Consider the following 57671-nt stretch of genomic DNA (forward strand, 5'->3'; position numbering starts at 1 on the left):
CCGCTTCCTCCTCGACGTCGCCTACAAGGGACGCACGATCCAGGTCCCGTGCGAACCACAGAACCCGACCCCCGTCCTCACCCTCGGCGGCACGAACACCGCGACGAAGGACGACGGCGGCTCGGACCACACGACGGCGATCGCCCTCGGCGCGGCGGGCGCCGTCATCGTCATGGGCGGCGCCGCCGTCCTCGTGCTGCGTCGGCGGCGCGCACGCACCGCGCCCTGAGACGTGGCCCCGCTCCCGCCGCGGCGGAGCGGGGCCTTCGCCCGTCCCGGGACAAAAGCTCCGGATGGCGTACGGCGTTCCGCAGAGGGAAACCAATTGACGGCGCGCGGTACACTCGACATCCGGATTCGAAGGAGGAAAAAGTGGACGGGCATTCGTCGACAACCCTGGACATCGAGAAAGTCGGCAGCAGGTCCATCGCCGCTGTCGAACGCGCGATGGACGTCCTGCTCCTGTTCGGGCGCTGCGGAAGGCCCGACCTCGGCATCACCGAGATCGCCACCGAACTCAACCTGACGAAAGCAGCCGTCCACCGCATCCTCGCCGCGTTGCGGACCCGTCGTCTGATCAGCGCCGACCCCACCACCCGGCGTTACGCCCTCGGGCCCGCAGCGGTCGCGCTGGGCCGCGCCTACCTGGCGCGCACGGACCTGCGACTGCTCGCAGCCCCCGAACTGCGCGGGCTGGCGGACGAATGCGGCGAGACCGCGACACTGTCGGTGCGCCGCGGCGACGCCCGACTGTACGTCGACCAGGTCGTGCCGGCGCAGGAGTTGCGCATCGAGGTGATCCTGGGCACCCCCTACCCGCTACACGCGGGTGCCTCCTCCAAGGCGATGCTGGCGTTCCTGCGCGACAGTGAGATCGACGGATACCTCGAGCACCGCGAACTCGAGGCACTCACCACCAAGACCATCACGCAGGCGGACAAACTCCGCAAGGAACTCGCCGCGATCCGTAAACGCGGTTACGCAATGTCGGTGGGCGAACGCCAGGACGGCGCCGTGGCCGTGGCCGCACCCGTACTGGACCACGACGGGGTCATGATCGCCTCACTCAGTGTGGCCGGCCCGCAAACCCGCTTTCGCAGCAGACTCAACGACTGCGCACCCGCAGTGGTGGCCGCCGCTCGCCGTCTGTCGGCCGAGTTCGGCTACGACAGCGGCAATGGATGAGCCGATGATCCGGTCGGGCGGCTCGGGCGCGAACGCCGCGCCGGCCTACAGATGCGCGCCCGGCTTGAGAATGCCCAGGGCGGCGGCGGCCAGGATCGAGACCCAGATGCCGAACACGAACGGCAGGCAGCCGTCGATCGACTTTTTGATGCGCTGCTCGACGTCGGTGTTCGAACCTGTGGACATGAGTTCGCCGAAAGCGGGGCCGAACAGGCGCAGGCGCACTCGGATGCCCAGACCACAGGCGATGGCGGTCGCGTACAGCATGACCTTGACGCCGAGCCAGCGCGGACTGGTGGTCACGCCGAAGGGCTCGTGCGCGGCGACGGTGTACAGCCCGGTGGCGAACATGGTGCCCACGACGGCGAATCGGATCCAACGGTCGATCAGTGGGATGAGAGGTCGACTGCCGTGGCGCACGTGCTCGTGCACAGTGAGTGCGAGCCAGACGAGCGCGAACGCCCAAACCAAGGTGACGTTCCACCACGTGAACAGGTCTGCTCCGTGCGGTTCCAGCGCCATGAGGGTGACCCCGCTCGGCAGGAACAGCACGAGGCAGACCCGCGGACCGAGGTCGAGGCCGAGCATGATCTGCAGGGCGGTGTGTCGCGCCGCGGGCGTCAGGTCCGATCGCAACACGTAGCGGCTCGACCAGAACACTCCCAGGTCCCCCCCGAGCCAGAAGACGAACAGCACCACGTGCAGGAGGATCCACCAGCCGTGCTCATGCGAACCCATCTGCTCGGTCCCCTTCCGGCCGCTCGCGGGCGGCGGTGTCGTGTGGTGAACGGGCGATGGTCATACGGTGTCGGCGGATCGCTCGACGGGACGGCGGCGTTGGACCCGCAGGGCGGTGCCCAGGCACACGACGAGGAACCCGAGGGTGAGCGACCAGAGCAGGGGTGAGGCGTCGTCTGCGCCCGGATGCTCGGCCGCAGCGGCGCTCTTCTCGGAGGCGATGCTCGTTCGGGCCTCGCCCTGGACGACGCCGCCGGTGAATCCCAGACGGATGTTGACCGTGTTGGCGTCCACCAGCGCCTGGGGATTCGAGCCGGGCAGGGGGCCGACGCCGATCACGCACTGGCGGGTGAGGCAGTCGACGCCGTGCACAGAAGTCACCATCGTCAGCACGACGTGGGGGAGTCGGCCGTGGGAGTCGACGTTGACGAAGGTGGCGCCAGCGGTCAGGTCGCATTGGCGCGGGCCGCTGTATCCCTCGGAACACTGTCCGACAGCGACCGCCCGCAGTCCGGGCCGGAATCCGTGCCCGGTGACAGTCACCTTCTGTCCCGAGGTCAAGGCATTGGTCGCCGTGACTTCGACGGTGGGCACCTCGGCGGCGTGGGCAACCGGGACGGTCCCCGGGCCGAGCAGGGCGGCGGCGACCATAGAGGCAGCCAACACGGCTGCTATTCCCGTTGCGGGTGCGCGGACGCCGACAGCCACCCGCACCCGAGGGGACCGTACGCCGTACGCGGTCGCCACGGCCGATACCCCGACGGGTACGGCGAGCAGAACCGAGGCGTCCGCCGCGGGCAGGAAACGACCCAGTGCCCAACGGCAGACGACGGCGGCGACCGCACCGAAGAACGCCCAGGAAGCAGGGCCGGAACTTCGCATGTCCGGGTCGAGGACCCGCACTCGGGCGTCGAGACGAACCGCCGCAAGTGCGCTCGCCGCGGCAGCGACGCCCAGACCCAGCACCGCCGTGAGACTTCCGGGGGCGGTGGCCACCAGGACCGAGCCGGTCGCGGCGGCCACCAGGAGAACGGGCGCGCCCACCGCAACGGGGGCGCGACGGGCACGCGCCGCCTGTACAGCGAGGACCAGCGCGGCGACGATCGAGGCGCCCGCGTACCTCCACGGGACGCCGGGGCCCAGGATCGTCCAGCGGAACAGGAGCAGGTCCGTCAGGACGACGGTCGTCGCGACGAATGCGAATGCCGCACCGGCGTAACCGGCCAGAAGGGATCTGGGAATCACGGCCTTCGGCCGGGGGGAAGTGGCGCCGGCGATGCGGACCGATGCCGGCCGTCCCCCTGCGGCGGCGACGACGAGGGGGAGGTGGAGCGCTCCTGCGACGCCTGCGCAGATCGCGAGCGCGGTCTCGGGATGGTCGGGCAACACGGCACACACCAGGCCGGATCCCGCGAGACCCGACAGGACGGCGGCATACCACAGTGCGGTGGCTCGCTCGCGCAGGGCGGGGGATCGCCGCGCCGCTGCCACCGCGCAGCCGGCCGGGAGGCCCGCCGTGAGCAGTGCCGCGTTGAATACGGTCACGGTGGGAACGAGCGCCGCGACCAGCAGCAGAGCACAGGCGAGGACGCCGCCCGCGCCGCTGAGCCGGTGGGAATCCCTGGCGTGTAGCCAGCGTTGGGACGCCGCTGCGGTGACTCCCGTGAGCAGTACGGTCGTCAGCAGCATGTAACGCACCGCTTTGACGGGCATGCCGACGACACCGCCGAGGGCGTCGCCCAGCAGGATCAGCGCACCGACGGTCAGTCCCGCGCCGAACGCGGCGATCACCGGTGCGGCGGCCGACGCGGGCGTCCCGGTGAGTGGGGACACGGGCGGGGCGGCGTCGACTCGAGCGTCTTCGTCGGGTGGGGGTTCGACAGGGTGGATCATTAACCAACCGCCCTTCCAGCACTGCTGGTTCAGCAGATGTCTCCGAAGCTTCCTGCGCCTCGCGTATTCATGAAGGAAACATAGTTCTACTGTGTGGTACGTGCCGAAACAAGAGCCGATACTGCGGATTCCCGGCCGCGCCCCTTGACGCTCGCGATCGGCGGGCGCTTAATACTCGTGACTGAAAGCGGAACAATGTCTCCACAGGGGAAACATGCTTGCCGTGCTTGTCGCGGCGCCGTTCCGCCATCGCCGGGAGGACTCCATGGCACTGACCCTTCGTGCGAGACACGCGTTCGTCGCCTGCCTCGCTTCCGCCGTCACGGTCGGCGCCCTCGCCACCGGCCCGGCCGCCGCCGGCCCCACCCGCACCGCGGCCACGAGTTCACCCATCGCGGCCACGGATCGCATCACAGGCGTGGGGGAGTACGAGGTGGCACTGGCCGGTGACCCCGCCACGGTCTACCACCCACAACACGCTCAAGGCCGCCGATACCCGGTCGCGCTGCTGTTGCAGGGCGCCGGCGTTTCCCGCGCCAACTACGCCCGCTACGCCCGAACCGTGGCCTCGTACGGCTTCATCGTGGTCGTCCCCGACCACACGCGCCTCATCTTCGGCAGGCCGATGCTCTTCGCCGAGGAGAAGCAGGTGAACGACGCCGCCGCGTGGATGGCGGCGGAAGACCTGCGCACGGGGTCGCCCGTCGCGGGCGGCGTCGACACCGCGAGTCTTGTGCTCCTGGGCCACTCCGCGGGCGGTGTCGCCGCACTGTACGCCGTCGAGGGGACCTGCAAGCCTCCGTTCTGCGTCGATCCCGCCTACACCAGGCCCGCGCAACTGCGCGCGGCCGCATTGTTCGGGACCAACTCCACCGCGCCGGGCGTGCCCGGCGCGGATCCGATCGAGACCGCGGGAGTGCCGGTCGCGCTGGTCCAGGGTTCCGTCGACGGACGCGCGACACTCGCGGCCGGGCAGGCCACCTATGACGCGATGAGCGGCGCGTCCAAGGCCTTGGTCGTGCTCGACGGCGCGAACCACTACGGGCTGACCGATACGCAGAACCCGGTCGGCGCGTTGCCGGACGCCAGCGTCCCCACTCTGCCCCAGGAGGTGTCCGTCGACACGGCCGCCAAGTGGAGCGCCATGTGGCTGCGCGCCCAACTCGGCGACGTCGCGGCCGGTTTCTACGTATACGTCGTCGGCGACCTCGTCGACGCGAACGTCCGTATCCAGCACGGCGGCTGACCTGATCGACGCGAACGTCCGTATCCAGCACGGCGGCTGACCTGATCGACGCGAACGTCCGTATCCAGCACGCCGGCTGACCTGATCGACGCGAACGTCCTTATCCAGCACGCCGGCTGACCCGGTCACCGCGGGCCCCGGCCCGCGGCGACCCGCCCGCCCGCGATCGGTGCCGCGCGCGCCGCGAGGAGACAGATGACCGCCACCGACAACGTCCCCCCGGCGCCCGATGCCCGCCCGCCTGCGGCTTCGCAGGGTCGAGGTTTCCCTCGAGCGGGCAGCGGGGCCGGGTGAGCGCCCGCTCCTGGCTCTACGTGCCCGGTGACCGGCCCGCGATGCTCGACAAGGCGCTGTCCCGGGGGGCGGATGCCATCATCGTCGACCTGGAGGACGCCGTGCCCGCGGCGGGCAAATCCGCCGCCCGCGCCGGAGTCGCGCGGTGGCTGGCCAGGCAGAACCCCGCAGGGTGCTGCGCCATTTGGGTCCGCGTCAACCCTGGCGTGTCGGGCCTCATCGACGCCCGTGCCGTTGTGGCTCCAGCCCTGCGCGGCCTATGTCAGGCCAAGTGCGCGGGCCTCGACGAACTGCACGCACTACACGGCGTGCTCACCGAGCGGGAACACGAGGCAGGCCTCGACGTGGGCCGGACCAAGGTGTCCCCGCTTCTGGAAGACGCGGCGGCGATCCTCGCCGCCCCCGCCATCGCGCGCGCCCCCCGGGTGACGCAACTACAGATCGGCGAGGCCGACCTGTACGCGGAACTGGGCATCGAACCCGGCGACGATGAATCGGAACTCCTCGCGATCCGCACCCAAGTCGTGCTCGCGTCGGCCGCCGCCGGGATCGCTCCCCCCGTCGGGCCTGTGTCGACCGACTACCGCGACCTGCATGCCCTGCGCCGTTCCACCGAGCGGTTGCGCCGCCTTGGCTATCGTTCGCGTGCGTGCATCCATCCCGCGCAACTGGGCGTCGTTCATGAAGTCTTCACCCCGTCTGCGGAGACCGTCGAACGGGCCGGACGACTCGTCGCGTGCTTCGAGGCGGCCCTTGCCGCAGGACAGGCGGTCTGTACCGACGAGGACGGCAGGATGATCGACGAGGCGGTTGTCCGCAACGCCCGCCGGATCCTCGCTGCCGGTGGCACGACGTGAGACCACGCGCTACGGGCGGCGGTGTCAGCCAGCCGGGCCGCTGATCAGAAGGAACCGCCGGGCGGTGTCGCCGTCGAACCCGACGGCCACGCGGTCGTCCCCCCGCCGTGGCGCGGCGTCAGGTCTCCGGGCAGCAGTCCGGCGAGTGTGGGGCGGGTGGGCAGGCCGCGGATACGTGTGGCGAGAGCGTCGGCTTCGGTGTCGGACAAAACCCGGGTGGCGTTGAGCCGGTATTTGGTTTCCAACTCATCGGGGCGCAGTCGATGGCCGGGGCCACCACGGGACGAGTGGACGCGGTGCTCCCAGTGTCGGCCGTTACTGGTCCGCACGCGTAGGACCGCGCTGAACGAGTTCGGGAACTCCTGGTCGCATATCGCGTCCGGTACCACCGACACCTTCGCGGCGAGGGCGAGGCGTCGCGGATCGGCGAACGCCGCGGGGGAGAAGTCGTCCAGATACAGTCCGAGGCCGCCGCCGCCGAGGAGCGCGGAGGCCACGGTGTAGGGGCCGGAGAACTTTGCGTGGTAGGGCGTCGTGGGCTTGGTCTTGTGCTCTCGCGGCTCACCGATGGTGCGCAACGGCGCGGCTGCGACACCCAGCTCCGCGGACACCACGGTATCGGGGTCGAGTCCCTCGGCACGCAGGGCGAGCGCGCAGTCGATTCCGGGATGGGTGAAGTGGTTGGACGGGTACGGTTTGTAGACGGTGCGCAGCAGTTCCCAGTTTCCCGGATCGTCCATCTGATCGAGGCCCGTGAGCAGGGGCCCGGCGTGCCACGCGTCGTCCAGGTAGGCGCGCAGGAAGCCGAATCTGCCTTCCAGGATCGTCGGGGGCCCGGTGACGCCTTCGGCGGCGAGCTGGGCGGCCGAGACGCCGGAGTGGGCGGCCCACCCGCAGTGGATGCGCTTGACGGTGCCGCCGGTGCGGTTGGCTTCGATCACGCCGGAGCCCATGGAGCAGGCGATGCCGATCGCGTCGGCCAATTGCTGCTCGGTCAGGCCGTACAGGATCCCCGCGGTGACCGCGGAGCCGACGGTGCCGCAGATCGAGGTGGCGTGGAATCCCTTCTCGAAGAAGACCGAGTTGCGCAGTGCCGGATCGTACGACGCGGCGCCCAGGCGCACGCACACCTCATTGCCCGCGGCGACGGCCGCAAGGACGGCCGCGCCGTCGGCTCCGGTGGCCTCGCCCGCGGCGAGTGCGGCCGGGACGACCGACGCGGAGGGGTGGAGCACCGAGGGCAGGTGGGTGTCGTCGAAGTCCAGCGCGTGTGCGAGTGTGCCGGTGATCAGCGCGACGCGGTCGGCGGGGAGCCGGTCGGTGGATCCCGGGATCGTGGCTTCCGGGGCGCCGCCGGAGCGGCGCGCGGCTCGGGTGATCGCGTTGTGCGGCTCGGCGGGGTCGTCGAGTTCGAGGGCTGCGAGACAGTTGCCGACGGTGTCCAGGATCCGGCCGGTGACGTCCTCGACGACGGTGTCGGGCATGGGGCGGTCGCGGCACGCCGCAGCGAACGCCGCGAGTCGGTGGGCGTAGGGGGTGTCCGCGATGTCCGTCCGTGTCGCGTCAGCCACGGCTGACCACCGCGAGTGGCCGGGCGGGGGCGCCGGTGGCCCCCACCAGCGGCAGGGGCGCGAGGATCAGCAGGAACTCGGTCGCACCCGCGTCGGCGAGTTCGTGCAGGCGCATCGTCTCCACGATGTGGACGCCTTCCTCGACGAGGAGGATGCGGTGCACGGGCAGGGTGGCGTGGCCCCGACCGGGCGCGATGTGCTCGAAGGCGATGGTCTCGCCGCCGGCGACGCGTACGCCCCGTTCGACGAGCCAGCGCGCGGCCTCCTCGCCCGGCCCCGGTGCTCCGCCGGTGGCTCCGACGAAGGTGTCGGGATCGTCCCAGTGCCGGGACCACCCGGTGCCGACGAGGACGGCGTTTCCGGCTCGCACAGGTGCGGAGTCCCGTTCGGCCGCGCGAAGTTCGTCGGCGGTGACCTCGTGTCCGGCGGGCAGGGACTTGGTGTTGTGCAGCCGGGCGACGTCGAGGAGGACGGCCCGTCCGACGTACGGCGTGAACGTGTCGATACCCAGAGCGCTGAACCCGTCGTGGTTCTGCAAGGACGCGGCGGGCACGCCTCCGTGGACGCGGCCGTTGTGCGATACGTGGGCGAGTGCGTCGACGTGTGTGCCGACATGGCCGCCGGTGACGATGAGTTCGTTGGCCGCCGAACCGCCGTCGGCGCGGACCATGTCACCGTGGCGGCGTTCCAGCAGCATGCGGTACGGGGGGTGGTTCGGGGATTGCGGCATGCCGCGGCGCATCGGTTGCGCCAGGTCGAAGACGTCGGCGCGTTCGGTCGTTTCCCACAGGGGGCTGGTCAAATGGCACCTTCCTCGCGGAGCGCGGCCAGGTCGTCGGCGCTGAGGCCGAAGCGACCGGACAGGATCGCCTCGTTGTCCGCGCCGTGCGCGCGGCCCGTCCAGCGGATCGACCCGGGGGAATGGGAGAGGCGGAAGAGGACGTTTTGCATGCGTATCGGGCCCAGGTCGGCGTCCTCGACGATGGTGAGTGAGCCGAGGGCCAGGTACTGCGGGTCGGCGACGATGTCGCGAATGTCGTAGACGGGGGCGACGGCGGCCTGGGCGGCCTCGAACTCTCGGACTACCTCGGCAAGGTCGCGGGTGGCGATCCAGCCGCCGACTTGCCCGTCGAGGAGGTCCGTGTGCTCGGCGCGTCCGGATCCGGTCGCGAACCAGGGTTCGTCGATCACCTCGGGATGGCCGACGAGGGTCATGACGCGTTCGGCGACGGACTGGGCTGAGGTGCTGACCGCCAGCCATTTGCCGTCGCGGGTGCGGTAGGTGTTGCGGGGCGCGTTGTTCACCGATCGGTTCCCGGTGCGCCGTGGCACCAACCCCAGTTGGTCGTAGGCGGTGGCTTGGGGGCCCAGCAGGGTCAGGAGCGGTTCGATGATGGCCAGGTCCACGACCTGACCGGGCGCGCCGTGTACGTCGCGGTGGTACAGCGCGGTCTGTACGGCCCCGGCCAGGGTGAGCGCGGCGACGCCGTCGGCGAGTCCGAACGGCGGGAGCGTGGGCGGGCCGTCGGGCTCGCCCGTGACCGCCGCGAAGCCGCTCATCGATTCGGCGAGGGTGCCGAATCCGGGGCGGCCCGCGTACGGGCCGAACTGACCGAAACCGGTGACTCGGGCGACGATCAGGCGGGGGTTGACCCGGTGCAGTACGTCCGGTCCCAGACCCCAGCGCTCGAGGGTCCCGGGTCGGAAGTTCTCGATCAGCACGTCCGCTTCCTCGACCATGCGCAGCAGCAGCGCCGCGCCACCGGGTCGACTGAGGTCGGCGGTGACGGTGTGTTTGTTGCGGCCGAGCATCTTCCACCACAGGCCGATGCCGTCCTTGGCGGGGCCGTGGGTGCGCGCCGGGTCGGGCTTGCGGGGGTGCTCGATCTTGATGACATCGGCTCCGAAGTCGCCCAGGATCGTCGCGGCCAGCGGGCCGGCGAAGAGCGTCGCGCAGTCGAGCACGGTGACGCCCCGCAGGGGTTCGTCAGGCATGGATCCGCCTTTCGATTCCACAGGATGAAATGATGTTTCTCGTTGTGGAACACGAATCCGGAAGTTAGCATGTGGCATCCCCGCTCGGAAGCGAAACATTGTTTGTTCCTGCGGAACAATCTTCAGAGGTTCGAGGCGGCGCCGGCCGGTGCGCCGGGCACTGCGACCGCAGATCGCCGAAAAGACCGCCTGGAACACCTGTAGCGCGTCTGCCGCCGCCTGTCCGAGCGGATGGGCGCACCACACGGGCAGCCGACCCGGCCCACCGAGCAGTCCTTCCGAGGGCAGTCGACCGATCCGACACAACACATCGAAGGGGGTGCGGGCCGCGTCACAGTGGCCCGAACACATGGCACGCTACGACCTGATCGTCAAGAACGGCACTCTCGTCCAACCGTACGTCGGTGAAATCCGCGCCGACCTCGCCGTCAAGGACGGCGTGATCGCGGCGCTGGGCGACGACCTGTCCACCGCCGACGCCGACGAGGTACTGGACGCCGCCGGACGCGTCGTCCTGCCCGGCGCCGTCGACGCGCACTACCACCTCGGCATCTACCGGGATCTGGCACTGGACGCCTTTGAGGAGACCCGCTCCTCGCTCGTCGGCGGTGTCACTACGGTGCTGTCGTACTTCCGCACCGGCGAGCACTACCTCAACCGCACCGGCCCCTACCAGGAGATCCTCCCGGAGGTGCTGCGGAGGGTGGCCGGACGCACGTTCACCGACTACGGCTTCCACCTCGCCCCGATGACGGCCGACCAGATCGGCGAGATCCCCGCGCTCGTCGCCGAGCACGGCGTCACGTCGTTCAAGTACTACATGTTCTACAAGGGCTTCAACCTCGCCTCCAGCTCCCGCGACACCAAGTCGTTCCGGATGGCCGAGGACGGTCAGGAGTACGACCTTGGCCACCTGTTCGAGCTGATGGAAGGCGTCGCGGCCGCCGGCGCCGCCGAACCGGGCCGCCGCATCTCCCTCTCGCTGCACTGCGAACAATCCGAACTGATGCGGTTGTTCATCGACCGGGTGCGCAAAAACGGCGACCCCCAGACCCTGGAGGCATACCACCAGGGAAGGCCGCCGCTCACCGAACGCGTCGCGATCGCAGAGGCGACCACCCTGGCCCAGGCGACCCGCTGCGCGGTCAACCTGCTGCACCTGTCCAGCGCGGACGCCTTGGACGCGGCGAACATGGCCCGACGCAACTACCCCGAACTGGATGTGCGCGCCGAGGTCACCCTGCACCACCTGTGTCTGGACTACGCGTCCCTGGACGCCGCCGGGGCCGGTCTCGGAGGCAAGGTCAACCCGCCGATCCGCACGCGTGCGGACAATGAGGCACTGTGGGCGGGGGTGCTGGACGGCAGCGTCGACTGGATCGCCTCGGACCACGCGTGCTGTACGGAAGAGCACAAGGGCGACGAACTGTGGCCGGCGCTACCCGGTTTCGGCGGCACGGCGCTGCTGTACCCGGTGCTGCTGTCGGAAGGTCACCATCGTCGGGGACTGCCGTTGCGGCGCGTCGCCGAACTGGTCTCCGCGAACCCCGCCCGCGCGTACGGCCTCGGCCGGAAGGGATCGCTGATGGTCGGCGCCGACGCCGACATCGTCGTGATCGATCCGGACAGGCGCCAGACGGTGTCCACCGAGCTGCTGTTGTCCGGCCAGGACCACTGCCCTTTCGAAGGCGTGGAGTTGCGCGGTTGGCCGGAGACGACCATCGTCGGCGGGCGCGTCGCCTACCACGACGGCGCGGTGACCGGGGAGCCGTCGGGAAAGTACGTCCGACGCGGCTGACCGCCCGTCGGGCCCACGGGGTCGCCGCGACCGGGTCGCGACGGCCCCGCCGTGCGGCCGGGCTCAGCGGCGGCGCCCGCACGCGGACGGCGTCCCGTGGGCGATTGCCGGGACCGGGGTCCGTAACATGCGGGGTAGGAGGTGGGCGACTGATGGCACGCGCCGCGGACCGTGCGTACGAGATGTTGCGGGCCGGCATTCTCGAGGGACGCTACCGACCGGGGGAGCGCCTCGGCGAAGTGGAGCTCGCCGAGACGGTCGGCGGCAGCCGCACGCCCGTGCGCGAGGCATTGCGTCGGCTCGAGGTCGAGGGACTCGTCGAGGTCGCCCCGCACCGCGGCGCCCGGGTGACCGAGTGGTCCCGCGCTGACGTCGAGGAGACCTACGACCTGCGACTGGTCCTGGAGTCGTTCGCGGCGCAGCGCGCCGCCGGCCGGGTGACCGCCGCCGACGTGGAACAGCTCGCGGCACTGTGCGACGCCATGGAGGCCGTCGCGCGGCCGGGGCCCGGGCAGAACCTGGAGCGGCTGGCCGAACTGAACACCGAGTTCCACGTCGTCATCCGGGCGGCCTCGGCCAGTTCGCGGCTGCTGACGATGCTCAACGCGGTGGTCCAGATGCCGTTGGTCCTGAGCACCTTCCACCGCTACACCCCGGACGACCTGGTCCGCAGCGCAGGTCACCACCGCGAACTCGTCGACGCCCTGCGGGCCCGCGACAGTCAATGGGCGCAGGCCGTGATGCGCTCGCACGTCGCGGCGGCGAAGGCGGTACTCCTGGCATCGTTCGCAGCCACCACGCAGACCGGCACGGCGGACGACGACTGATCCACCGGCCGCGCCCGACAGTCGCGTACCGGCCGCGCCCGACAGTCGCGTACCGGCCGCGCCCGACAGTCGCGTACCGGCCGCGCCCGACAGTCGCGTACGGGCCGACCGTCGACGTCAGAGGGATTTGGGAAAGATCCCGGCCCGGCCCAGCAGGGCGGGCACCGGCTTGTCCAGCCGCACGGCCAGCCAGTCCGCGATGCCGATGACCGACTCGAGATTGATCCCAGTGGACACGCCCATCCGGTCGAGCGCGTACACCAGGTCTTCGGTGGCGATGTTCCCGGTCGCAGCGGGGGCGAACGGACAGCCGCCGAATCCGCCGATGCTCGCGTCGAGCGTGCCCACGCCGGCCGCGACCGCGGCTAGGGCATTGGCATAGCCGGTGTTGCGTGTGTTGTGGAAGTGGCAGCGCCGGCTCACACCCGGCGCCACCCGGGCAAGACCGTCCAGCAGGATCTCGACCCGGTCGGGCGTGCCGACACCGATGGTGTCGGCGATCGCGATCTCGTCAGGGCCCGCCGCCGCGGCGCGGCGCGCGATCTCCAGCACCCGGTCGGGCGGCACCTCGCCCTCGAAGGGACACCCGAAAGCCGCCGCGATGGTCACCGTGGTGCGCAGACCTGCGGCCCTGGCGTCTGCGGCGATCGCGGCCCACATGTCCAGCATGTCGTCGATCCCGCAGTTCTGATTGCGGCGACTGAACGTCTCGCTGGCGACGACGACCACGTTCACCTCGTCGACACCGCTGCTCAGCGCGCGTTCGAGACCGCGGCGGTTCAGGACGAGCCCGGCGTACACGACACCCTCGGCGCGCGGCACCCGCGCCATGACCTCGGCGGCGTCGGCCATCTGCGGCACCAGCCGGGGATTGACGAAACTGACCGCCTCCACGCGCCGCACCCCGGCGGCCACCGCGCGGGCGATCAAACGCACCTTGTCAGGAGTCGGCACGATCGCCGACTCGTTCTGCAGGCCGTCCCGCGGACCAACTTCGAGAATCTCCATCTTCACTCCGATCGTATGCAATAGAAGCTACTTGCTCATGGTGACATGAGATTTAGCGGTACAAAATCTTGTGTACAACATTGGCGTCCATCTAAGTTGCATACAACTTGATGAGGGGATCACTCTATGGCGCACGGCGGATCGTGCCTACGAGGCGCTGCGCACCGCGAACTCGTCGACGCGTCACGGACCCGCGACGGGCCCTGGGGCCGGGCCGTGACGGGCTCGCACGTCGCCGCGGCCAGGCCACTCTCGTGCGCGACCCCCGAACACGATGACGACTCGAAATCCACCCTGGCGAAGCCACCCCGAATCCACCCTGGCGAAACCACGCCGACCATTGACCCGGGAGCCTTTATGAACAGCCACGAGAACAGCGCCGCCGGCACGGCGCACACCGCTGGACCGCTGGCCGGTCTGCGCGTGGTCGAGATGGGCCAACTCCTCGCGGGACCGTTCTGCGGCCAGCTCATGGGCGACTTCGGCGCCGAGGTGATCAAGCTCGAGCCGCCGGGCTCCGGCGACCCGATGCGTCAGTGGGGTCGCGAACGCCCCTACGGAAAGTCCCTGTGGTGGCCGATCGTCGCGCGCAACAAGAAGTCGGTGACCTGCAACCTGCGCGACATCGAGGGCCAATGGCTAGCCCGGGAGATCATCGACCGGGCGGACATCCTCGTGGAGAACTTCCGTCCCGGCACCCTGGAACGCTGGGGCCTGGACCCGAAGGAGTTGGCGCGCACCAACCCGGGCCTGATCGTCGTTCGCGTCACCGGGTTCGGCCAGACCGGCCCCTACGCCCCCCAGGCCGGATACGGCTCCATCGGGGAAGCCATGGGTGGCCTGCGGCACGTCACCGGCGACCCGGACAAGAGCCCCTCGCGCACCGGCATCTCCATCGGCGACTCCCTCGCGGCCGTGTTCGCCACCATCGGCGCGCTGTCCGCGCTGTACTACCGCGAGCGCACCGGCAAGGGACAGGTCGTCGACTCCGCGATTTACGAGGCAGTCCTGGCCATGATGGAATCCCTGCTCCCCGAGTGGGCCGTCGGCGGATACCAGCGCGAACGCACCGGTCCCGTACTGCCCAACGTCTCACCTAGCAACGTCTACCCCACTAAGGACGCGGACATGGTCCTGATCGCCGCTAACCAGGACACCGTCTTCAGTCGGCTGGCAGTTGCGATGCGCCGCCCCGACCTGGCTGCGGACGCCCGGTACACGACGCACGCCGCGCGCGGCGCGAACATGGCGGAACTCGACGACCTGATTGCGGAATGGACCGCGAGCGTGACCGCCGCCGACCTCCTGCAGACCCTCAACGACGCCGGCGTGCCCGCCGGCCGCATCTACACCGCCCGGGACATGTTCGCCGACCCGCACTTCGCCGCGCGCGAGGCGATCGTCAAACTCGCCCACCCCGAACTGGGCGAATTCCCCATGCACAACGTCTTCCCCAAACTCAGCGTCACCCCCGGCGCGGTGCGTCATCTGGGGCCGGAACTGGGAGAGCACAACACCGAGGTCTACCGCGACCTCGTCGGCCTCACCGAGGAACGGATCGGCGACCTCGCCACCCGCGGCGTCATCTGACGCCGCTCACCCCACCGGTCGACGTACGAAAGGTTGCGCTGTGAACGACATGCGCGAGGAATACCGCTCCGTCGGATTCGGCGCCCGGCTGGGTCCGGGTCGCAGCCCGGCCGTCCTGGCCATCGACATCGTCCGCGCCTACCTTGACGACGGCTCACCGCTACGCGCACCGGTCGACGACGCCGTGGCCGCAGCGGCACAACTGATCGACGCAGCCCGCGCCGCCGGAGTACCCGTGCTGTTCACCACGGTCCGACTGGCCGCCGGCGGCGTCGACGCCGGACTGTTCCGACGCAAGGTTCCGGCACTGGCGGCGTTCGAAGAGGGCAACCCCCTCGGCGCGTTCGCCGACCACCCCGCACCCGTCGACGGCGACGTCGTCGTGGTCAAGCAATACGCCAGTGCCTTCTTCGGCACCTCGCTTGCCTCCACACTGCGCAGCATGGACGTCGACACCCTCTACATCTGCGGACTCACCACCAGCGGCTGCGTGCGTGCCTCGGCGACCGACGCCCTGCAGCACGGCTTCCGGCCGCTCGTGGTCGCCGACGCGTGCGGGGACCGCAACGCACAGGTCCACGACGCGAACCTGCTCGACCTTGAGGCGAAATACGCCGACGTGATTGATCTCGCCGAGGCACGGGCGAGTCTCCGCCCCCACTGAAACCCCCCGGCCGCACCCCCCCGGGCCGCACCACCCCCCCGGGCCGCACCACCCCCCCGGGCCGCACCACCCCCCCGGGCCGCACCACCCCCCCCCCGGGCCGCACCACCCCCCCGGGCCGCACCTGGCGACATTCCCGGCCGACTGTGGTTGCCCTCTGCGTGGGAGGGCGACCACGTCAGTGTTCGCGCAGGAGCCGGCCGGCGTCCGGGAACCGGTCGTCGATGCCGTGGTCGCGCAACGCGTGCCACAGCGTCGCGGTGTTGATGGCGATCACCGGCTTGCCGAGCTCGACCTCGAGTTCGTCGGCCAGCGCCACGAACGACAGGTTCGTGCCCACCTGCACGACGGCATCGACGTCCGGTCCGTCCAGGTCGGCGACGACCTCCCGCAGTCGCGTGTCGGGAACCCGGGCGATGTCCATCGCGGTCGGACACCGCAGGCCCGTGACCGCCGCGACGTCGAAGCCCGCCTCGGTGAAGAAACGGCTCACCTCGCGATCGGCGATCGGCTGGTAGGGCGAGAAGACCGCGATGCGTCGGCAGCCCAACGCCTTCAGTGCCGCCCGGCAGGCAGTGGCACCGGTGGTCACCGGCAGGCCGGTGCGCTCGCGCAGCCGCCGCTCGAACGTCGCATTGCCCTCGACGCCGCCCCAGAACGTCTCCGCCGACATCCCCATCACCAGACGGTCCGGCTCCGCGGTGAGCACGTCGCGCACCGCGGTGTCGATCGAGGCGCGGATCTGACCCAGTAGGGCCTCGAAGTCACGGTCGTCGCCGATGGCTGGATCGGTGATGTGCATCGACCCGGCGCGGAACGCCACGCCCGGCACGCAGGCCTTCCAATAGTCGTGTTCCACAACGGTGTTGGTGCTGGGGACGACGACGCCGAAGACGGCGCGCGGCCCGACGGCGTTGGTCATGCCCGCACCACCTTCACGAGTGTCTCCTCGACCGTGCGGTGTGCGCGGGACCGCGCGGTGGGCCGGTCCAGGAGCAGGGCGTCCACCAGCAGCGGCGAGACGATCGCCGCGACGGCGTCCGCGCGCGCCGACGCCCCGACACCTGCGGTCCGCAAGGTGTCGTGGAACGGGGCAAGGAGGTCCGCGACGTACCTGCGCCGCAGATCGGCGGCGGACGGGTCCGCGGCGGCGGCGGCCACCAGAGCTTGGAGGAAGCCGCCGACCGGTTTGTCCCGAAGACGATTACACAGCAGGTCGACCTCGGTGTGCAGATCGCGGGCGAGATCCCCACTCTGCGTGCGCGGCGGCAGCGGCGCGACGGCGATGAGCGCCTCGAGGAAGGAACGGGGGGTGGGCCAGTGCCGGTACACGGTCGAGCGCGACACCCCGGTGACGGCATGCAGCCGTCGGGGGGTGAGCGCCGCTGCGCCCTCGGTGAGCAGGAGTTCCAATGCGGCGGTCAACACGACCGCCGTGGTGTCGTCGGTGGGCCCCGGAGGGCGGCCAGGTCTGGTCACAATAATTGACGATACATCTTGTCCTGGTTTTAGGTAAGAGATACATTCTGCATCGGAAAATCGATACGGAGGAGACACCGTGCGACCGCACGTAGAACTCATCGACGAACGCGACCTCATCTGGCACCCCGCCGAGTTCCAACACGCGACGGGCACCGCCGGACAGCTCAACCTCAGCTACGACGAAGAGGACGGCTCAGCCTCCCTCAAGGTCCGCTTCACCAGCGACTGGACCCGCCCCGCAGGCACTCACCAGGCCGACACCGAGTGGTACGTCCTGTCCGGGCGCATCACCATCGGCGACACCACCCTCGGCCCCGAGGGCTACTGGACGACCCCGGCCGGCGTGCGGGCACCACCGGTCACCGCTACGGCCGGCACCGAGATCCTACTGTTCCGCGAGTACGGAGACTGGCGCTTCGAACCCGCCGACCGTGACAGGACAACCGTCCGCGAGGACCAGAAACTCGTGGTCCTGGACTCCTCCGCGATGCCGTGGATCGACGTCAAGGACGGCAGCCCGATGCGCTTCGACCTCGGCGGCACACCCGTCCCCGGCCTGTACATCAAACTGCTGCACCGCGACGCGAAGACCGGCTTCTACACGCGACTGATCAAAGCCAAGCCCGGCTGGCGGGAGGAGCCGATGGCACACCACCCCTGCACCGAGGAGGCGTACTGCCTCGATGGCGCCTTCGACTACAACTACGGAAAGATGTGGCCGGGCACCTACTTCTGGCGCCCCGCCCTCATCCGGCACGGCGACTTCACCGCCGACCCCGAACACGGCTGTACCTGGCTGGTCCGCTCCGACAGTGACCTCGTCGACTGGTACACCGACAACGCCCGCGTGGTCATGCGCGGGGATGCCACCAACTGGGGGCCCAGCCACCCCGACACCGTCGCGCCGCGCTTCGTCGAACCCGTTCGCTCCCGCAGCATCGGACCATGGAAGGACCCCTCCTACCAATAATCCGAGGCGTGCCCGGCGCCGCCGCGCGCCGCACCACACGCGCACAGACCGATACGACGACCGGGCACAACCGGGCTGGGAACGACCCCGCACCCAACGGTCTCTCCGGACGGACTACAGCGGGATGTTGCCGTGCTGCCCGCGCACCTGCGGGGCCTCGGCGATGGCCTTGGCGATCGCTGTGCGGGACTCCGACGGCTGGACGACCTCGTCGATGACGCCGATCTCGATCGCGCGGGCCAGACCACCGGCCATCTTCTCGTGCTCGGCCGCGAGCTCCAGCTCGACCTGCGGCTTGAGCTCGTCCGGGACCTCCGCCAGACGGCGGCGGTGCAGAATGCGCACGGCTGCGACCGCGCCCATCACGGCGACCTCGGCGGTCGGCCAGGCGAGCACCTTGGTGGCGCCGAGCGAGCGGGCGTTCATCGCGATGTACGCGCCGCCGTACGCCTTCCGGGTCACCAGGGTCACCCGCGGCACGGTGGCCTCGCCGAACGCGTGCAGCAGCTTCGCGCCACGGCGCACAACGCCGTCCCACTCCTGGCCGACACCCGGCAGGTAGCCCGGGACGTCCACGACGACGACCAGCGGGACACCGAACGCGTCGCACATGCGTACGAAGCGGGCGGCCTTCTCAGCCGACGACGAGTCCAGGCAGCCGCCCAGGCGCATCGGGTTGTTGGCGACCACGCCGACCGTACGGCCGCCCAGGCGGCCCAGGGTCGTAGTGATGTTCGGCGCCCACTTGGGGTGCAGCTCCAGGCCCGGCTCGTCGAGCAGGCCTTCGAGGATCGGGTGCACGTCGTAGGCGCGCTTGGGCGACTCGGGAAGGAGTGCGCCCAGGTCACGCTGCTCCACCGAACCCGGGTCGATGTCGCCCTGGTTCGACAGGAAGTCGGACAGTTGCCGGGCGCGGTCGATCGCGTCCTGCTCGCTCTCGGCGATCACGTGGACGACACCGCTGCGCCGGCCGTGCGGCTCAGGACCGCCGAGACGCAGTGCGTCGACGTCCTCACCGGTGACCGAGCGGACGACGTCAGGACCTGTGACGAAGATGCGGCCCTCAGGGGCGAGGATCACGATGTCGGTCAGCGCGGGGCCGTACGCGGCACCGCCGGCCGCGGCGCCCAGGACCACGGAGATCTGCGGGATACGGCCCGACGCGAGCGTCATCGCGTGGAAGATCTCGCCGACGGCGTGCAGCGACGCCACGCCTTCTTGCAGGCGGGCACCACCGGAGTGGTAGACGCCGATGACCGGGCAGTTCTCCGCCATCGCACGCTCGTACGCGGCGACGACGACCTTGCAGCCGTCGATGCCCATGGCACCGCCCTGCACGGTCGGGTCGGAGCAGAACGCCACAACCCGGGCGCCCTTGATCGTGCCGACACACGCGAGCATGCCGTTGAGCTCTTCGTACGGGGAGATCTCCTCGTACGAACCCTCGTCGACGAGCTTCTTCAGACGCAGCCGCGGATTGCGCGGGTCTTCCTCACGCGGAAGCCGCGCGGGACGGGCGGCGGGTTTCGCCGTGGCGGGGGTGTCCATGACAGTCACAGAAGTCTCCAGTCAGCTGACGCTGCGGAAAGCGACTACGACGTTGTGGCCGCCGAAGCCGAACGAATTGTTGAGGGCGGCGATGGAGCCCTCGGGGAGTTTGCGCGGGGTGTCGCGCACGATGTCCATGCAGACCTCGTCGTCGAGGTCGTCGACGTTGATGGTCGGCGGTGCGACGCGGTGGTGCAGGGCCAGGATGACCGCGACCGACTCGACCGCTCCGGTGCCGCCCAGCAGGTGACCGGTCATCGACTTGGTCGACGTCACCACGACCTGGTCGGCGGCGTCGCCGAGGACGGCGCGCAGCGCCTTCAGCTCGGTGATGTCGCCCGCCGGGGTCGAGGTGCCGTGCGCGTTGACGTGCACAATGTCGCCCGGGACCAGACCGCCGTCGGCGAGGGCGAACTCCATCGCGCGGCCGATGTCGCGGCCGGTCGGCTCGGGCTGGGCGATGTGGTGCCCGTCGGAGGTCATACCGGCTCCGGCGACCTCCGCGTAGACCCGGGCGCCGCGGGCCGCGGCGTGCTCGGCCGACTCCAGGACCAGGACGCCCGAGCCCTCGCCCATGACAAAGCCGTCACGGTTCTTGTCGTACGGGCGCGACGCGCGCTGCGGCTCGTCGTTGCGCTTGCTCATCGCCATCATGTTGGCGAACGCGGCCATCGGCAGCGGGTGGATCGCAGCCTCGGTGCCACCGCAGACAACCACGTCGGCGCGGCCCGAGCGGATCATTTCGAGGGCGTACGCGACGCCTTCAGCCCCGGAGGCGCAGGCGCTGACCGGAGTGTGCACCCCGGCGCGGGCACCCAGCTCAATGCCGACATTGGCGGCCGGGCTGTTGGGCATGAGCATCGGCACGGTCAGCGGGCCGACCCGGCGCGGGCCCTTCTCGTTGAACGTGTCCCACGCGTCGAGCAGTGTCGTGACACCGCCGATGCCGGAGGCGATGGCAACACCGAGGCGGGTCGCTTCCACGACGGCGCCGGTGCCGTCCGGCTGGTTCTTCGGAGCGAAACCGGCGTCGGCCCACGCCTCACGGGCGGCGATCATGGCGAACTGGCCGGACCGGTCAAGGCGGCGGGCTTCGACCTTCGGCATCACTTCGAGCGGCTCGACGGCGACCCGCGCGGCGAACCGCACCGGGATGTCGGCGGCCCAGTCCTCGGTGAGGGTGCGTACGCCGGAGGTGCCCGCGAGCAGTGCGGACCAGGTCGACGCGACGTCGCCTCCGACCGGCGTGGTCGCGCCCAGACCGGTGACGACCACGGTTCGTGCGGTCTCAGGGTTCCGGGTCACTTGGACAATCACTCCCACGATGGTTGGTGTGTACGGGCCCCGGGTGGACGCTGTGGCGTCTCTTCAAGGTCCGCTGCTGTGTCTTGGAACGAAGTTTTGAAGCGAAAAGAAGCCGGAGTCGCCCCGCGTACGGGTCATCCGTACCAGAAGGGGTCCGGACGGGGCCGGTGAAGGCCCCGTCCGGCCCGTCACCGGGGCAACGACCGAAGCGGTTCGTGCGGAACGAACGAATCGCGCAGGGCGGTCCCGGTCACACCACGGGCGGAGTAGCTCAGCCCTGGTTCTTGAAGATGAAGGCGACGGCGTCACCGACGGTGACCAGGTCCTTGACGGCGTCGTCCGGGATCTTGGCGTCGAACTTCTCTTCAGCGGCCACGACGACCTCGACCATCGACAGCGAGTCGACGTCCAGGTCACCGGTGAAGGACTTGTCCAGCTGGACGTCCGCCTCGTCGACGCCGGCGATCTCGTTCACGATCTCGGCCAGACCGGCGAGGATTTCTTCCTGAGTGGCAGCCATGGGTGCTCCTTGGTGATTTTTAAGGTGGTGCTGTCGTCTGCCCGGGGTTTGACCCCCGGACCGCCAGCGGTGAAAGGTGCGCGCGGTACGCACTGCCCGGAGTGCTGTGGGCAGCGTGTGGTCCAGGCGACTTAGGGAAGCGTAATGACCTGGCCCGCGTAGACCAGACCAGCCCCGAAGCCCATGATCAGAGCGGTGCCGCCGCTGCGGGCTTCGCCGGACTCGAGCATGCGCTCCATGGCCAGCGGGATGGACGCGGCGGAGGTGTTCCCGGTCTCCGCGATGTCCCGGGCGACCGGCACGGAGTCCGGCAGCTTCAGGGTCTTGATCATGGCGTCGGTAATGCGCATGTTGGCCTGGTGCGGGATGAACGCGTCGAGCTGGTCAGCCTCGACACCCGCCGCGGCCAGGGCCTCCTTGCAGACCTTCGCCATCTCGTACACAGCCCAGCGGAAGACCTTCTGGCCCTCCATGGACAGCGTCGGGAAGGTGTGTCCGCCAAGCGACTCCCGTGCGTTGTCGGGGGAGCGCAGTTCCTCCCACGACTCGGTCTGGGTGATCGCGTCGGCGTTCGAGCCGTCCGAACCCCACACGGTCGGGCCGATGCCCGGGAAGTCGGACGGGCCGACCACCACAGCACCCGCGCCGTCGCCGAAGATGAAGGCGCTGCCGCGGTCGTCCGGGTTGGTCAGGTCGGAGAGCCGCTCGACACCGATGACCAGGACGTACTTCGCACTGCCGCCCTTGACCATGTCGCCGGCCAAATTGACGCCGTAGCAGAACCCGGCGCACGCGGCGGAGATGTCGAAGGCCGCCGCGCGACCGCCGCCGGCGTTCAGCCGGAAGGCGATCTCGGTGGCCACCGCCGGGGTCTGCTTCAGGTGCGTGACCGTCGCGACGATCACACAGCCGAGCTGCTCGGGCTCGATGCCGGCGTACGCCAGCGCCTTGCCCGCCGCGGCGAGCGACATCTCGGCGACCGTCTCCTCCGGGGAGGCCCAGTGCCGGGTCTTGATGCCCGAGCGCGTCTGGATCCACTCGTCCGAAGAGTCGATCCGCTCGACGAGCTCGGAGTTGGGGACCACCCGGACCGGGCGGTAGCCGCCGACTCCGAGGATGCGGGCGTGCTCGGCACCGGGGCGGCTCTGGATCGGGGCGCTCACGAGTGGTCCTTCCTGGGCGGCCTGGTCGTCATAGTCACGTGGGGGAGCGCTGCTCAAAGGGAGCTGGCCGGGTGGAGCCGCAGGAGTGGCATGCCCGGGGCGACCGGGTCGCCCTCCTCCACCAGCCACTCGACGACGGAGCCGCCGTGCGGCACGGTCACAACCTGCTCGTCGCGGTGCGACTTGACGGTGGCGACCTCGGTGCCTGGCTTCAGCGCCGTACCGGGCTCTGTTCCCGGGTGGATGGAGACGTGGCCCTTGAACGGGGCCACGACCAGCCGCCAGGTCGGCGAGTCGTCGAACGGCGACGGGCTGCCGTGCCTGGCGATCAGGGCGCGCGCGGCGACCAGGTCGTCCGGGGTCTTCAGGGCGACCGTCTCGACACCGGGCAGGGCGCGCTTGGCCAGCCCGGTCAGCGTGCCGGCCGGGGTGACCTCGATGATCCCGGTGACGCCCAGGTCCTTCATGGTCTGCATGCACAGGTCCCAGCGCACCGGGCTGGAGATCTGCGTGACGATGCGCTTCATGATCTGGCGGCCGTCGTGCAGCACATCACCGTCGGCGTTGGAGATGTAGGCCGTACGGGGGTCCCGCACGGTCACGCCCGGCATCAGCTCGGAGAGCCGGTCGACGGCCGGGGCCATGTGGTGCGTGTGGAACGCCCCGGCCACGCTCAGCGGGCGGACCCGGGCCTTCTCGGGCGCGTCGGCGGCGAAGGCCGCGAGCTGCGCCATCGTGCCCGCCGCGACGATCTGGCCCGCGCCGTTCATGTTGGCGGCGGTGAGACCGTGCTCGGCGATCTTCTTGAGCACTTCGTCGGCGTCCCCGCCGAGGACGGCGGACATGCCCGTCTCGGTGGTCGAGGCGGCGGCGGCCATAGCCTTGCCGCGCTGCCGTACGAGGGTCATCGCCGACTCGGCGGTGATCACGCCGGTGCCGGCCGCGGCAGTCAGCTCACCGACGCTGTGTCCTGCCGCCGCGCCGACGACGCGGTAGGCGTCCGACGGGTGCGGGAAGAGCGCGAGGGCCGAGATGAGACCCGAGGCGACGAGCAGCGGCTGAGCCACCGCGGTGTCACGGATCTCCTCCGCGTTCGCCTTGGTGCCGTAGTGGATGAGGTCGAGGCCGCAGACCGCCGACCACCAACGCAGCCGGGCGGCCACGCCGTCGAGGTCAAGCCAAGGGGTGAGGAAACCGGGAGTCTGGGCGCCCTGTCCGGGGGCAACGAGTACGAGCACGAGGTCAACCCTCTCGCTTTCCGGGGTGTTTAGCCCCTTGATGTGGCGCACGAAGATCCGAAGGGGTCTTTGTGGGAAACCTACAAACTGCCGTTCTTCGTAACATCCGCGGCGGTGAGCCGGCCGAGGATCATCGCAACCTGCAGGGTGAACGCGGAGCGTGTCTCCGTCGGTACCAGAGCCGTAACATCCATGACACGTCGCAGCCGGTAGCGCACGGTATTGGGGTGTACGAACAGCATGCGGGCGGCACCTGCCAAAGACGCGGCCTGCTCCAGGTAAACGGAAAGCGTCTCCAGGAGTGCGCTGCCCGCTTCCTGCAGAGGTATGTAGATCTCCTCCACTAGCTGCTGCCGCGCGTCCTCGTCCCCGGCCAGCGCCCGTTCGGGCAGGAGATCTTCGGCGGACACCGGGCGCGGGGCGTCCGGCCACGCGACGGCGGCGCGGTGGCCGCTCGTCGCCGCCTGGGCGGACTGCACCGCCGCGAGGAGGTCCGGCACGCTCGGGCCGACCACCACGGGCCCGGGGCCGAACTGGCCGATCAAGGTGCGGGTTGCTTTCAGCGGATCCTCGGCACCGCCGAGGATCACCACCAGCTTGCCGCCCTGGACGCCGGTGAGGACGTTGAGCCGGGCGTGCCTGCCCGCCTTGCGGATGCCGTCCACGACCGCCTGCGGGTCGCCGTCCGGGGCGTTGCCCACCACCACGATCACGGACTCGGGGGACGACCAGCCGAGGGCGGCGGCACGCGACAGGATGCCCTCGTCGGCCTCACCGCGCAGGAGCGAGTGGACGACCAGGGCCTCGAGCCGGGCGTCCCACGCGCCCCGGGTCTCCGCGGCGTGCGCGTACACCTGGGCGGTGGCGAAGGCGATCTCCCGCGAGTAGCGCAGGAGCGCTTCGCGCAGCACCTGCTCGAACCCCGGCTCGGCGAGGTCTTCGATGCGGGTCTCGACGACCTCGATGGTCACCCGGATCAGCTCGACCGTGTGGGGGAGCGAGATCGCCCGGGTCAGGTCGCGCGGGGCGGTGCCGAAGACGTCGGCGCTGACCTTGCTGGGCGTCTCGGGGTGCCGGAACCACTCGGTGAACGCGGCGATGCCGGCCTGGGCGACCAGGCCGATCCAGGAGCGGTTCTCCGGCGGCATCCGGCGGTACCAGGCGAGGGTCTCGTCCATCCTGGCCGCGACCGCCTGGGCGAGGGGACCGGCTGACTTCTCCAGCCGGCGTACGGTCGCGGCTCGCTTCCCGCCCGGGTCGGAGGCTGCGGCCGGGCCCGGGGCGGAGTCTGGATCGGCGGGATCGGTTCCGGTAGTCACGGGGACCATCATCGCTGGTCGTTCGGAGCGCCCTGAACGTGCGGGGGCCGCAACCCCGCGGCCGCGTAGTCCGCACGTCGCACCCGGTCGTCCCAGGCGCCCTGCGACACGGCCCCGTGTACGGCGCGGGCCAGCCGCGCGCCCCACACCGAGCGCGGACCGCCGAACTGTTCGACGTCGTCACCGGGCCGGGGCTTCCGGGCAGCGACGCAGACGGCGTCCGAAGGCGTGCCCGAGCAGTCGTAGCCGGCCTCCAGCAACGCCTGCACTTTGGCCTCTGTGGCCGTGGCCACCGCGTTGACCAGCGCCGCGTCCGACAGCGGCGCGGGGACGACCACCAGGATGTTGATCGTGCCGGGCGGCTGCGGCCCGCTGGTGCCGGTCGCGGGCGACGCCGCCCACACCGGGAGCCCGATGCCAGTCGTCACCACCGCCTCGACACCTTCGTCGGAAGCTCGCGTGTACGCCTCGACCTGGGCGGCCGTCATCATCCCGACCCCGGCCCCGGGCAGCCCCGCACGGTGCGCCGTGGCCGCCAGGTGCTCGACCGGGTCCATCCGGTCGTACATCGGCCGCACCTGCATGTTCAACACCCACTCGGGCTCGGCGAAGCCGCCGCCGAGCAGCGCGCTGGACACCGTCCGCCACCCCGGCCCCGCCCGCCAGAGCAGCCCCGGCCACCTGCCGTCCGGGTCGTCACGGTAGGTCAGACCGAAGTCGAGGACGGACGTACGCGGGGTGGGGATCGTGCTCATCCGGCCTGGTTGACCTGTTCTACGAGGGGTTCTCCGGGCTGCGCGGCGGTGTCCTGTCGGGCGGTGTCCTGTCGGGCGGTGTCCTGTCGGGCGGTGTCCTGTCGGGCGGTGTCCTGTCGGGCGGTGTCCTGTCGGGCGGTGTCCTGTCCGGCGGTGTCCTGGACTCGCTTGTCCATCCGTACGGACGACGGACGCAGGAGGTGCACCTGCGGACGCCCGTCAGGACCCGGGCCCACAGTCACGCGGGCGTTGTAATGCTCCGAGATGGCCTCCGCCGTCAATACTTCACTCGCACTTCCGTACGAGACCGCCCGGCCGTCGACCAGCAACAACAGGTTGTCCGCGTACTGCGCGGCCACGCTCAGGTCGTGCAGTGTGCTGACCACGGTCAGCCCGTCGGCCCGCCGCAGATCGTCTACGAGCTCGAGGACCTGCTGCTGGTGACCCAGGTCGAGCGCGGTCGTCGGCTCGTCGAGCAGCAGCATCGGGGCCTGCTGCGCCAGCGCGCGGGCGACCACCACCCGCTGCCGCTCACCACCGGACAGCCGGCCCACCTCACGACGCGCGAAGGACTCCAGCCCAAGCCGCTCGATCACGGAATCAGCGATGTCGAAGTCGCTCCGCGACGGCCGGGCCAGGTAGCCGAGATGGGGAGTGCGGCCGAGCAGGATGTAATCCCGTACGGCCATCTGGGCCGGAACAGTCGGCGTCTGCGGTGTGTAACCGAGCGACTGGGCGAGACCACGCTGGGAAAGGCTCTTCACGTCGCGCCCCGCGACGGTGACCTCACCCTCGTACGGCAGCAGTCCGGCGACGGCCTTCAGCAGCGTCGACTTCCCGGCCCCGTTCGGCCCGAGCACCGCGAGCCAGGAACCCTGGGCGGCGTCGACGCTGACATCGTGCAGGATCTGCGCGCCGTCGCGGGACAGGTTCATATTCCGTACGGACAGGGCGGTTTTTATCGCGGACTCCTCCACAGCGCTCACAGGTCGATCCGCCGGGTCGTGCGCAGGACCAGGATGAAGAACGGCGCCCCGACAAACGCGGTGACCACACCGATCGGCAGCTCCCCAGGAGCGGTCAGCGTCCGCGCGACAACGTCGGCGAGCACCAGGAACGCGCCGCCCACAAGCAGCGACAGAGGCAGCACCTTGCGGTAACTCCCGCCGACCAGACGGCGCACGATGTGCGGCACCACGATGCCGATGAACCCGATCAACCCGCTCACCGCGACCGCCGAAGCGGTGGCCAGCGAAGCCGCGAGCAGCACGACCAGCCGTACCCGCCCGGCGTTCACGCCCAGGACCGACGCCTCGTCGTCACCGACGGCCATCACATCCAGGAGCCGTCCGTGCAGCAGCAGGGTCACCACACTGATCACGGCGTACGGAAGCAGCAACCGCAGATCGGTCCAGCTCGCATCGGACAACCGCCCGAGGATCCAGGCGTAGATCCGTTGCAGTTGGTCGATCTTGGACTGCTGGACATACGTCTGCACCGCGGACAGGAAAGCCGACACGGCAACACCCGCGAGCAGGAGGTTCGTCGTACTGTCCGCACGCCCTGTCGTCGCACCCAGCGCATACGCCATCAGGACACCGGTGATCGCGCCGACGAACGCGGCGACCGGCACCACGCCGATCCCGGCGAACTCATCCGCCGGGGCGTACACGATGACCAGCGTCGCGCCGAGCCCCGCACCCGACGACGCACCCAGCAGGTACGGGTCGGCCATCGGATTGCGGAACACACCCTGATAACCGCCACCCGCGATGGCGAGCAGCCCGCCCACCATCGCCCCGAGCAGCACCCGCGGGACCCGGAGCTCGATCAGCACCGCGTGCTGAACCGGCGTCAGACCGTGGTCGATGTCGACGAACGGGATCTCGTCGAGCAACGCGAGCAGCACACCCCCGCGCGGCAGATCGGCCGCGCCGACCAGGACACCCAGGGCGATCGCCCCGAACAACAGGACCGCCCCGAACAGGAACGGCAGCCCGCCGAACCGGCCACGTCCCTTTGCGGGCGCGGCCGGGTCGGCGGACCTCTCAACTACAGACTTCACGCGGAGGCTTTCTCCACCGCTGCGCCGACGGCGCGCACGTAGTCGACGATGCGCGGTCCCCAGCGGGAGGCGAGGTCGTCGTCCATGGCGAAGACCTGGTTCTTCCGCACCGCGGTGATCTTGTCCCAGCCGGGCCGCTTGGCGACGGTGGCCGCGTCCTGCTGGCAGCACTTGGTGTCGGCGAGGAAGACCATGTCCGGGTTGTCGGTGACGACGGCCTCCGGGGAGATCTGCGGGTAGCCCGAACCCGACTTGTCCGCCGCGTCGGCGATGTTCTTCAGGTCGAAGAGGTTGTACGCCTCACCGATGAAGGTCTTGGACGTGACCGTGTAGCCGGTGTTGTCCAGCTCGTGGAAGTAGGTCAGCGGCTTCGCCGGTTTCTTTGCCAGCTTCGATTTGCTCTGCGTGACGATGTCGGCGATGTCCGTCTTCATCTTGTTGACCACCGCGGTCGCCTCGGCGGCGTGTCCGGTGGCCTGGCCCAGCGTGTTGAGCTGGGTGTACGTGTCCTCGAAAGTCATGGCGCTCGGCGCCTGCACGACCTTCACCTTCAGCGTCTCCAGCTGCTTGACCAGGCCGTCCTTGTCGTTCGACAGCACGACCATGTCCGGGTTCAGCTTGATGATCGCCTCGACGTTCGGCTTGAAGCCGGACAACTCGGTCTTCGGCGCGTCAGCCGGGAAGTTCGAGTTGTTGTCCACGGCCACGACCTGCTTGCCCGCGCCGATCGCGAACAGCATCTCGGTGGAGGACGGGCTGAGCGAAACGATCCGCTTCGGACCGGCGGCCGGGGCGCTGGCGCTCGGCGTGGCACCCTTCACGTCCGTCTTGTCGGACTTCTTGTCGTCACCGCAACCGGTCAGCGCGAGCGCGCCGACGGCCAGGACGGCGAGTGATCGGGTGAGCGGCTTCAGGGGGATCAGCACGGGGTTCAGCTCCATGGACTATTCGTCCACGGGGTTGTGAGGCGCAGGACCCGTGGGACGGCTCACTCCTCCTACGGGAGCATCAGGCGTCGACGCGGCGTGAGGCGACCTGGCTCGTCCCGCGGGTCCTGTGGATCCCCCGGGCATCTCAGTTGCGGGACAGCGCCGGATTCGCACCGGACTTCGCTGCACACTGCGTCATCAGCGGAATTGTCCCGCCGGAAGGGCGACGATACCAATCGCAAACCGGGCGGTAACGGGGCGGGGTGGGCTAAGTCACTGGACTGTCCGGCGTACCGTGCCAGACCTGGGAACCCCGAGGAGACGACCATGACCACGTTCGACGTACGGCGGGCGGCCGACCGCTTCCACACCGGGGCGGGGTGGCTGGAATCGCACCACAGCTTTTCGTTCAGCCGTCACTACGACCCGGCGAACACGCACCACGGGCTGCTCCTCGTCAGCAACGACGACACCGTCGCGCCCGGCACGGGCTTCGACACGCACCCGCACCGGGACATGGAGATCGTCACCTGGGTGCTCTCCGGGTCGCTGGTGCACCAGGACAGCGAAGGCCACAACGGCCTGATCCATCCCGGCCTCGCACAGCGGATGAGCGCCGGAAGCGGCATCCGGCACTCCGAGAAGAACGACGCCGCCGGGGTCGCCGAGCCGGTGCGCTTTGTGCAGATGTGGGTGCTGCCCGATGAGGCCGGCCTGGCCCCGGGCTACGAACAGGCCGACGTTTCGGCTGAGCTGGCGCGCGGCGGGCTGATCACCATCGCGTCGGGGATGCCGTCGTACGACGCCGGGATCCGCATCCGGCAGAAGGACGCCGCGCTGCACGTCGCCCGCCCCGTGCCGGGGGGCACGGTGCTGGTTCCGGACGCTCCGTACGCGCACCTTTTTGTCACGCGCGGGGCCGTGGAACTTGAAGGCGTCGGGTTGCTCCGGGAGGGTGACGCGGTACGGATCACCGGCGCGGAGGGGCAGCGGCTGACGGCAGCGCCGGAGGGCGTTTCAGGAGGTGCTCCGGCTGGCCCCGAGGTATTGGTCTGGGAGATGCACAGCGCGCTCGGCTGAGTAGTCGGGACTGAAGATCACTTCTTCAGGCGGCGGATGACCTCGCCGATGTGTTGCTCCTGGTCCAGGACAAACGGCGGGAGCACCCGGGACAGCCGGAACGGGCCCAGGTCGTAGATGTGGTCGTAGGTGTAGCCGGTGTCGTCGGCCCGCCGAAGTGCAGCGCGAGGACGTAGGTCGCCAGGCGGGTGAGCGGCACCGTCGCGAGGTCGGCCCGTACGGCCTCCCGGCCCGAAGACTGGAGTCGCAACTGCTCCAGGCGGGTGAGCTTCGGGGCGATGTCCCTGAGGAAGGTCTCCCGCTTGACGCCGTGCTTGGCGGCGAAGGATCACTTAAGAGGTGGTTTCGGAAGTCGCAGCCGAAGTCCTCGCGACCGGCTGTGATCGAGTGTATGGCGACTTCTTGGCTTCCGCATTGGATTTTGTACGGATGTGTACGGGGGGTGCGTCGGGGGCTTGCTTAGAGTGCACTCGAACTCTTTAGCGTTCAGGCAGTCGGGAACGCGCACCGGGACAAGACGGCGAGAGGAAGTCCGCGATGACCATCACCGCAGTCAGGGCCGGCTACAGCATCAGCGAGGTCGCCGGACTGACCGGCCTCTCCGCGCACACACTGCGCTGGTACGAGCAGATCAACCTGATGCGGAAAGTCGACAGGGAGGGTTCCCGGACGGGCAACGGAGCCGGTCGGCGGCGCTATGACGACGAAGATCTGCGCTGGCTGGAGTTCATCGGAAAGCTGCGGCTGACCGGGATGTCCGTCGCGGACATGGTCCGGTACGCCGAACTGCGCCTCGAAGGCGAGCACACCTCGGCGGAGCGCAAGAAGATCCTGGAGGACCACCGCGAGGAAGTGCGGCGGCGGATCACGGATATGACGGGCTGTCTGCTCGTCCTGGACTACAAGATCGACCGATACGCGGAGCTGTGCGAGGGATCGCTCAGCCCCCTGGAAACGAGGAGTTCGTCATGATGCGTACGACCACACTGGGCACCGAAGGACCGCAGGTTCCGCTCCAGGGACTCGGCTGCATGGGGATGAGCTACGCGTACGGCACGGCTCTCGACCAGACCCAGGCCCACGGGGCCCTCGGGCGGGCACTCGAACTCGGAGTCAACTTCTTCGACACCGCCGACGTCTACGGTGCCGGGGCCAACGAGGAACTGGTCGGCTCCTTCCTGGCCCAGGGGCACCGTGATCAGGTGTTCCTGGCGACCAAGTTCGGCATCGTGCCCAACGCCGCCGACCCGATGAAGCGGTCGATGCGCGGCGACGCGGCGTATGTGAAGCAGTCCTGCGAGGCCAGCCTCAAGCGGCTCGGCATCGAAACGATCGACCTGTACTACATGCACCGCCGGGACGTGAACGTGCCGATCGAAGAGACGGTCGGGGCGATGGCCGAGCTCGTGCGGGAGGGCAAGGTCCGCCACCTCGGCCTCTCCGAGGTCACGGGTGACGAACTGCGGGCGGCCTCGCAGGTGCACCGCATCAACGCCGTGCAGTCCGAATGGTCGCTGTTCGCCCGGGACATCGAGGCCGGGGTCGTCCCGGCGGCCAAGGAACTCGGCGTCGCGCTGGTGCCGTACTCGCCGCTCGGCCGCGGTTTCCTCACCGGCTCCTTCACCGCCGCGGAGACCCTGTCGTCGGACGACTTCCGCCGCACCCAGCCGCGCTTCACCGGTGACAACGCGGAGCGGAACTACGCGCTGCTTGAGCCCGTGCGCAAGATCGCGGCGGCGCACGGGGTGTCGCTCGCTCAGGTGGCGCTGGCCTGGGTGCAGCAGCGCGCTCAGGTGTGGGGCATCCCGGTGGTGCCGATCCCCGGCACGACCAAGAAGCACCGTCTGGAGGAGAACGCCGCAGCGGTGGACATCGAGTTGACGACGGCGGAGCTGGCCGAACTGGAGCCGATCTCCGGGCAGGTGGCGGGGGACCGCTACTCGGACATGAGCTTCTCGTCGGCGGGGCGTGAGTCGCAAGGGCAGTAGCAGCGGGTCGCCGGGTAGTCGGGTAGCGGGTTGGTTGGGTTGCCGGTTGGCTGGGTTGCCGGTTGGCTGGGTTGCCGGGTTGCCCGGAATCAGCGCACCTTGTGGTGCGCGCACAGCACCTCGCGGGCCACGCGCTCCGCGGACTCGAACGCGCCCTCCAGGTTGGGTGATTCGACCGCGGTGTGCTCGCCGGCCAGGTGCACCCGGCCGTGCGGGCCCTGGACAGCCGGGTGGTAGTGGTGCGCGGTGCCGGGGGCGATGTACGCCCAAGCGCCGCCCGCGAACGGGTCCGCCGCCCAGGAGACGGTCTTCTGGATCTGCGCGCACGCTGCCAGCGCCGGGCGCAGCCGGTGCAGTTCCGTGTGGATGAATTGCTCCGCGGCGATCCCGGCCAGGCAGTCGAGGTGGCGGGCGCGGCTGCCGGTGAGCCACAGCTCCGCCGCGCCGGGGTGGGCGGCGTCGGGCCGGGTGCTGGCGGACAGGGCGCTGGCGGACAGGGCGCTGGCGGACAGGGCGCTGGCGGACAGGGCGGTTCCTGGGCGCGTGGCGTCAGAGTGGCCGGCATCGGGCCGCGAAGTCTCCGGCCCTGGGTGCCACAGGAACAGCCGCTCCAGCGGCCCGTCGGTCCACAGCGCCGGGGCGTGACCGTCGTGTTCCCAGTACGGCGCGGTGATCCGCAGGTGGACCTTCGTCAGGGCGGTGTACGGGGTGCCGTGCACGGCCTCGTGCAGCGCCCCGTCCAGGGGCGGGTCGAAGGCGACACGGCGCAGCGCCGGAAGGGGCGCGGTCATCACCACCCGCTGCGCGCGGTGGAGACAGCCCACCGCGCACCGGACCTCCACACCCTGGGCTCCGTGCTCCCGTACGGATGTCACTTGGTGCCCGGTCAGGACCGGGTTCACCAACGTGGACGCCAGGGCCTCCGGCAGCCGGCTGTTGCCCGCCCGGAGCCGCACGGGGCCGGCTTCGGCGTCGAGCCGGGCGTAGGTCCGCAGCAGGTACAGCGCCGAGGCGGAGTCCAGGTCGTCGACCGGCATTGCCCGGGACATCAGTGCCAGGGCCTCGGCGCCGGCCCCGCGCTCGGTCAGGAACTGACGCAGCGGCACATCCAGTTCCGCGTAACGCTTGTCGGTCCACGCCGACGGCGGGGTGCCCGGCGTGGCGAGCGGATTGTCCGCCGACAGGTAGTGGAACAGCAGGGCGGAGGGCGGGATTTCCCGCTCTTTGCCCGGCAACGAGTCGGCGGCGGTCCGGGGCCAGTCGGCCATGGACACCGTCCTGCCCCGGACGTCGAGGTCCACGGGGTGGCCCCACGCCGCCACCGGCACCGTCTCCAGGCCGAACGCCGCGGCCAGCGCGAGCGTCCGGGCGTACCCCCGGCCGATGTTGACCGCACCCGCCTCCTGCTGGTGCGGTAGGTCGTCGAGCGTGCGGATCCGGCCGCCCACCCGGTCCTGGGCCTCCAGGACCAGGACGTTGAGCCCGGAGTCCTGCAACAGACAGGCGGCGCGCAGCCCGGCGGCCCCCGCTCCGACGACGATCACGTCGTGCGGTGGCCGGGCGTCGTGCTCCTGGACCGTACGGCCGGACGATGTGTGGACGGACAGCGGGTCGTCGGACGGCCTTCGGTCGGCCATCGGGTGGTCGTGCTCGGCTGATCCAGCGGACATGTAGTCCACTCCCCTCGGAACCGGTCACGGCGTACCGCTCGGCTTCGTCGTACCCCCACCCGTCTGGGGCAAGCGCGGCCTCCGGTCGGAGTACCCGATCGAGCCACAGCCTGGATCCGGAAATGACATGCGGTCAATTGCCTCTGGACGCCGCGACTTGACCTGGGTAGCTTTCCGGAAGCACTGAGCAACGGTAAGTAACCGGTGGTGTGCGGGCCTTAAGGGGGAGCTGTGACCGGGGGATTCGTTGTGGACCTGGCCTGGTTGGAAGGTCTGGCCGGGACACTCATCAGATGTGCGGATGCTGCGGGACGGGCGGCTGACGCGTTGGAGGAAACCGGGCCGAAGCGCACCGGACACCAGGATTTGGACAGAGCGTGTTCCTGGTTCCATGCGGAATGGGACGGCAGGGTCGGAGACTTCCGGAAGGAGGTCGAGGGTCTGAAGCGGGGTGTCGCTGACGCCAGGAAGACCTATGACACGAGTGAGCAACAGCTCGTCGATTCCTACCAGGTCCCGTCCTACCAGCTCCCGGACGCGGGGAGGCCTCCGGCCGATTCACCGGGCGCGGCGGGGCCCGGCTCGACCCGTCAGGAACCTGTCGCACCGTCGACTCGGATCCGGGACGTGCTCGGATGAGCGACGCGAAGGAATTCCCCGGACTGCGCTTCGACCCTGCCCCGGGCATTGTCCAGGCGATCGAAGCACTCCTTGGGACATTGCGTGAAGCCACCGGTGAACTGTCCCGCGCGCAGGGCGAGTTGGACCGCTCGGTCCTGAACCCTGAACCCTGATGCCTGGCGCGGGCCGGCCGGAGCCGGGTTCCACAAGAGGGTCAACGACCTGGTGCCGGATGTGGGCTCGATCCGTGGGGCCTTGCTCATGGTCCAGATGTCGCTCAGTGGGTGGTCATCTTTACTGGCCGAGTATCAGCGGACGGGACGGAGCATGGATGCCGAGGCGGTGGAGGCGCGCAACCGGCTCGGGCACGCCAAGGACAATCCCGATATGGGATTGAAACCGCTGTCCGGTTCCCTGCTTTTCACCGTGCCGGAAGATTTCTCCCGTTACCTGGTGGCACAGGGGGCGGTCGACAGTGCGAAGCGGGACCTTGACGCTGTCATCGACAGAGCTGAGAACCTCAAACGGATGCACGACGAGTCGGCGAAGTCAGTGGCCGAGGAGATCCGCAAGGCAGTCCAATCGATGTCGGAGTTGAAATACGCCCCGATCATGACGACTGCTTCCCCGCCGGGGGTGGGTTGAACAAGCTGTTCGACAAGCTGACGTTCCGCGGTCCGGGAACTGACCGGGGGGTCGAGGACAGGGGAGAGGGCACGGACTTCAGCAGCGACTGGGCCGGTCGTTCGATTCTGCTGCGTTACCTCCAAGGCGACGGCGACTGGACCATCAAGAATGATCCCGAATGGTCGGAATACATGAACGCGAATACGGATCTCCAGAAGGTACTTGACGGAGTACATGGCGCAGATGGAGTGAGAGATCACATGGTGCCTGGAGGAGATTTGGGGACTCAGGAAGCGTGGTTCCCGAACATCGCATTGGAGGCCGTCGCGTCTCAGTCATCCTTCGGGAGATTCGATGTCACGCGGCCGTTGGAACTGCAGAACGGCGAAGGAATCATCGGCTACGAATACCTCCATGGCACCAACAAAGAAGCTGGCGGGTTCGGCGCCAAGGGGCACACGGTGGTCACCAGGCAGGACGACGGGACGTATCGGGTGGAGATGAAGGCGGACCTCACTTTCAACGACCGAGTCGACCCGAATCTCAAATACGATACGGACGCCAAGAAGTCGAGCTGGGCGGAGAAGATCCCCGGGATGGATCCCGAACCGTATGACCTCCACATCACCTTTCCTCGTGACTCCGTTGTCGTTGTGGCCGCTGACGGAAAGACTGTGCTGTCCTCCACGAGTACGGAAGGCAAGCGTTGATGGCGCGCGGCATCCCGGGCAGGAATTTCCGGATCGTGATCGTCGGTGCGCTGTGGGTCTCTCTAGGCGCCTGTGGTGGTGCGGCGTCGGACCGGGACGGCGTCGGGGTGGCACCTGGTTCAGTGAGCCCTTCGGCTTCGGTTCAGAGCCGGGGCTCCCACAAGGGGGGGAATGTGATCGCGGGGTCCTGGTTCAGTTCGCCGGGTGATCGATTCGCCTTGGAGGTGGTGACCCGAAAGGACAAAGACCACTCGGGTGAGGAGCTGTGGAACCTGCGCATTCGGGAGTTCTTCCCGGATGCGTATGGGGGGAAGCGAGGGAAAATTCTTTACACGGATGGGAACTGGTACAACGGCAAGCGTGACGGAGTCTCCATTATCTGGGATAAAGACCTCGACCGGGCGTGGATTAGAGCGAGGTCGCCTCGTTATGCGGCGGGCGCTTCGGAGACGCGAGTAATCGAACGTGACGGCTCGGGAAAATGGACTCCCCGGACCATTCCCCTTGAAAGCAACGGGCTCGAACCAGACTGGGTGATCGAGGCTCTCGGGCTCAAAGAGTCCTACGAGAAGCACCCCCGTACGACGCCTTCCGCCAGCGGAACAAAAGCACCAGTCTGAGCGGCGGCGGCGGACGGAGGCGTCGTCGTCGGGCAGGGCGAAAGTGTCAGGCCGAGTCCTAGGACCTGCGGCGGAACCTCAGGAATCCCACGAACGCCAGGGCCATGACGACAAGCCCGCCGACGCCGTACGCGGCCCAGGCCGCGCCGGAAGTACCTGAATCGTCCCGGTGCGCGGAACTGCCGACCGGAGTGCTCGCCGCAGCCGGGACTGGGACGTTCGGTGTGGCTGTGGCGGCGGGTTTGGCCGGTTCCGGCAGCAGCGCCCCGGTCAGCGGGACTTTGTAGACGGGGCTGTCCACGCCCTCACTGCCGAACATCAGCGCCTGTCCGTCGGGGGTGAAGGTCACCGACTCGCCCTGCTTCTGGAGCGGGAACACAACCGGGCCGACCGCTTTGCCGGGCGCGGAATACACGGTCGCCGTCGGGTAGTTGCGCAGCACGAACCGGCTGCCGTCGGCGGAGAAGCCTCCGTCGGTGACGGTGGTCGGGGCGTCGGCCACCCTGGTGAACACGGTGGTCTGACCCGGTGTCAGTGGAGCCGACTGCCGGTAGAGGCCGCCGTTGCCGGTCCAGACCTTGCTGGCGAGGTAGACGGTGCCGTCCCGCGGGTCGATCAGCATCGCCTCACAGTCGAGCGGACCGTCCGCGAACCGTACGGGGAACGTCTCGGCGGCGATCGACTGGTCGCGCAGCTCGGCCGGTTCGGTGAAGCGGTAGATCTGTACGTCGGTGCGGGTGCGCGCATTGTTCCCGGTGTCGCCGACGTAGACGGCGGGCCGGCCCTGGGCGTCCTTGCCTATCGCGATGCCCTCCCAGTCGACGGCTTGGACGCCGGTGAGGGTGATGGTTGCGAGGGTCTTCCCGTCGGGGCCGACCGCGTACAGCTCGGGGCCCGCGCCGCTGTCGTTGTGCGTCCAGAAGACGCCGGGGTGCAGGGTGCTGGGGATCAGCCCGCTGGACTCGGTGATGCGGGGGTCGGACATCGTGAACGCCGGAGCGGGGTCGTCGGCCGCGGCGGTGCCGGCCGTTCCGGCGAGAAGGGTGGTGGTGAGGAACAACCCGGTCAGGACATGGCGCTTCAGCATGGGCATGAGATGTACCGGAAGTAAGGCTTCTTGTCTATAGTTTTCCATACGCTTGCGTACGGAATGCTCTCGGTCACGCACAGCGATACTGCCGCCAGAAGGCTGGGAACCGTACGGAAACGCCGGCTGGAAAAGCTGAGGGCCACACCCGCTCGCGCGGGTGCGGCCCTCAGACCGACGGGACCTTCAGGCGGCCAGTACGGAGGTCAGACGGTCAGGCGTCGCCGCCGACGGTGCCCGCACCGGCTGCCTTGACGTCCATCAGGTTGTACTTGTCGATGGCCTTGCGGACCGTCGCCGGCTCCACCTCGCCACGACGCGCCAGCTCGGACAGCACACCCACCACGACCGACTCGGCGTCGATGTGGAAGAAGCGCCGCGCCGCACCGCGGGTGTCGGCGAAACCGAAACCGTCGGCACCGAGCGACATGAAGTCCGCCGGGACCCAGCGCGAGATCTGGTCCGGTACGGCGCGCATCCAGTCGGACACCGCGACGACCGGGCCCTCACGGCCGTCGAGCACCTGCGTGACGTACGGGATACGCGGGTCCGACTCGGGGTGCAGGAGGTTGAACTCCTCGCACGCCACGGCGTCCCTGCGCAGCTCGTTCCAGGAGGTCGCGGACCACACGTCGGCGGTCACGTTCCACTCCTGCGCGAGCATGCGCTGCGCGTCGAGCGCCCACGGCACACCCACACCGGAGGCGAGGATCTGCGAGCGCAGCGCGCCCTCCTTGGGCTCACCGGCCTTGAAGAGGTACAAGCCCTTGACGATGCCTTCGACGTCGACGCCCTCGGGCTGACCCGGCTGGGCGATCGGCTCGTTGTAGACCGTCATGTAGAAGAACACATCTTCGCCGTGCGGGAGCTCCTCGGTGCTCCCGTACATGCGCTGCAGACCGCTCTGCACGATGTGCGCGACCTCGAAGGCGTAGGCCGGGTCGTACGCGACACAGGCAGGGTTCGTCGACGCGAGCAGGTGCGAGTGGCCGTCGGCGTGCTGCAGGCCCTCACCGGTCAGCGTGGTACGGCCCGCGGTGGCGCCGAGCACGAAGCCGCGGCCGAGCTGGTCGGCGAACTGCCAGAACGAGTCACCCGTCCGCTGGAACCCGAACATCGAGTAGAAGATGTAGATCGGGATCATCGGCTCGCCGTGCGTCGCGTACGACGTGCCCGCGGCGATCAGCGACGCGGCGCAACCGGCCTCGGAGATGCCCTCGTGGAGCATCTGACCGTCCGGCGACTCCTTGTAGGAGAGCAGGAGTTCGCGGTCGACCGCTTCGTACTGCTGGCCGTGCGGGTTGTAGATCTTGGCGGACGGGAACATCGCGTCCATGCCGAAGGTGCGGTACTCGTCGGGGGCGATCGGCACGAAGCGCTTGCCGATCTCCTTGTCCCGCATGAGGTCCTTGAGCAGCCGGACGAAGGCCTGCGTGCTGGCCATCGGCTGCCTGGTGGGCTTCTTCGACGCGGCGTACATCTCGTCGCCGGGCAGCTTGACCGGCTTGGAGCGGACCAGACGCTGCGGCAGCGGACCGCCGAGCGCGGCACGCCGCTCCTTCATGTACTGGATCTCCTCCGAGTTCTCACCCGGGTGGAAGTACGGCGGGACGTCGGCTTCGAGCTCCTTGTCCGTGATCGGCAGGTAGAGCCGGTCGCGGAAGGCCTTCAGGTCGGCCTTGGTGAGCTTCTTCATCTGGTGCGTGGCGTTGCGCGACTCGAAGTTCGGACCCAGGGTCCAGCCCTTCACGGTCTGCGCGAGGATCACCGTCGGCTGGCCGACGTGCTCACGTGCCGCCTTGAACGCCGCGTAGACCTTGCGGTAGTCGTGACCGCCGCGGCCCAGCTTCTGGATGTCCTCGTCCGTCATGTGCGCGACCATCTTGCGCAGCCGGGCGTCGTCGCCGAAGAACTTCTCGCGGACGTAGCCGCCGGACTCGGAGGCGTACGTCTGGAACTGGCCGTCGGGCGTCGTGTTCATCTTGTTCACGAGCGCGCCGTCGGTGTCCTGCGCGAGCAGCGGGTCCCAGTCGCGACCCCAGACGACCTTGATCACATTCCAGCCGGCGCCGCGGAAGTACGACTCCAGCTCCTGCATGATCTTGCCGTTGCCGCGGACCGGGCCGTCCAGGCGCTGCAGGTTGCAGTTGATGACGAAGGTGAGGTTGTCGAGCTCCTCACGGGCCGCCAGGCCGATGTTGCCCAGCGACTCGGGCTCGTCCATCTCGCCGTCGCCCAGGAACGCCCACACGTGGCTGCGCGAGGTGTCCTTGATGCTGCGGTTGTGGAGGTACCGGTTGAACCGGGCCTGGTAGATCGCGCCGAGCGGGCCGAGGCCCATCGACACGGTCGGGAACTCCCAGAAGTCCGGCATCAGCCGCGGGTGCGGGTAGCTCGGGATGCCGTACGGCGCCTGCGAGTGCTCCTGACGGAAGCCGTCGAGGTGCTGCTCGGTCAGCCGGCCCTCGAGGAATGCGCGCGCGTAGATGCCCGGCGAGGCGTGGCCCTGGATGAAGACCTGGTCGCCCGACTCGCCGTGGTTCTTGCCGCGGAAGAAGTGGTTGAAGCCGACCTCGTAGAGGCTCGCCGAGGAGGCGTACGTCGCGATGTGGCCGCCCACACCAAGACCCGGGCGGTTGGCCCGGGACACGGTGATGGCCGCGTTCCACCGGATGAACGCGCGGATGCGGCGCTCGATGTCCTCGTCGCCGGGGAACCACGGCTCCGACTCCGGCGCGATGGTGTTGATGTAGTCCGTGCTGCGCAGAGCCGGCACGCCGACCTGGTTCTCGCGAGCGCGTTCCAGCAGCTTGAGCATGATGTAGCGGGCCCGCTGACGGCCCTGCTCGTTGATGACGGCGTCCAGCGACTCCAGCCACTCCCCGGTCTCATTCGGGTCGATGTCCGGGAGCTGGCTCGGCAGCCCGTCGCTGATAATCGAGAAGCGGTCTCGTCCGGAAGCCACGCTGATCCTTCACTTATCGGTAGACAAGTCGGTGGGCGGCGATCTCCCCCAGTCGGGGTGGAACGCTGCTGCGATGCGTTGTCGCGCCGCCTCCATCGTGGTACGCCGAGGTGGGTTCCGTCATCTCTACCGGTCGGTAACGACACAGGTAGTCGGCACGGAGCCGGTCCCGCCACACCGCGATCAGGCTCCAGGCCCTGACTTGGTCCGACTTCGCGTCCCCTGGGAGGGGGTACACGTGCCGGGCGCCGAACGCGTCGGCACGCCAACGGAGAGGGATGGCCCGTGACGTACCTGCCAAAACGATACGCCGACACCTTTCGGGATCCGCACCGGCGTAGTTCTCTGGTGTGTGGCGGCGGTCGAACGCGCGGGCCCCGCCCCGGCCGGCGTACGTTCGCCGGCCCGTGTGGGACGAGGGGAGTGGCGGATGATGCAGGCGACGATCGGTGACCGGCTGCACGTGCACGGCAACGTGGTGGGCCGGATGGACCGCAGTGGTGAGATCCTTGAGATCAGGGGCCCCGACGGGGCGCCGCCGTACGTCGTACGGTTCGAGGATGGCCACACCGGACTGGTGTTCCCCGGACCCGACGCGGAGGTCGAACACATGACCGTCGCGCGGGCTTCCAGGGTCCCTGGACGCGCCCGGACCCGACAGGGTTGGTGAAGTCGGTCGCAGGCACCTGCGACCACGGTCGACACCTCCGTGCGGGCTCGGTCAGGACACCGGTTTGAGCCCGCACGTGACCTGGGTACTTGCGCGAACAGCCCGGCGCGTGTGGACTACGGGCCGTAGGCCCTTGCGTCGATCGCGGGGCAGAACATGGGAGGCATTTCGTGAGCGCGACCGCGGACCACGCGGAGGAACGGTCGAACCCGGCCATCAGGCTCGGGTTCCAGCCCGGACAGGTGGTCCAGGAGTTCGGCTTCGACGACGACGTGGATGAGGATTTCCGCGCCGGTATCGAATCGATCACCGGCAGTGAGATCCTCGACGAGGAGTACGAGGACGACATCGCGGATGTCGTCCTGCTCTGGTTCCGGGAAGACGACGGAGACCTCGTCGACTCCCTCGTGGACGCCGTCACCATGGTCGCCGGGGGCGGCCACGTGTGGCTGCTAACCCCCAAGACCGGGCGCGACGGCTACGTCGAACCCAGCGAGATCGGTGAGGCCGCACCCACTGCGGGCCTGACCCGGACCACCGGCGTCAGCGCCGGACCGGACTGGTCGGCGACCAAGCTGGTCGCGCCGAAGGCGGCGCACAACAGCCGCAAGTAGCGCGGAACCCAGGCTTTCACCGCTTCGCCGGCTGTCATCCGTACGGAATTCAGACGGACGGCGACCGGCGTCACCAGGTGAAGCAGTGCGGGGTCGCAGGAGGTCCTGACCGGGCGTCGTGAGCCCGGTCCGGACCTCCTGTGGCTTTCCCAGGACCGACTCCGGCCGACCGTGTCCCCGTGGCGGGCGGTACGGTCGGCCGGAGTTTTCCTTCCGGCATTCCACGAGAGGACCGCGCCATGGCTGTCGAGACCGGCACCGTCGCCCCCGACTTCGAGCTCAAGAACCAGCACGGCGAGCTTGTCAGGCTCTCCGACTTCCGGGGCAGCAAGAACGTCGTCCTGGTCTTCTACCCGTTCGCCTTCACCGGCGTGTGCACCGGCGAGCTGTGCGCACTGCGCGACGAGCTCCCGCAGTACCAGAACGACGACGTGCAGCTCCTCGCCGCGTCCTGCGACTCCCCCTTCTCGCTCCGCGTCTTCGCCGAGCAGCAGGGCCTGGAGTACCCCCTCCTGTCCGACTTCTGGCCGCACGGTGCGACCGCGCAGGCATACGGCGTCTTCGATGAGGGCAAGGGTTGTGCTGTACGGGCGACCTTCGTCATCGACAAGGAGGGCGTTGTCCGCTGGAGCATCGTCAACGGTCTCCCCGACGCGCGCGACCAGCAGGAATACCTGAAGGCGCTCGGCGCACTCTGAAGCTTTTGCCGGGATGCGGGGCTCCGGCGGTCGTCCCCCGGTGAGCGCGGCGGCAAGTCCGGTGGATCCGATGGGCCGCCTCGGGAACCCGGGGATACGATCGGCACGTTGAACCCGCTGGGCGGTCCGTCGAAACCGGCGGACCACTTCCCAGGATCATTTCCGGAGCGCGCGTGCAGAACGCAGCCGCTCCACAAACGTTTTGGAGGACTCGTGGGTGTCAGCCTGAGCAAGGGTGGAAACGTCTCCCTCTCGAAGGAGGCCCCAGGTCTGACCGCCATCCTTGTCGGCCTGGGCTGGGACGCCCGTACGACCACCGGCACGGACTTCGACCTGGACGCCAGCGCCCTGCTGCTCAGCGCGGCGGGCAAGGTCGTCTCGGACAGCCACTTCGTCTTCTTCAACAACCTCAAGAGCCCCGACGGTTCGGTGGAGCACACCGGTGACAACCTCACCGGCGAGGGTGAAGGCGACGACGAGGCCATCAAGGTCAACCTGGCGGCGGTGCCGGCCGAGATCGACCGCATCGTCTTCCCGGTCTCGATCTACGAGGCCGAAGGCCGTCAGCAGTCGTTCGGTCAGGTCCGCAACGCGTACATCCGCGTCGTGAACCAGTCCAACTCCGCGGAGATCGCCCGTTACGACCTCACCGAGGACTCCTCCACGGAGACCGCGATGGTGTTCGGCGAGCTGTACCGGCACGGCGGCGAGTGGAAGTTCCGCGCGGTCGGCCAGGGCTACGCCTCCGGCCTGCGCGGGATCGCTCAGGACTTCGGCGTCAGCGTCTGATCCGCTGCCCTCCGCGTTGCATGGTCTCCAGTCAGTCAGTCGCCCGCCGTCCGCTCCGTGCGGGCGGCGGGCGTTCTGCGTCACGGGGACCCGTATGTGACATATGGCCTGACGCTGCGGAACCCGCGCGGTTAGGTTTGGCCCTGCGGCGTCAGCCGCTGAGGGCGCAGCCCGGTAAATCACAGCAGCGCCCGCCCCGCACAGTCGGTGGCAGGCGCCAGATGAGCTGGAGGAACGATGGGGGTCACCCTCGCCAAAGGCGGCAACGTCTCGCTCACCAAGGCGGCGCCGAACCTGACCAAGGTGCTGGTCGGCCTGGGTTGGGACGCGCGTGCCACGACCGGGGCCGCGTTCGACCTGGACGCCAGCGCGCTGTTGTGCAACAGCGCGGGCAAGGTGCTCGGGGACGAGTACTTCGTCTTCTACAACAACCTCAAGAGCCCCGACGGTTCGGTGGAGCACACCGGTGACAACCTCACCGGCGAAGGTGAGGGGGACGACGAGGAACTGATCGTCGAACTCACCGCGATCCCCGAGGAGGTCGAAAAGGTCGTCTTCCCGGTCTCGATCTATGAGGCGGAGACCCGCGGTCAGACGTTCGGGCAGGTCCGCAACGCGTACATCCGGATCGTCAATCAGGCGGACGGGAATGAACTCGCTCGCTATGACCTGACTGAAGACGCGTCAAGTGAGACGGCTATGATTTTTGGAGAGCTTTACCGGTACCAGGGGGAATGGAAGTTCCGCGCGGTCGGCCAGGGGTACGCCTCAGGTCTGCGCGGTATCGCTCTGGACTTCGGCGTCAGCGTCCAGTAGCGACCCGGAAGGGCTGGTCACACGTGTGACCGGCCCTGAACCGTATCCGGGGGCCTGTGCCGCATCCGCCAGGTCCGGACACCCTGTTCTTGCCCGTCCTGATGCGTCCCTCGGCTAGAAAAGGATCTGAACCGTGCTACTCCGAACATTCGGCTGGTCATTCGGTGTGACCGTGGTCGGCCTGGCTGGCGCCTTCCTCCTCTGGGGGTGGAAGGGTTTCGCGGTCGTCGCGATCCTGTCGGTGCTGGAGATCTCGCTCTCCTTCGACAACGCAGTGGTGAACGCCAGCGTGCTGTCGAAGATGAACGCCTTCTGGCAGAAGATCTTCCTGACCATCGGTGTCCTCATCGCCGTGTTCGGCATGCGGCTCGTCTTCCCGCTTGTCATCGTCGGCATCACCGCCAAGATGGGGCCGATCGAGGCCATCGACCTGGCGATCAACAACAAGGACCGCTACGAGGAACTGGTCACCGACGCGCACCCGTCGATCGCCGCGTTCGGTGGTGTCTTCCTGTTGATGATCTTCCTCGACTTCATCTTCGAGGAGCGTGAGCACAAGTGGCTCGCGTGGCTGGAGAAGCCGCTGGCGAAGCTCGGCAAGCTCGACATGCTGTCCGTCCTGGTCGCCCTGGCGGCCCTGCTCGTCACCGCGATGACGGCGGGTGCGAACGCCCTCGTCCACGAGGGCGGCACCGTGGACAAGACGGCCACGGTCCTCATCTCCGGTCTGCTCGGCCTGATCACCTACCTGATCGTCAACGGCCTGTCCGGGCACTTCGAGAACAAACTCGACGAGGACCTGGAGGCTGCCGGCGAGGAGGTCGCGGCCACAGGCGGCAAGAGGCCCACGGTCGTCGCGCTGGCCGGCAAGGCCGCCTTCTTCCTGTTCCTGTACCTCGAAGTGCTCGACGCGTCCTTCTCCTTCGACGGTGTCATCGGCGCGTTCGCCATCACCAACGACATCTTCGAGATGGCGCTCGGCCTCGGCATCGGTGCCATGTACGTCCGGTCGCTGACCGTCTACCTGGTCCGCAAGGGCACCCTGGACGACTACATCTACCTGGAGCACGGCGCGCACTACGCGATCGGCGCGCTCGCCGCGGTGCTGTTGTTCACCATCGGCACGCACGTCAACGAGGTCATCACCGGCATGATCGGCATCGTCCTGATCGGCGCGTCGTTCGCCTCGTCGGTGATCCGCAACCGCCGGATCGGCCACACCCCGGGAGGGGTGAAGGAAGACACGGAAGTGCCGGCGGAGGCGAAGGTCTGACCTTCCGCCTGGCACGGCACGAACGCCGTACGCCGCACTGACATCCGGTACCGGTGTCACCTCGAAGAGTGAAATCTTCGAGGTGACACCGGTATTTTCAATTCCGGGGACGGTCCGGCGACCCGTCGGCGCACCCCCGGGTGCTCGGGAGGCTTCCACCATGCCTATGTTCAACCGTCTGCGCGGCGCCATCGGCTCGGGCGATCCGGAGCCCAGCGGCCACAAAGTAGCCCTGACCCGTACGGTCCCCGAGGTCTCCCTCGGCAGGCTCGGCACGGCCTCCGGCTCACTGCGCGTCAACCTGCACTGGAACCAGCAGGTCGAGGACCTGCCGACCAGGCCGCGCGCGGGCGGGCTCTTCCGCCCGGTGCCCGTACAGGGCCCGCCGCTGCCCCAGAAGATCGACCTGGACCTGGGCTGCCTGTGGGAGCTCTCGGACGGCTCCAAGGGGTCGGTGCAGGCGCTGGGGACCCTGTTCGGCGACTTCAACCGGGCGCCGTACGTCCGGCTCGACACCGACGACCGCTCGGGGTCGGCCTCGGGCGAGACGATGTTCATCAACCTCGACCACGTCGCGGAGATCCGCCGACTGCTGATCTTCGTCTACATCTACGAGGGGATCCCGGCCTTCGACCGCGCCAACGGCGTGGTGACCCTGTTCCCCAACGCCGGCGTGCCCATCGAAGTGCGCCTGGACGAGAAGGCGGCCCACGCCCGCACCTGTGCGGTGGCGCTCCTGGAGAACCACGGCCGGGATGTGACGGTCCGTCGGGAGGTCAACTACGTCGACGGGTTCCAGGCCGAACTCGACCGGCAGTACAACTGGGGGCTGATGTGGGCCCGCGGCTGGAAGTGAGGGGCCGGGCGGGGCCAAAGCGACGGCCCGGACCGGGCGGAAGCGGCGGGCCGGCGTTCCCGGACCGGTCCCGATGCGACACCGGCCGGTGGGATCTCCGAAAAAAAGGCGACAAACGCCACAGATGCCGGGGAGTTACCGGTAAACGCGTTTCCACCGCCCGGTTGCCACACTAGATTACACAGCGTGCTTTATCGGTTACTCAAAGACGAGCGGGCCATGCAGGGGCGAAGCGAACGGGCCCGGGAGGAGATCGTCCGGGCCGCCGCGTCGGCGTTCGACGAACACGGCTATGCGGCCACAAGCCTGAGCGAAATCATGGCTCTCGCGCAGGTCGACGGGAACTCCCTCTACTTCCACTACGGGAGCAAGGAAGCGATCGCGGTAGAGATCGTACGACGGCACTACGGGCACTGGCCCCCGTTGATCGCCCGGTACGAAGCACTGGGCGAACCGGCCCTGGAGACCGCGGCGGCGATCACCATCGCGGTGGCCAGGGAGTTCCGGGACGCGCCGATCGTGCGGGCCGGCGTGCGCCTGTCCAGCGAGCGTTACGCCGTGCCCGTCGACCTGCCCAAGCCGTTCAGCGGCTGGGCCGCGGTGATGTCCCGGCTGTTCAGCCAGGCCCAGGCCGTAGGGGACATCCGTACGTCCGTATCTCCCGAAGGGCTCGGCAACGCGGCCGTCGCCGCGTTCTACGGCATCCAGTACGTGTCCAACACGCTGACCGGCCGCAGCGACATAGAAGACCGGGTCGACGACCTGTGGATGCTGCTGATCACCGGTATGGAACCGACCCGGCCGCCGACACTGGTGCTGCGCCGGGCCCGCCGGATGTGCGAACGGATCGCGAGCATGGGGGCCCCGGTCCCGGTGTCGATCACCTCCTGGGGGGTCACCTGCGGCGGCGAGTGGGACTGAACGGGACCGGGTGGGGCTGTGCGGGGCTGTGCGGGACCGGGTGGGGCTGAGTTGGGTTGATCAGCCGGTGGAGGGCCGGATGTTCTGGTTGAGCCGGAACAGGTTCGCCGGGTCGAACCGGTCCTTCAGCAGGGTCAACCGCCGCAGCCGGTCGTCGTCGTACGCGTCCTGGACCCGCCCCGACTCGGGGAGGAAGTTCACGTAGCCGTGCCCGGTGGACCACGGCTCCACGGCGGCCCGCGCGCTGCGCGCCCAGTGCAGGTGCGCACCGGTGTGCTTGACGTCGGGCCAGCGGGCGGCCGCGGTGAACATCCACGGGGCGTCGCGCCCGGTGAAGGCGGCACCCTGCCCGTCCGCCCGTGCGACGCCCCCGCCGAGCTGGTGGATCTGCACCTGGCAGTACGGGCCAGGCATCTGCGCGTGCGCCTGGACGAGGGCCTCGGACAGTGCGTCGTCGTCCAGCGTGCGCAGGTAGCAACCGGAGAAGTAGTCATAGTCGCCGTGCGGCCAGAACGCGTCCGCCTGCGCCTGCGCCTGGACGTACGGCCGCGGTGCGATCCCGTCGGCCAGCGGCGGCACGGGCCCGCGCCGCAGCGGTTCGAGCAGGGCCTGGTCCGCGACGTCGGCGGTCACCGCGACCGCGACGGCCGGGCGGCCGTGGAACTCGGCCGGAAGGGCCGGCGGCGACGGAGCGGTCAGCAGCGTGAGGACCGTGGCCACGGTGTCCGGCAGGCCGGCGGTGAACGACCGGTACATCCGCAGCACTTCGGCCGCCCGGCCGCCCGGGTAGAAGACCGGCCCCGCCAGGACCAGCGGGCCGACCGGGTGCAGCCGGAAGTCGAAACGGGTCACGACGCCGAAGTTGCCGCCCCCGCCGCGCAGGCCCCACAGCAGTTCCGGTTCGCTCCCGGCAGTCACCTCAAGGACAGTGCCGGCAGCGGTCACCAGCTCGGCGGAGACCAGGTTGTCGCAGGTCAAGCCGTACGAGCGGGACAGCCAGCCGATGCCGCCGCCCAGAGTCAGCCCGGCCACACCGGTATGCGTGACCACACCGCCGGGGACCGCCAGACCGTGTTCCTGGGTGGCCGCGTCCACGTCACCCCACAGGGCGCCGCCCTGCACCCGGGCGATGCGCCGCACCGGGTCGACGGTGACGGCACGCAGCGCGCCCAGGTCGCACACCACGCCGCCGTCGCAGGTGGAGTGCCCGGCCACCGAGTGCCCGCCGCCGCGCACCGCCAGCGGCAGCCCCGTACGGGCGGCGTGCCGGACGACCTGGACCACGTCGGCGGTGTCCCGGCAGCGGATCACCGCCGCCGGATGCCGGTCGTGCATCGCGTTCCAGACCGCGCGGCGTTCGTCGTATGCCGGATGGTCAGGAGTGATCACCTCCCCGCGGACGGCATCGGCGAGACCGGTCACCGCGCGCGGGACGTGCGGGATGAGTCTCCGCGGGCCGGCCACCTGGGTGGGGAACATCGGTTTGATGGCTGCCGCCTGACGACGGGTCATTGCTTCTCCGTCTTGTGGGTGGGTGTGGAGTCCGGGCCGCCGGTGGAAGCGCGACCGTCGCTCCCCGGCGGGGCGGCCGCGGCTTCGTCAACCGGGGCCGCGCCGACGCGGAGCCGGCCGGTCGCGGTCAGCGTGCCGTCCTGTTCGACGGCGAACTCGTATGCCCCGTCCCCACCGGTGGGGCGGACGGTCAGCCGGGGTGTCGGCGCCAGCTCGGTGTAACGCTGCGGCAGGAGTTCGCTCGAAAGCAGCCGGACCCCCGGGGTGCAGTCCCGCAGGACGACCGCCTGCCGGGCGGCCTCCACCAGCAGCATGCCGGGCAGGTGGTCCAGCGGGTGCTCGAAGAAGACGGGATGGTACGGATCGGAGCAGACGAGGGAATACGCACCGTCGGGGCACGGGACGGCAACCACGTCGCGGGCCCCGACGCGCCCCACCCGCTCCGGCGCCGGCGCGGCCGGCCCCCCACCGCCCACCGGCGCGGCGGCGATCCGGCGGCGTTTGACCAGGGCTTCGTACTGCGGCGGAGAGATGCTGCGCAGCGCCCCGCTGCCCCGGGCGAACGTGCGCCCCGCGGCGGTGAACTCCAGGTTGACCCGCAGTCCCGCCACCACACCACGGGTGCGCCGCAGGTTGGTGACGGTCACGTGGCACCGGACGGGGCTCGGCGCGGTACGGGCCCGGGGCTCCGCGCCCTGGTCGGTGATCTCGTGGCTGATGTCGGACATCGAGAAGGAGTCGCCCACCGGGATGTCGTAGTGGGTGTGGGCGAGGTAGATGCCCGCCTGCCGGACGGTCTCCAGGATCAGCAGCGGGTCGTGCAGCCCCTGCGCGTCGGGGCGGTGGAACGCGTGGCCGCGCGGCCACTGCACGGCCACGTCGAAGGCGTCCAGGCCGGTGCGGGCCGCCCCGGTCAGCAGGACCTCGCTTACCGCGGCCCGGTGCACCAGGCGGCGCGGCACGGTGCGCTCCCACTCGACCGGGCCGGACATGACCGCCCGGCTGAAGACCTCGGCCGACAGAGGCTCGGACCCGGCCGCCCGGGCGGCACTGCGGGCGGGCATCAGCACCCGGGGTAACAGTGCCCGGTGTTGCTTCGGCGTCGGCGTCGGCTCCGGCACGTCTCCGGTCGCTGCCGCGCCGGCCCCCCGCGTGCTGCCCTGATCCACGGTGTTCCCTCCAAGGTCGTACGACTGGTCATACGGCCGGACCAACGAAAGGTGGGAATGGAAGGTTGCGTTCCGCCTGTGGCGCGTATGGGTGAAGCAGCGCAGGTGGGCGGTGGTCGGCGGGGCGCGGGTCAGTGCGCGCCCGGCACGGAGCGAAGCCGGAACGGGGTGCGCCCCGACCCGCTGGTGAGGTCACGGGAGGAGCCGGCGGATGAGGTGGTGGCGGGGTCAGCGGCGCGGCGGCGGGTCGGCGGCGGGTCGGCGGTGGGGTCAGCGGCGCGGCGGCGGCGGCAGCCTGGGGCCGCCGAACGGGTTTCCGTCGGGGTTGCCGTGTCCGGTGATCTGCGGGCCCTGTGGCGGCCCCGAACCGGGCGGAGGCGGGGGGAAGTCGCCTGAGTGCGGCGTCCCCCCGCCCTGGGCCTGCTGCGGGCCGCCCTGCGGCATGTGCATGACGCCGGGCGGGGCCTGGAACGGGCCGCCGGAGTCGCGGCCGGGGGTGCCTGACGGGGCGTGCTGCTGGGGTGCTCCTTGCTGCGGGAAGCCCTGCGGCGGTCCGGTGTGCCCCATGGGGCCAGGCGGGGGCGGCGGGAAGCCGTGGGTCGGGGTCTGCGGGAGGACACCGGGCGGCGGCTGGCCCGGGCCGGCCTGGACGCCTCCGTAGCCGGGTCCACCGGTCCGGCCAGGGGGTGGTGGGATCGGCATGGTGCCGTGGGGTGCGGACCCCGACTGCTGACCCGGGTTGAACGCGGGCGCGGCAGGGGGAGCCCCGTGGGGTCCCGGCGGCGGGGGAGTGTCGTACGACCCGGGAGGCAGGATCGCCGTCGGCCCGGGTACCGGCGGCTGGAAGGTCGGCGGCGCCTGTCGTGGCGCGGCAGGAGGGGCCGGTGGGGCGGCGGGCCGCCCGGCGGGTGCGGGGGTTGTGAAGGCGGGCGGTGCCGCAGGTGGCTGGAAGACCGGCGGCTGGGAGCCGGGCGGTGCCGCAACCGGTGCCGCAGCCGGTTCGTCGTCCACCGAGATGCCGTAGTCGGTGGCCAGCCCGGCCAGACCCGAGTCGTACCCCTGCCCGACCGCGCGGAACTTCCACTGCCCGGCCCGGCGGTAGACCTCGCCGAACACAAATGCGGTCTCGACCGTCGCACCGGTGATCGGGAAGTTCAGGACCTCGGCGCCCGACGTGTCGTCGAACAGACGCAGGATGAGACCCCGTACGCCGCCGATCGTCCCTGCATAGGCCGAAGCCGCGACGACGACCCGGTCCACATCGCCCGAAAGCGCGCGGACGTCCACCCGGATCGTGTCGGAAGCCAGCGTCGCGGTGCTCTTCCCCAGGTGCGCGACCGCGCCGTCCGGGTGCCTGGGCTGGTTGTAGAACACGAAGTCCTGGTCCCCGCGGACTTTGCCCGAGGCACCCAGAAGAAGCGCGGAAGCATCCATGTCGGGCACGCCCGGACCTGGCTGCCATTCCAGGACCACGCGCACGGATCCAGCGGTCAGCGCGGTGTTGGCGCCCTTGGTCAGAACCTGCGTCATACGACCCATCCTGCCCGCCCCCGGCCCCCCGACTCAATGCGGGTGGCGACCTGGTCGCGATCATGGCGTTTCGCACGGATGACGAGCTGATGAACTGTTCTGTCAGTTCTGTCAGACAACCGGGCGACAAGGCTCCGAATCTGCCATTTTCGGTTACCGTAGGCAGGCCTTTTAAAAGACCAGGGGGACCGGATTTGATACGCCACTTCGCCTTCCTCGACGAAGAGGAACGGGACCGGCTCTTCCACCGGCCGCCGCAGCCCTTCGGCCGGGACAGTGCCCCCCAGCGGCTCGCCGCGGCACTCGGGGCCACGCTCTACAGCCCCGCCACCCGCACCACGCTGGTCGCCGACATCACCAAGCAGGCGGCCAGGGGCGTGACCTCCATGGTGCTGTGCCTTGAGGACGCCATCGACGACCGCGAGGTCGAACCGGCCGAACAGAACCTCGTCGAACAACTCACCGCGTACCACGCCACCGGCGCCCCGGGCCCGCTGCTGTTCATCCGGGTCCGGAACCCCGAGCAGATCACCGACCTCGCCGACCGGCTCGGTGCCGCGGGCGCGGTGGTCACCGGCTTCGTCCTGCCCAAGTTCGAAGCCGACAACGGCTCGCTCTACCTCAAGGCCCTGGCCGAGGCCGCGAGCGGCACCGGGCACCACTTCCTGGCCATGCCGGTCCTGGAATCACCCGCGCTGGCCTACCGCGAAAGCCGCCACGGCATCCTGGCCGACATAGCCGGGCTCCTGTCCGGACACCGCGAGCGCGTCCTCGCCGTCCGGATAGGGGCCACCGACTTCTCCGCCGCCTACGCACTGCGCCGCTCGCGTGACCTCACCGCGTACGACGTCCAACTCGTCGGCGGCCTCATCGGCGACATCGTCAACGTCCTCGGCCGCGCCGACGGCACCGGACACGTGATCTCAGGCCCCGTGTGGGAGTACTTCCCCCAGGGCGAACGGCTGTTCAAGCCGCAACTGCGCCGCACTCCCTTCGCCGAAGCCGAAGACCCCGACGAAGCGGTCGAACTGCGCGACAGGCTCATCTCCGCCGACCTCGACGGCCTCATCCGCGAACTCGAACTCGACAAGGCCAACGGGCTGCTGGGCAAGACCGCCATCCACCCCAGCCACGTCGCCGTCGTGCACGCCATGGCCGTGGTCACGCACGAGGAGTACTCCGACGCCACCGACATCCTCGCCATCGGCGACGGCGGCGGGGTGCTGCGCTCGTCGTACACGAACAAGATGAACGAGGTTAAACCGCACCGTGCCTGGGCGGAATCGGTTCTGCGCCGGGCCGACGCCTTCGGGGTGGCACGTGAAGACATCACCTTCGTGGACCTGCTGGCCGCGAGCGTGACCTCATGACGGCGCACGTGTCCAAGCTGCCTGGTGAGCGGCCCCGTGCTGCCGGGCCCGGGTCCGGGCGGACCGACGCGGCTGAGCCCTGGGCCGGCACCTGGGTCGCCCACCGCCTCGGTGTCATCCCGCGCGGCGAAGGAATCCTCGACCTCGTCGGCCTCGCCCTGCGCCGCAACCCGCGCCGCGCCCACCTCCTGGTGTCCACCGTGCTCGGCAAGCACATCCCGCAGTCCCCGAAGACCGTGTACGAGGCCGGCTACAACCTCGGCATCCGCGTACGGGACCTCATCGGGGCCGACGCCGCGCCGCTCGTCCTCGGCTACGCCGAAACCGCCACGGGCCTCGGCCACTGCGTCGCCGACGCCCTGCCCGGGGCCACCTACCTGCACTCCACCCGCCGCCCCGTGCCGGGTGTCGCGCAGGCCGGCGGCTTCGAGGAGGAACACTCGCACGCCACGTCCCACCTGCTGCTCCCGGCGGACCCTGATCTGCTCCTGCGCCCAGGACCGCTGGTCCTCGTTGACGACGAACTGTCCACCGGGCGCACAGTGCTGAACACCATCCGCACGGTGCACGCCCTGGCCCCGCGCGAGCAGTACGTCATCGCCGCGCTGCTCGACGTACGCAGCGCCGAAGACCGGGCGGAACTCGACGACTTCGCCGCCGAGCTGGGCACCCGGGTGGACACCGTCGCGTTGGGCGTGGGCACCGTGGACCTGCCGCCCGGCACCCTGGCCCGCGGGGCGGCGCTGGTGGAGGCCTACGACGCGGCGACGCCGGCCGCTGGAACGCGAGCTGACGGAACGTCGGACGCTGGGACGTCGGCCGCTGGAACGCGAGCTGACGGAACGTCGGACGCTGGGACGTCGGCCACTGCGGCCACGTCGCACGACGGGGCAGCCCGTGCCACCGCCGACCGGATCGACATCGACTGGCCGCTGGACCTTCCCGACGGCGGCCGGCACGGCTTCACCCCGGAGCACCGGGCGGCCCTGGACGGGGCACTGCCCGTCCTCGGCAAGCAACTCGCCGCCTGGTCCCAGGGTAGACACGTGCTCTTCCTTGGATTCGAAGAACTCATGTACGCGCCGCTGCGCCTCGCGCAGGCGCTCGAAGCGCAGGATCTCCGAGCGCAGGATCTCCAAGCCCACCGCACGGTGCGCTACTCGACCACCACACGGTCACCCGTGCTGGCCGTGGACGACCCGGGCTACGCGATCCGAACACGCCTGGAATTCCCGGCCCATGACGAACCGTCCGAAGGTCCTGGACCCCGCTTCGCCTACAACGTCGCCCCCGGCGGCGACCCGTCCCGCCGCTTCGACGAGATCATCCTCGTCGTGGACAGCGTCGGCGACACCCCGGCCCTGCACGCCCCGGGCGGACTGCTCGACGTACTCGCAGGCGTCACCGACCGGGTCGGCCTGGTCGTCCTCCCCGCCTACGTGCCGGAAACCCCGCACGTGCCGGAAACCCCAGTCGCACCGGAAACCCCGCACGCACCGGAAACCCCAGCCGCACCAAGGAATGTGAACGCATGACCGACACCGGGAAGCTCCCCGACCCCCTGCGCGGCCCCGCGTTCTCCTCGTACTCCGCCGACGAGGTCACCTGGCTGCTCAAGGACCTCTCCGCGGTCGAACTCGAAGCCCCCCTCGAAGAGCGCGAAGAAGCCGTCCAGGGCGGTGCGAACTACGCCGAGTCGCTGCCGATCGAGTACCAGCCGTCGCCCGAGTACCAGGCGCTGTTCCACACCGCCCTCGACGAGTCGGCCGACCGCATCGCCCACGCCGTCGGCGTCGTCACCGAAATGGTGCTCGCCGAACGGGGCCGCGACGTAGTCCTGGTCTCATTGGCCCGCGCGGGCACACCCGTCGGCATCCTCATGCGCCGCTGGGCCGCGCACGCCCACGGCCTGGAACTCCCGCACCACGCCGTGTCCATCGTCCGCGACCGGGGCATCGACACCGTCGCACTGCGCTGGCTGGCCCGCGAATACGGCGACCCGCAGCGCATCGTGTTCGTCGACGGCTGGACCGGAAAGGGCGCGATCACCCACGAACTGACCCAGGCCCTCGACGAGATCGAGACGACGTACGGGCTGCGCTTCAACGCCGGACTGGCCGTCCTCGCCGACCCGGGTTCCTGCGTCACCACGTTCGGCACCCGCGACGACTTCCTCATCCCCAGCGCCTGCCTCAACTCCACCGTGTCCGGCCTGGTCTCCCGCACCGTGCTGAACGACGGACTCATCGGCCCCGACGACTTCCACGGCGCCAAGTTCTACGCCGAACTCGCCGACGGCGACGTGTCCGGACTGTTCCTCGACACCGTCGCAGCCCGCTTCCCCGTGGTGTCCGCGCAGGTCGCCGAGGACGCCCCGCGCCTGGCCGCCTCCGACCGCACCCCCACGTGGGCCGGCTGGGACGCGGTCAAGAGCATCGGCACCGAATACGGCATCGACAACATCAACCTGATCAAGCCCGGGGTGGGGGAGACCACCCGCGTCCTGCTGCGCCGCGTACCGTGGGTGATCCTCGCCAAGCGCGGTGCCGGAGCGGCCCTCGACCACGTACGGCTGCTCGCCGCGCAGCGCGGGGTCGAGGTCGTCGAAGTCGACGACCTGCCTTACACCTGCGTGGGCCTGGTGAAACCGGGGTTCACGCGGGCGGCCCCGGAGCCCGCGGCGTCAGCCGCCGCGTCCACGGGCCCAGGCGAGCTCAACAACCGTGGTCAGGACCAAGGGGACAAATGACCAGCCACAGTACCGACGGCCCCATCGTGGCGGCCTGCGACCTGGACCGCACCCTGGTCTACTCGCGCGCCGCCGCCAGGCTCGGACTCCCGGACGGTGTGGCACTGCCGCCCGTGCACGGCGTCGAAACGTACGACGGTGCCCAGATCTCCCACCTGACACCCAGGGCGGCCACACTGCTGGCCGAGCTCGGTGACCGGGCGCTGTTCGTCCCCACCACGACCCGGACCCGCGAGCAGTACCAGCGGATCAGTCTGCCGGGGCGGTTCCCCGAGTACGCGATCTGCGCCAACGGCGGACACCTCATGGTCGACGGCGTCAGCGACCCGGGTTGGCACGAGAGCGTCCTACTGCTCCTGACCGCCGCTGCCGCCCCGCTCGACGAGGTGACGGCCCACCTGGCCACCGTGGCCGACCAGCCCTGGGCGCTCAAACAACGCGTCGCCGACGACCTGTTCACCTACCTGGTCGTGGACCGCGCGGCGATGCCCGGCACATTCGTCGAGGACACCACCGCGTGGGCCGCCGAACGCGGCTGGGGTGTGTCGCTCCAAGGACGCAAGCTCTACCTCGTACCCGACGTGCTCACCAAGGGCGCGGCGGTCCACGAGGTCGCCCGCCGCACGGGGGCCTCCACCGTCCTGGCAGCCGGCGACTCCCTGCTCGACATCGAACTGCTCAAGGCCGCGGACCTGGGCGTCCGCCCCGGACACGGCGAACTCGCCGAGTCAGGATGGACCGCCCCGCACGTCACCGCGCTGGAGTCGCAGGGCGTCCAGGCGGGCGAGGACATCCTCGACTGGCTGCTCACCCGCATCGACGCGCTCGACCGGGTGGTCGCGCTGCGCTGAAGCGGCGGGAGTCCGCTGGGCGTACTGCTGGCCGTACAAATAATCGCGCTGGGCTGAAGCCGTGCCGGCTAGACGCAGGCCCCGCGCACCGTCAACAGTTCGGCTTGGGCCCGCAGCGACCGGCCGCCCACATCGAAGGTCAGCTCGAACCCGTCCCGGGCCACCCGCACCCGGACCAGCGCGACTTCGCTGAACGTGTCCAGGGCATGCCGGATCTCGTGCATGACCGGGCCGGTCGCCGACAGGCCCAGGACCGTACTGTCGCCGAGGGTCACCTCGTCACAGCCCTGACCACCGGGTGCGGCCAGCACCTCGGTGACCCTGATGGGGCCCCGGCCGAGGGAGCCGAGCCAACGCACGGCCTCCCGGTGCAGCGCGGCCCGCTCCTCTTCGTACGCCCTGGCCATCATCCGGCGCAGGTGCTGAATGTCGCCGGTGTGCAGCGGCAGCGCCTCGGCACGGGGGGCCGGGACGAGCGGCCAGGGAGCGGACAGCGGGGGAGCGGCGGCCGGTCCGGCGGCGACGGCCGGACGCCGCGGCACCGTCAACCGGGTGACAGCGGTGGCGAGGACGATCGCGAAGACGATGACGAACAGCAAGGACATCCAGACATCCCCGGAGGTTCCGCGGCCGGCGTTGTCGAACAACCGGTCGGAGGCGGCATGGACGGCCGTGGTGTGGGGTTTCCGGCCCGTCACCCAGGGGAGAAGAGCCCACCGTCATACCGCGGTCGGAAAGACTCTAAACGGCCCAGACCGGAAAAACGGGTCCTACCGAATCTTTTACGGAGACGCCCGTCACTCGCTTCCGGCGCCCCGGCCCCGCCCGATTCCACAGCCCGCCGCCACCCGCCACCGAAACCGAAGCCCCCACCTGCGCAAACGCCCGTCAGCCGGCCTCAGGATCCGAAGCCCCCACCTGCGCAAACGCCCGTCAGCCGGCCTCAGGATCCGAAGCCCCCACCTGCGCAAACGCCCGTCAGCCGGCCTCAGGATCCGAAGCCCCCACCTGCGCCACCGCTGATCAACCGGCCTCAGGACCCGCCCGGTCCTCCCGGATCCGCTGCACCACCCCGGCCACCGCCCGCCGGATCGCCTCGTTCTCCCGCAGGAACTTCCACCAGTCCGGACGCCGCTCCGCCAGTTTCTTCTCAACCGCCTCCAGGCGGAACAGCAGACCGTCCAACTCCTGCGCGTACGACGGCTCGACGACCGACCGCCCGGCCAGCGCGAACCGCTGGGCGTCCTTCAGCGCGAACCGGGTCCGCTCGACCTCAGCCTGCGGATCCGCGGACACCGTGCGCAGCACCCGCAACCTGTCCTGCACCGACGCGACGGCCTCGTCCGCGTCGTTCAACGACGCGCGCGCGGTGGCCAGCCGGCTCACCGCGTCCGCCCACTCCTGCCTGGCCGCCGCCCCGGCCGCCTCGTCAATCCGGGCCCTCGCCACCTCAAGTGACCGGCGCACCCGGTCGGGGACCCGCTCCAGATCACCCCACGCCGACTCGGCGAAACCCCGCCGCAAC

General features: G+C 69.7%; 52 protein-coding genes and 1 pseudogene (2 of these 53 cut by a window edge). 27 read left to right on the forward strand and 26 right to left on the reverse strand.

What is annotated here, in order from left to right:
• Positions 1–229: the 3' end of a hypothetical protein gene (locus AC0Z36_RS04680; protein ID WP_485461381.1), read on the forward strand. 287 nt of this gene lie to the left of the window's left edge; 229 of the gene's 516 nt are visible here — the last part of the coding sequence; its start codon lies beyond the left edge, outside the window; the stop codon is at positions 227–229.
• Positions 230–372: 143 nt separating this feature from the next.
• Complete coding sequence (locus AC0Z36_RS04685; RefSeq protein ID WP_485461382.1) at positions 373–1185, forward strand: IclR family transcriptional regulator; 813 nt, start codon at positions 373–375, stop codon at positions 1183–1185.
• A gap of 45 nt (positions 1186–1230) precedes the next feature.
• Here the strand turns inward: AC0Z36_RS04685 and AC0Z36_RS04690 are convergent, their stop codons facing one another.
• Complete coding sequence (locus AC0Z36_RS04690) at positions 1231–1923, reverse strand: hypothetical protein (protein WP_485461383.1); 693 nt, start codon at positions 1921–1923, stop codon at positions 1231–1233.
• A gap of 60 nt (positions 1924–1983) precedes the next feature.
• Positions 1984–3756 (reverse strand): neocarzinostatin apoprotein domain-containing protein, encoded by a 1773-nt coding sequence (locus AC0Z36_RS04695; RefSeq protein WP_485461384.1) that lies wholly within the window; start codon positions 3754–3756, stop codon positions 1984–1986.
• A 325-nt stretch (positions 3757–4081) separates the two neighbouring features.
• On the opposite strand from AC0Z36_RS04695, the gene AC0Z36_RS04700 reads away from it, so the two are divergent.
• Positions 4082–5062: an alpha/beta hydrolase family protein gene (locus tag AC0Z36_RS04700; RefSeq protein ID WP_485461385.1), complete on the forward strand. Its 981-nt coding sequence runs from the start codon at positions 4082–4084 to the stop codon at positions 5060–5062.
• 290 nt (positions 5063–5352) lie between these two features.
• Positions 5353–6213: an HpcH/HpaI aldolase/citrate lyase family protein gene (locus tag AC0Z36_RS04705; RefSeq protein WP_485461386.1), complete on the forward strand. Its 861-nt coding sequence runs from the start codon at positions 5353–5355 to the stop codon at positions 6211–6213.
• Between the two features lie 44 nt (positions 6214–6257).
• Here AC0Z36_RS04705 and AC0Z36_RS04710 read toward each other — a convergent pair whose 3' ends face one another.
• The 3 genes from AC0Z36_RS04710 to AC0Z36_RS04720 are packed head-to-tail and all read right to left on the reverse strand — an operon-like array spanning position 6258 to position 9779.
• Positions 6258–7784, reverse strand: coding sequence for an MmgE/PrpD family protein (locus AC0Z36_RS04710; protein WP_485461387.1), 1527 nt, complete (start codon positions 7782–7784; stop codon positions 6258–6260).
• Positions 7777–8586 carry a cyclase family protein gene (locus tag AC0Z36_RS04715; protein ID WP_485461388.1) on the reverse strand — a complete coding sequence of 270 codons (810 nt, stop codon included), beginning with the start codon at positions 8584–8586 and terminating at the stop codon, positions 7777–7779. The genes AC0Z36_RS04710 and AC0Z36_RS04715 overlap by 8 nt, the downstream gene beginning before the upstream one ends.
• The gene (locus AC0Z36_RS04720) at positions 8583–9779 is read right to left on the reverse strand and encodes a CaiB/BaiF CoA transferase family protein (protein WP_485461389.1); all 1197 of its coding nucleotides are present in this window, start codon (positions 9777–9779) and stop codon (positions 8583–8585) included. Before AC0Z36_RS04720 ends, AC0Z36_RS04715 begins: the two co-directional genes overlap by 4 nt.
• A gap of 349 nt (positions 9780–10128) precedes the next feature.
• Here AC0Z36_RS04720 and AC0Z36_RS04725 point away from each other — a divergent pair, with 349 nt between their 5' ends.
• On the forward strand, positions 10129–11577 hold the full coding sequence (locus AC0Z36_RS04725; protein ID WP_485461390.1) for a dihydroorotase: 1449 nt from the start codon (positions 10129–10131) through the stop codon (positions 11575–11577).
• Between the two features lie 152 nt (positions 11578–11729).
• Positions 11730–12404, forward strand: coding sequence for a GntR family transcriptional regulator (locus tag AC0Z36_RS04730; RefSeq protein WP_485461391.1), 675 nt, complete (start codon positions 11730–11732; stop codon positions 12402–12404).
• A 117-nt stretch (positions 12405–12521) separates the two neighbouring features.
• Here AC0Z36_RS04730 and AC0Z36_RS04735 read toward each other — a convergent pair whose 3' ends face one another.
• Complete coding sequence (locus tag AC0Z36_RS04735; protein WP_485461392.1) at positions 12522–13412, reverse strand: hydroxymethylglutaryl-CoA lyase; 891 nt, start codon at positions 13410–13412, stop codon at positions 12522–12524.
• A 357-nt stretch (positions 13413–13769) separates the two neighbouring features.
• Between AC0Z36_RS04735 and AC0Z36_RS04740 the strand changes: the two genes are divergently transcribed.
• Positions 13770–15002 (forward strand): CaiB/BaiF CoA transferase family protein, encoded by a 1233-nt coding sequence (locus AC0Z36_RS04740; protein WP_485461393.1) that lies wholly within the window; start codon positions 13770–13772, stop codon positions 15000–15002.
• A 49-nt stretch (positions 15003–15051) separates the two neighbouring features.
• Positions 15052–15666: an isochorismatase family protein gene (locus tag AC0Z36_RS04745; RefSeq protein WP_485461469.1), complete on the forward strand. Its 615-nt coding sequence runs from the start codon at positions 15052–15054 to the stop codon at positions 15664–15666.
• Between the two features lie 178 nt (positions 15667–15844).
• On the opposite strand, the gene AC0Z36_RS04750 is transcribed toward AC0Z36_RS04745, so the two are convergent.
• Positions 15845–16588 (reverse strand): maleate cis-trans isomerase family protein, encoded by a 744-nt coding sequence (locus tag AC0Z36_RS04750; RefSeq protein ID WP_485461394.1) that lies wholly within the window; start codon positions 16586–16588, stop codon positions 15845–15847.
• The gene (locus AC0Z36_RS04755; protein ID WP_485461395.1) at positions 16585–17145 is read right to left on the reverse strand and encodes a TetR family transcriptional regulator; all 561 of its coding nucleotides are present in this window, start codon (positions 17143–17145) and stop codon (positions 16585–16587) included. Before AC0Z36_RS04755 ends, AC0Z36_RS04750 begins: the two co-directional genes overlap by 4 nt.
• A 79-nt stretch (positions 17146–17224) precedes the next feature.
• On the opposite strand from AC0Z36_RS04755, the gene AC0Z36_RS04760 reads away from it, so the two are divergent.
• Entirely contained in the window at positions 17225–18118 is an 894-nt protein-coding gene (locus AC0Z36_RS04760) for a DUF4437 domain-containing protein (protein ID WP_485461396.1), read from the forward strand.
• A gap of 114 nt (positions 18119–18232) precedes the next feature.
• Here AC0Z36_RS04760 and AC0Z36_RS04765 read toward each other — a convergent pair whose 3' ends face one another.
• From AC0Z36_RS04765 to AC0Z36_RS04810, 10 genes are all read right to left on the reverse strand, one after another.
• Positions 18233–19666, reverse strand: coding sequence for an acyl-CoA carboxylase subunit beta (locus AC0Z36_RS04765; protein ID WP_485461470.1), 1434 nt, complete (start codon positions 19664–19666; stop codon positions 18233–18235).
• 21 nt (positions 19667–19687) lie between these two features.
• The gene (fabF, locus tag AC0Z36_RS04770) at positions 19688–20971 is read right to left on the reverse strand and encodes a beta-ketoacyl-ACP synthase II (protein WP_485461397.1); all 1284 of its coding nucleotides are present in this window, start codon (positions 20969–20971) and stop codon (positions 19688–19690) included.
• Positions 20972–21242: 271 nt separating this feature from the next.
• A complete protein-coding gene (locus AC0Z36_RS04775) occupies positions 21243–21491 on the reverse strand; it encodes an acyl carrier protein (protein ID WP_485461398.1) in 249 nt (82 codons plus the stop codon).
• 131 nt (positions 21492–21622) lie between these two features.
• Positions 21623–22654 (reverse strand): beta-ketoacyl-ACP synthase III, encoded by a 1032-nt coding sequence (locus AC0Z36_RS04780; protein WP_485461399.1) that lies wholly within the window; start codon positions 22652–22654, stop codon positions 21623–21625.
• A 53-nt stretch (positions 22655–22707) separates the two neighbouring features.
• Positions 22708–23892 (reverse strand): acyltransferase domain-containing protein, encoded by a 1185-nt coding sequence (locus AC0Z36_RS04785; RefSeq protein ID WP_485461400.1) that lies wholly within the window; start codon positions 23890–23892, stop codon positions 22708–22710.
• An 80-nt stretch (positions 23893–23972) separates the two neighbouring features.
• On the reverse strand, positions 23973–25220 hold the full coding sequence (locus AC0Z36_RS04790) for a PucR family transcriptional regulator (protein WP_485461471.1): 1248 nt from the start codon (positions 25218–25220) through the stop codon (positions 23973–23975).
• A complete protein-coding gene (locus AC0Z36_RS04795; protein ID WP_485461401.1) occupies positions 25220–25966 on the reverse strand; it encodes an adenosylcobinamide amidohydrolase in 747 nt (248 codons plus the stop codon). Before AC0Z36_RS04795 ends, AC0Z36_RS04790 begins: the two co-directional genes overlap by 1 nt.
• Positions 25963–26952: an ABC transporter ATP-binding protein gene (locus AC0Z36_RS04800; RefSeq protein WP_485461402.1), complete on the reverse strand. Its 990-nt coding sequence runs from the start codon at positions 26950–26952 to the stop codon at positions 25963–25965. The genes AC0Z36_RS04795 and AC0Z36_RS04800 overlap by 4 nt, the downstream gene beginning before the upstream one ends.
• Entirely contained in the window at positions 26949–28031 is a 1083-nt protein-coding gene (locus AC0Z36_RS04805; protein WP_485461403.1) for a FecCD family ABC transporter permease, read from the reverse strand. The genes AC0Z36_RS04800 and AC0Z36_RS04805 overlap by 4 nt, the downstream gene beginning before the upstream one ends.
• Positions 28028–28972 carry an ABC transporter substrate-binding protein gene (locus AC0Z36_RS04810; RefSeq protein ID WP_485461404.1) on the reverse strand — a complete coding sequence of 315 codons (945 nt, stop codon included), beginning with the start codon at positions 28970–28972 and terminating at the stop codon, positions 28028–28030. Before AC0Z36_RS04810 ends, AC0Z36_RS04805 begins: the two co-directional genes overlap by 4 nt.
• Before the next feature lie 315 nt (positions 28973–29287).
• Here AC0Z36_RS04810 and AC0Z36_RS04815 point away from each other — a divergent pair, with 315 nt between their 5' ends.
• From AC0Z36_RS04815 to AC0Z36_RS04825, 3 genes are all read left to right on the forward strand, one after another.
• A complete protein-coding gene (locus tag AC0Z36_RS04815) occupies positions 29288–30040 on the forward strand; it encodes a pirin family protein (protein WP_485461405.1) in 753 nt (250 codons plus the stop codon).
• Between the two features lie 537 nt (positions 30041–30577).
• Positions 30578–31012: a MerR family transcriptional regulator gene (locus tag AC0Z36_RS04820; protein ID WP_485461406.1), complete on the forward strand. Its 435-nt coding sequence runs from the start codon at positions 30578–30580 to the stop codon at positions 31010–31012.
• Complete coding sequence (locus AC0Z36_RS04825; RefSeq protein WP_485461407.1) at positions 31009–32028, forward strand: aldo/keto reductase; 1020 nt, start codon at positions 31009–31011, stop codon at positions 32026–32028. Before AC0Z36_RS04820 ends, AC0Z36_RS04825 begins: the two co-directional genes overlap by 4 nt.
• A gap of 89 nt (positions 32029–32117) precedes the next feature.
• Here the strand turns inward: AC0Z36_RS04825 and AC0Z36_RS04830 are convergent, their stop codons facing one another.
• Positions 32118–33698, reverse strand: a complete 1581-nt coding sequence (locus tag AC0Z36_RS04830) for a flavin monoamine oxidase family protein (RefSeq protein WP_485461408.1) — start codon at positions 33696–33698, stop codon at positions 32118–32120.
• Between the two features lie 635 nt (positions 33699–34333).
• Between AC0Z36_RS04830 and AC0Z36_RS04835 the strand changes: the two genes are divergently transcribed.
• From AC0Z36_RS04835 to AC0Z36_RS04850, 4 genes are all read left to right on the forward strand, one after another.
• Positions 34334–34492, forward strand: a complete 159-nt coding sequence (locus tag AC0Z36_RS04835; RefSeq protein ID WP_485461409.1) for a hypothetical protein — start codon at positions 34334–34336, stop codon at positions 34490–34492.
• A 154-nt stretch (positions 34493–34646) separates the two neighbouring features.
• Positions 34647–34964 (forward strand): hypothetical protein, encoded by a 318-nt coding sequence (locus tag AC0Z36_RS04840; RefSeq protein ID WP_485461410.1) that lies wholly within the window; start codon positions 34647–34649, stop codon positions 34962–34964.
• Complete coding sequence (locus AC0Z36_RS04845; protein WP_485461411.1) at positions 34961–35656, forward strand: hypothetical protein; 696 nt, start codon at positions 34961–34963, stop codon at positions 35654–35656. The genes AC0Z36_RS04840 and AC0Z36_RS04845 overlap by 4 nt, the downstream gene beginning before the upstream one ends.
• Positions 35656–36276 carry a hypothetical protein gene (locus AC0Z36_RS04850; protein ID WP_485461412.1) on the forward strand — a complete coding sequence of 207 codons (621 nt, stop codon included), beginning with the start codon at positions 35656–35658 and terminating at the stop codon, positions 36274–36276. Before AC0Z36_RS04845 ends, AC0Z36_RS04850 begins: the two co-directional genes overlap by 1 nt.
• A 58-nt stretch (positions 36277–36334) precedes the next feature.
• Here the strand turns inward: AC0Z36_RS04850 and AC0Z36_RS04855 are convergent, their stop codons facing one another.
• Both AC0Z36_RS04855 and aceE read right to left on the reverse strand, forming a co-directional pair.
• Positions 36335–37369: a hypothetical protein gene (locus AC0Z36_RS04855; protein ID WP_485461413.1), complete on the reverse strand. Its 1035-nt coding sequence runs from the start codon at positions 37367–37369 to the stop codon at positions 36335–36337.
• Between the two features lie 208 nt (positions 37370–37577).
• A complete protein-coding gene (gene aceE, locus AC0Z36_RS04860) occupies positions 37578–40328 on the reverse strand; it encodes a pyruvate dehydrogenase (acetyl-transferring), homodimeric type (RefSeq protein ID WP_485461414.1) in 2751 nt (916 codons plus the stop codon).
• Positions 40329–40758: 430 nt separating this feature from the next.
• On the opposite strand from aceE, the gene AC0Z36_RS04865 reads away from it, so the two are divergent.
• The 8 genes from AC0Z36_RS04865 (at position 40759) to AC0Z36_RS04900 (ending at position 46965) form a co-directional block, all read left to right on the forward strand.
• Positions 40759–40998: a DUF1918 domain-containing protein gene (locus AC0Z36_RS04865; RefSeq protein ID WP_485461415.1), complete on the forward strand. Its 240-nt coding sequence runs from the start codon at positions 40759–40761 to the stop codon at positions 40996–40998.
• 170 nt (positions 40999–41168) lie between these two features.
• Positions 41169–41612 carry a DUF3052 domain-containing protein gene (locus AC0Z36_RS04870; protein WP_485461416.1) on the forward strand — a complete coding sequence of 148 codons (444 nt, stop codon included), beginning with the start codon at positions 41169–41171 and terminating at the stop codon, positions 41610–41612.
• A 239-nt stretch (positions 41613–41851) separates the two neighbouring features.
• A complete protein-coding gene (locus AC0Z36_RS04875) occupies positions 41852–42310 on the forward strand; it encodes a peroxiredoxin (protein WP_485461417.1) in 459 nt (152 codons plus the stop codon).
• A gap of 213 nt (positions 42311–42523) precedes the next feature.
• Positions 42524–43099, forward strand: a complete 576-nt coding sequence (locus tag AC0Z36_RS04880; protein WP_485461418.1) for a TerD family protein — start codon at positions 42524–42526, stop codon at positions 43097–43099.
• 237 nt (positions 43100–43336) lie between these two features.
• Positions 43337–43915, forward strand: coding sequence for a TerD family protein (locus AC0Z36_RS04885; protein WP_485461419.1), 579 nt, complete (start codon positions 43337–43339; stop codon positions 43913–43915).
• Positions 43916–44048: 133 nt separating this feature from the next.
• On the forward strand, positions 44049–45188 hold the full coding sequence (locus AC0Z36_RS04890) for a DUF475 domain-containing protein (RefSeq protein ID WP_485461420.1): 1140 nt from the start codon (positions 44049–44051) through the stop codon (positions 45186–45188).
• Positions 45189–45348: 160 nt separating this feature from the next.
• Positions 45349–46044, forward strand: coding sequence for a Tellurium resistance (locus tag AC0Z36_RS04895; RefSeq protein ID WP_485461421.1), 696 nt, complete (start codon positions 45349–45351; stop codon positions 46042–46044).
• A 186-nt stretch (positions 46045–46230) separates the two neighbouring features.
• A complete protein-coding gene (locus AC0Z36_RS04900; RefSeq protein ID WP_485461422.1) occupies positions 46231–46965 on the forward strand; it encodes a ScbR family autoregulator-binding transcription factor in 735 nt (244 codons plus the stop codon).
• A 60-nt stretch (positions 46966–47025) separates the two neighbouring features.
• Here the strand turns inward: AC0Z36_RS04900 and AC0Z36_RS04905 are convergent, their stop codons facing one another.
• From AC0Z36_RS04905 to AC0Z36_RS04915, 3 genes are all read right to left on the reverse strand, one after another.
• On the reverse strand, positions 47026–48477 hold the full coding sequence (locus tag AC0Z36_RS04905) for an FAD-binding oxidoreductase (RefSeq protein WP_485461423.1): 1452 nt from the start codon (positions 48475–48477) through the stop codon (positions 47026–47028).
• Positions 48474–49541: a ScbA/BarX family gamma-butyrolactone biosynthesis protein gene (locus tag AC0Z36_RS04910; protein ID WP_485461424.1), complete on the reverse strand. Its 1068-nt coding sequence runs from the start codon at positions 49539–49541 to the stop codon at positions 48474–48476. The genes AC0Z36_RS04905 and AC0Z36_RS04910 overlap by 4 nt, the downstream gene beginning before the upstream one ends.
• Positions 49542–49916: 375 nt before the next feature.
• Positions 49917–51176 (reverse strand): TerD family protein, encoded by a 1260-nt coding sequence (locus AC0Z36_RS04915; RefSeq protein ID WP_485461425.1) that lies wholly within the window; start codon positions 51174–51176, stop codon positions 49917–49919.
• Positions 51177–51373: 197 nt separating this feature from the next.
• Here AC0Z36_RS04915 and AC0Z36_RS04920 point away from each other — a divergent pair, with 197 nt between their 5' ends.
• The 3 genes and pseudogenes from AC0Z36_RS04920 (at position 51374) to AC0Z36_RS04930 (ending at position 56146) form a co-directional block, all read left to right on the forward strand.
• Positions 51374–52546: an HpcH/HpaI aldolase/citrate lyase family protein gene (locus AC0Z36_RS04920; RefSeq protein WP_485461472.1), complete on the forward strand. Its 1173-nt coding sequence runs from the start codon at positions 51374–51376 to the stop codon at positions 52544–52546.
• Positions 52543–55295, forward strand: a pseudogene (locus tag AC0Z36_RS04925) (phosphoribosyltransferase). The gene AC0Z36_RS04920 and the pseudogene AC0Z36_RS04925 overlap by 4 nt, the downstream one beginning before the upstream one ends.
• On the forward strand, positions 55292–56146 hold the full coding sequence (locus AC0Z36_RS04930) for an HAD family hydrolase (RefSeq protein ID WP_485461426.1): 855 nt from the start codon (positions 55292–55294) through the stop codon (positions 56144–56146). Before AC0Z36_RS04925 ends, AC0Z36_RS04930 begins: the two are co-directional and overlap by 4 nt.
• A 68-nt stretch (positions 56147–56214) precedes the next feature.
• Here the strand turns inward: AC0Z36_RS04930 and AC0Z36_RS04935 are convergent, their stop codons facing one another.
• Together AC0Z36_RS04935 and AC0Z36_RS04940 are read right to left on the reverse strand one after the other, a co-directional pair.
• Positions 56215–56751, reverse strand: coding sequence for a hypothetical protein (locus tag AC0Z36_RS04935; RefSeq protein WP_485461427.1), 537 nt, complete (start codon positions 56749–56751; stop codon positions 56215–56217).
• A gap of 418 nt (positions 56752–57169) precedes the next feature.
• Positions 57170–57671: the final stretch of a hypothetical protein gene (locus AC0Z36_RS04940; RefSeq protein ID WP_485461428.1), read on the reverse strand. It continues 839 nt past the right edge of the window; only the last 502 of its 1341 coding nucleotides appear in the window; the start codon falls outside the window, past its right edge; its stop codon occupies positions 57170–57172.

It is taken from the genome of Kitasatospora sp. UYEF31, assembly GCF_057291755.1.

What these genes read in the sequence shown, in the direction of transcription:
- AC0Z36_RS04690 (WP_485461383.1), bottom strand. Translation starts at nt 1,923, where the DNA reads ATGGGTTCGCATGAGCACGGCTGGTGGATCCTCCTGCACGTGGTGCTG.
- AC0Z36_RS04700 (WP_485461385.1), top strand. Translation starts at nt 4,082, where the DNA reads ATGGCACTGACCCTTCGTGCGAGACACGCGTTCGTCGCCTGCCTCGCT.
- AC0Z36_RS04720 (WP_485461389.1), bottom strand. Translation starts at nt 9,779, where the DNA reads ATGCCTGACGAACCCCTGCGGGGCGTCACCGTGCTCGACTGCGCGACG.
- AC0Z36_RS04725 (WP_485461390.1), top strand. Translation starts at nt 10,129, where the DNA reads ATGGCACGCTACGACCTGATCGTCAAGAACGGCACTCTCGTCCAACCG.
- AC0Z36_RS04730 (WP_485461391.1), top strand. Translation starts at nt 11,730, where the DNA reads ATGGCACGCGCCGCGGACCGTGCGTACGAGATGTTGCGGGCCGGCATT.
- AC0Z36_RS04735 (WP_485461392.1), bottom strand. Translation starts at nt 13,412, where the DNA reads ATGGAGATTCTCGAAGTTGGTCCGCGGGACGGCCTGCAGAACGAGTCG.
- AC0Z36_RS04740 (WP_485461393.1), top strand. Translation starts at nt 13,770, where the DNA reads ATGAACAGCCACGAGAACAGCGCCGCCGGCACGGCGCACACCGCTGGA.
- AC0Z36_RS04745 (WP_485461469.1), top strand. Translation starts at nt 15,052, where the DNA reads ATGCGCGAGGAATACCGCTCCGTCGGATTCGGCGCCCGGCTGGGTCCG.
- AC0Z36_RS04750 (WP_485461394.1), bottom strand. Translation starts at nt 16,588, where the DNA reads ATGACCAACGCCGTCGGGCCGCGCGCCGTCTTCGGCGTCGTCGTCCCC.
- AC0Z36_RS04765 (WP_485461470.1), bottom strand. Translation starts at nt 19,666, where the DNA reads ATGGACACCCCCGCCACGGCGAAACCCGCCGCCCGTCCCGCGCGGCTT.
- AC0Z36_RS04775 (WP_485461398.1), bottom strand. Translation starts at nt 21,491, where the DNA reads ATGGCTGCCACTCAGGAAGAAATCCTCGCCGGTCTGGCCGAGATCGTG.
- AC0Z36_RS04790 (WP_485461471.1), bottom strand. Translation starts at nt 25,220, where the DNA reads ATGGTCCCCGTGACTACCGGAACCGATCCCGCCGATCCAGACTCCGCC.
- AC0Z36_RS04795 (WP_485461401.1), bottom strand. Translation starts at nt 25,966, where the DNA reads ATGAGCACGATCCCCACCCCGCGTACGTCCGTCCTCGACTTCGGTCTG.
- AC0Z36_RS04810 (WP_485461404.1), bottom strand. Translation starts at nt 28,972, where the DNA reads ATGGAGCTGAACCCCGTGCTGATCCCCCTGAAGCCGCTCACCCGATCA.
- AC0Z36_RS04815 (WP_485461405.1), top strand. Translation starts at nt 29,288, where the DNA reads ATGACCACGTTCGACGTACGGCGGGCGGCCGACCGCTTCCACACCGGG.
- AC0Z36_RS04820 (WP_485461406.1), top strand. Translation starts at nt 30,578, where the DNA reads ATGACCATCACCGCAGTCAGGGCCGGCTACAGCATCAGCGAGGTCGCC.
- AC0Z36_RS04825 (WP_485461407.1), top strand. Translation starts at nt 31,009, where the DNA reads ATGATGCGTACGACCACACTGGGCACCGAAGGACCGCAGGTTCCGCTC.
- AC0Z36_RS04830 (WP_485461408.1), bottom strand. Translation starts at nt 33,698, where the DNA reads ATGTCCGCTGGATCAGCCGAGCACGACCACCCGATGGCCGACCGAAGG.
- AC0Z36_RS04835 (WP_485461409.1), top strand. Translation starts at nt 34,334, where the DNA reads ATGAGCGACGCGAAGGAATTCCCCGGACTGCGCTTCGACCCTGCCCCG.
- AC0Z36_RS04840 (WP_485461410.1), top strand. Translation starts at nt 34,647, where the DNA reads ATGGATGCCGAGGCGGTGGAGGCGCGCAACCGGCTCGGGCACGCCAAG.
- AC0Z36_RS04850 (WP_485461412.1), top strand. Translation starts at nt 35,656, where the DNA reads ATGGCGCGCGGCATCCCGGGCAGGAATTTCCGGATCGTGATCGTCGGT.
- AC0Z36_RS04855 (WP_485461413.1), bottom strand. Translation starts at nt 37,369, where the DNA reads ATGCCCATGCTGAAGCGCCATGTCCTGACCGGGTTGTTCCTCACCACC.
- AC0Z36_RS04865 (WP_485461415.1), top strand. Translation starts at nt 40,759, where the DNA reads ATGATGCAGGCGACGATCGGTGACCGGCTGCACGTGCACGGCAACGTG.
- AC0Z36_RS04875 (WP_485461417.1), top strand. Translation starts at nt 41,852, where the DNA reads ATGGCTGTCGAGACCGGCACCGTCGCCCCCGACTTCGAGCTCAAGAAC.
- AC0Z36_RS04885 (WP_485461419.1), top strand. Translation starts at nt 43,337, where the DNA reads ATGGGGGTCACCCTCGCCAAAGGCGGCAACGTCTCGCTCACCAAGGCG.
- AC0Z36_RS04895 (WP_485461421.1), top strand. Translation starts at nt 45,349, where the DNA reads ATGCCTATGTTCAACCGTCTGCGCGGCGCCATCGGCTCGGGCGATCCG.
- AC0Z36_RS04905 (WP_485461423.1), bottom strand. Translation starts at nt 48,477, where the DNA reads ATGACCCGTCGTCAGGCGGCAGCCATCAAACCGATGTTCCCCACCCAG.
- AC0Z36_RS04910 (WP_485461424.1), bottom strand. Translation starts at nt 49,541, where the DNA reads ATGCCCGCCCGCAGTGCCGCCCGGGCGGCCGGGTCCGAGCCTCTGTCG.
- AC0Z36_RS04915 (WP_485461425.1), bottom strand. Translation starts at nt 51,176, where the DNA reads ATGACGCAGGTTCTGACCAAGGGCGCCAACACCGCGCTGACCGCTGGA.
- AC0Z36_RS04930 (WP_485461426.1), top strand. Translation starts at nt 55,292, where the DNA reads ATGACCAGCCACAGTACCGACGGCCCCATCGTGGCGGCCTGCGACCTG.
- AC0Z36_RS04935 (WP_485461427.1), bottom strand. Translation starts at nt 56,751, where the DNA reads ATGTCCTTGCTGTTCGTCATCGTCTTCGCGATCGTCCTCGCCACCGCT.